Origin of the sequence: Nonomuraea rhodomycinica, assembly GCF_013363995.1 — a bacterium.
In the GTDB taxonomy this organism is placed as follows: domain Bacteria; phylum Actinomycetota; class Actinomycetes; order Streptosporangiales; family Streptosporangiaceae; genus Nonomuraea; species Nonomuraea rhodomycinica.
Genome location: NZ_JABWGO010000001.1, coordinates 1297525 through 1354682, shown reverse-complemented (window position 1 = coordinate 1354682; position 57158 = coordinate 1297525). Strand labels below are relative to the sequence as shown.

General features: G+C 73.4%; 50 protein-coding genes and 1 pseudogene (2 of these 51 only partly in view). 30 read left to right on the top strand and 21 right to left on the bottom strand.

The window, feature by feature from the left end; all coding sequences use genetic code 11:
- The 8 genes from HT134_RS06285 to HT134_RS06250 form a co-directional block, all read left to right on the top strand.
- On the top strand, positions 1–954 hold the 3' portion of the coding sequence (locus HT134_RS06285) for a polysaccharide deacetylase family protein (RefSeq protein WP_312887995.1). 129 nt of this gene lie to the left of the window's left edge; only the last 954 of its 1083 coding nucleotides appear in the window; its start codon lies beyond the left edge, outside the window; the stop codon is at positions 952–954.
- A gap of 213 nt (positions 955–1167) precedes the next feature.
- Positions 1168–2649 (top strand): 30S ribosomal protein S1, encoded by a 1482-nt coding sequence (rpsA, locus tag HT134_RS06280; RefSeq protein WP_175599232.1) that lies wholly within the window; start codon positions 1168–1170, stop codon positions 2647–2649.
- A 346-nt stretch (positions 2650–2995) separates the two neighbouring features.
- On the top strand, positions 2996–4132 hold the full coding sequence (locus HT134_RS06275; RefSeq protein ID WP_175599231.1) for an epoxide hydrolase family protein: 1137 nt from the start codon (positions 2996–2998) through the stop codon (positions 4130–4132).
- 54 nt (positions 4133–4186) lie between these two features.
- Positions 4187–4639: a GNAT family N-acetyltransferase gene (locus HT134_RS06270; protein ID WP_175600175.1), complete on the top strand. Its 453-nt coding sequence runs from the start codon at positions 4187–4189 to the stop codon at positions 4637–4639.
- 31 nt (positions 4640–4670) lie between these two features.
- A complete protein-coding gene (gene coaE / locus HT134_RS06265) occupies positions 4671–5273 on the top strand; it encodes a dephospho-CoA kinase (RefSeq protein ID WP_175599230.1) in 603 nt (200 codons plus the stop codon).
- An 84-nt stretch (positions 5274–5357) separates the two neighbouring features.
- Entirely contained in the window at positions 5358–5687 is a 330-nt protein-coding gene (locus HT134_RS06260) for a PadR family transcriptional regulator (RefSeq protein ID WP_175599229.1), read from the top strand.
- Between the two features lie 235 nt (positions 5688–5922).
- Positions 5923–7110 (top strand): HD domain-containing protein, encoded by a 1188-nt coding sequence (locus HT134_RS06255; RefSeq protein WP_175599228.1) that lies wholly within the window; start codon positions 5923–5925, stop codon positions 7108–7110.
- A gap of 36 nt (positions 7111–7146) precedes the next feature.
- On the top strand, positions 7147–8181 hold the full coding sequence (locus tag HT134_RS06250) for a pentapeptide repeat-containing protein (protein WP_175599227.1): 1035 nt from the start codon (positions 7147–7149) through the stop codon (positions 8179–8181).
- Positions 8182–8219: 38 nt separating this feature from the next.
- On the opposite strand, the gene HT134_RS06245 is transcribed toward HT134_RS06250, so the two are convergent.
- A complete protein-coding gene (locus HT134_RS06245; RefSeq protein ID WP_175599226.1) occupies positions 8220–13814 on the bottom strand; it encodes a WD40 domain-containing protein in 5595 nt (1864 codons plus the stop codon).
- Positions 13815–13871: 57 nt separating this feature from the next.
- On the opposite strand from HT134_RS06245, the gene HT134_RS06240 reads away from it, so the two are divergent.
- Both HT134_RS06240 and HT134_RS06235 read left to right on the top strand, forming a co-directional pair.
- Complete coding sequence (locus tag HT134_RS06240) at positions 13872–15044, top strand: ArsB/NhaD family transporter (RefSeq protein ID WP_312887993.1); 1173 nt, start codon at positions 13872–13874, stop codon at positions 15042–15044.
- Positions 15045–15085: 41 nt separating this feature from the next.
- Positions 15086–15538: a hypothetical protein gene (locus HT134_RS06235; RefSeq protein WP_175599224.1), complete on the top strand. Its 453-nt coding sequence runs from the start codon at positions 15086–15088 to the stop codon at positions 15536–15538.
- A gap of 2 nt (positions 15539–15540) precedes the next feature.
- Here the strand turns inward: HT134_RS06235 and HT134_RS06230 are convergent, their stop codons facing one another.
- The 6 genes from HT134_RS06230 to HT134_RS06205 form a co-directional block, all read right to left on the bottom strand.
- Positions 15541–16341 carry an inositol monophosphatase family protein gene (locus tag HT134_RS06230; RefSeq protein ID WP_175599223.1) on the bottom strand — a complete coding sequence of 267 codons (801 nt, stop codon included), beginning with the start codon at positions 16339–16341 and terminating at the stop codon, positions 15541–15543.
- Positions 16342–16350: 9 nt separating this feature from the next.
- Positions 16351–16965, bottom strand: a complete 615-nt coding sequence (locus HT134_RS06225) for a hypothetical protein (protein WP_175599222.1) — start codon at positions 16963–16965, stop codon at positions 16351–16353.
- 5 nt (positions 16966–16970) lie between these two features.
- Positions 16971–18017 carry a hypothetical protein gene (locus tag HT134_RS06220; RefSeq protein WP_175599221.1) on the bottom strand — a complete coding sequence of 349 codons (1047 nt, stop codon included), beginning with the start codon at positions 18015–18017 and terminating at the stop codon, positions 16971–16973.
- Positions 18018–18155: 138 nt separating this feature from the next.
- Positions 18156–18929, bottom strand: coding sequence for a sporulation protein (locus HT134_RS06215; RefSeq protein ID WP_175599220.1), 774 nt, complete (start codon positions 18927–18929; stop codon positions 18156–18158).
- Positions 18930–18965: 36 nt separating this feature from the next.
- Positions 18966–20213, bottom strand: a complete 1248-nt coding sequence (locus HT134_RS06210) for an SPFH domain-containing protein (protein ID WP_175599219.1) — start codon at positions 20211–20213, stop codon at positions 18966–18968.
- The gene (locus tag HT134_RS06205; protein ID WP_246363554.1) at positions 20210–21829 is read right to left on the bottom strand and encodes an SPFH domain-containing protein; all 1620 of its coding nucleotides are present in this window, start codon (positions 21827–21829) and stop codon (positions 20210–20212) included. Before HT134_RS06205 ends, HT134_RS06210 begins: the two co-directional genes overlap by 4 nt.
- Positions 21830–21964: 135 nt before the next feature.
- Here HT134_RS06205 and uvrB point away from each other — a divergent pair, with 135 nt between their 5' ends.
- A complete protein-coding gene (uvrB, locus tag HT134_RS06200; RefSeq protein ID WP_217707208.1) occupies positions 21965–24073 on the top strand; it encodes an excinuclease ABC subunit UvrB in 2109 nt (702 codons plus the stop codon).
- A 16-nt stretch (positions 24074–24089) separates the two neighbouring features.
- Here the strand turns inward: uvrB and HT134_RS06195 are convergent, their stop codons facing one another.
- The 4 genes from HT134_RS06195 to HT134_RS06180 all read right to left on the bottom strand — a co-directional run bounded on the left by HT134_RS06195 (position 24090) and on the right by HT134_RS06180 (position 28065).
- Positions 24090–24794, bottom strand: coding sequence for a hypothetical protein (locus tag HT134_RS06195; protein ID WP_175599218.1), 705 nt, complete (start codon positions 24792–24794; stop codon positions 24090–24092).
- 76 nt (positions 24795–24870) lie between these two features.
- Positions 24871–25869 (bottom strand): hypothetical protein, encoded by a 999-nt coding sequence (locus tag HT134_RS06190; RefSeq protein WP_175599217.1) that lies wholly within the window; start codon positions 25867–25869, stop codon positions 24871–24873.
- A complete protein-coding gene (locus HT134_RS06185) occupies positions 25859–27043 on the bottom strand; it encodes an ATP-grasp domain-containing protein (RefSeq protein WP_175599216.1) in 1185 nt (394 codons plus the stop codon). The genes HT134_RS06190 and HT134_RS06185 overlap by 11 nt, the downstream gene beginning before the upstream one ends.
- Positions 27040–28065: an NAD-dependent epimerase/dehydratase family protein gene (locus tag HT134_RS06180; RefSeq protein ID WP_246364189.1), complete on the bottom strand. Its 1026-nt coding sequence runs from the start codon at positions 28063–28065 to the stop codon at positions 27040–27042. Before HT134_RS06180 ends, HT134_RS06185 begins: the two co-directional genes overlap by 4 nt.
- Positions 28066–28178: 113 nt before the next feature.
- Here HT134_RS06180 and HT134_RS06175 point away from each other — a divergent pair, with 113 nt between their 5' ends.
- From HT134_RS06175 to HT134_RS44615, 6 genes are read left to right on the top strand one after another with little or no spacing between them, the layout of a single operon-like run.
- A complete protein-coding gene (locus HT134_RS06175) occupies positions 28179–29201 on the top strand; it encodes a GNAT family N-acetyltransferase (RefSeq protein WP_175599215.1) in 1023 nt (340 codons plus the stop codon).
- The gene (locus HT134_RS06170; RefSeq protein WP_175599214.1) at positions 29198–30217 is read left to right on the top strand and encodes a GNAT family N-acetyltransferase; all 1020 of its coding nucleotides are present in this window, start codon (positions 29198–29200) and stop codon (positions 30215–30217) included. The genes HT134_RS06175 and HT134_RS06170 overlap by 4 nt, the downstream gene beginning before the upstream one ends.
- A gap of 18 nt (positions 30218–30235) precedes the next feature.
- On the top strand, positions 30236–31291 hold the full coding sequence (locus HT134_RS06165) for a hypothetical protein (protein ID WP_175599213.1): 1056 nt from the start codon (positions 30236–30238) through the stop codon (positions 31289–31291).
- The gene (locus HT134_RS06160) at positions 31288–32517 is read left to right on the top strand and encodes a hypothetical protein (protein WP_175599212.1); all 1230 of its coding nucleotides are present in this window, start codon (positions 31288–31290) and stop codon (positions 32515–32517) included. The genes HT134_RS06165 and HT134_RS06160 overlap by 4 nt, the downstream gene beginning before the upstream one ends.
- The gene (locus HT134_RS06155) at positions 32514–33503 is read left to right on the top strand and encodes a glycosyltransferase family 2 protein (RefSeq protein WP_312887992.1); all 990 of its coding nucleotides are present in this window, start codon (positions 32514–32516) and stop codon (positions 33501–33503) included. Before HT134_RS06160 ends, HT134_RS06155 begins: the two co-directional genes overlap by 4 nt.
- Positions 33504–33534: 31 nt before the next feature.
- A complete protein-coding gene (locus tag HT134_RS44615; RefSeq protein WP_246363553.1) occupies positions 33535–34086 on the top strand; it encodes a hypothetical protein in 552 nt (183 codons plus the stop codon).
- Positions 34087–34152: 66 nt separating this feature from the next.
- Here the strand turns inward: HT134_RS44615 and HT134_RS45300 are convergent.
- Positions 34153–34257 (bottom strand): annotated as a pseudogene (locus HT134_RS45300) (Uma2 family endonuclease); the annotation flags it as partial.
- A gap of 201 nt (positions 34258–34458) precedes the next feature.
- A complete protein-coding gene (locus HT134_RS06145) occupies positions 34459–35070 on the bottom strand; it encodes a hypothetical protein (protein WP_175599211.1) in 612 nt (203 codons plus the stop codon).
- Positions 35071–35209: 139 nt separating this feature from the next.
- Here HT134_RS06145 and HT134_RS06140 point away from each other — a divergent pair, with 139 nt between their 5' ends.
- Positions 35210–36043, top strand: a complete 834-nt coding sequence (locus HT134_RS06140; RefSeq protein ID WP_175599210.1) for an alpha/beta fold hydrolase — start codon at positions 35210–35212, stop codon at positions 36041–36043.
- Between the two features lie 131 nt (positions 36044–36174).
- Here the strand turns inward: HT134_RS06140 and HT134_RS06135 are convergent, their stop codons facing one another.
- The 3 genes from HT134_RS06135 to HT134_RS06125 form a co-directional block, all read right to left on the bottom strand.
- On the bottom strand, positions 36175–36837 hold the full coding sequence (locus tag HT134_RS06135; protein ID WP_175599209.1) for a DUF4126 domain-containing protein: 663 nt from the start codon (positions 36835–36837) through the stop codon (positions 36175–36177).
- Positions 36838–36946: 109 nt separating this feature from the next.
- Positions 36947–38083, bottom strand: a complete 1137-nt coding sequence (locus HT134_RS06130) for an NAD(P)H-dependent flavin oxidoreductase (protein WP_175599208.1) — start codon at positions 38081–38083, stop codon at positions 36947–36949.
- A gap of 16 nt (positions 38084–38099) precedes the next feature.
- A complete protein-coding gene (locus tag HT134_RS06125) occupies positions 38100–38816 on the bottom strand; it encodes an acyltransferase (RefSeq protein ID WP_246363552.1) in 717 nt (238 codons plus the stop codon).
- Between the two features lie 110 nt (positions 38817–38926).
- On the opposite strand from HT134_RS06125, the gene pyrG reads away from it, so the two are divergent.
- The 9 genes from pyrG to HT134_RS06080 all read left to right on the top strand — a co-directional run bounded on the left by pyrG (position 38927) and on the right by HT134_RS06080 (position 48653).
- Positions 38927–40591: a CTP synthase gene (gene pyrG / locus HT134_RS06120; protein WP_175599207.1), complete on the top strand. Its 1665-nt coding sequence runs from the start codon at positions 38927–38929 to the stop codon at positions 40589–40591.
- Entirely contained in the window at positions 40588–41199 is a 612-nt protein-coding gene (locus HT134_RS06115) for an NUDIX domain-containing protein (protein ID WP_175599206.1), read from the top strand. Before pyrG ends, HT134_RS06115 begins: the two co-directional genes overlap by 4 nt.
- 16 nt (positions 41200–41215) lie before the next feature.
- A complete protein-coding gene (locus HT134_RS06110) occupies positions 41216–42121 on the top strand; it encodes a site-specific tyrosine recombinase XerD (protein ID WP_175599205.1) in 906 nt (301 codons plus the stop codon).
- Positions 42122–42237: 116 nt separating this feature from the next.
- On the top strand, positions 42238–43179 hold the full coding sequence (locus tag HT134_RS06105; RefSeq protein ID WP_175591871.1) for a ParA family protein: 942 nt from the start codon (positions 42238–42240) through the stop codon (positions 43177–43179).
- Entirely contained in the window at positions 43176–44039 is an 864-nt protein-coding gene (locus HT134_RS06100) for a segregation and condensation protein A (protein ID WP_175599204.1), read from the top strand. Before HT134_RS06105 ends, HT134_RS06100 begins: the two co-directional genes overlap by 4 nt.
- 526 nt (positions 44040–44565) lie before the next feature.
- Positions 44566–45072, top strand: coding sequence for an SMC-Scp complex subunit ScpB (scpB, locus tag HT134_RS44605; RefSeq protein WP_217707608.1), 507 nt, complete (start codon positions 44566–44568; stop codon positions 45070–45072).
- A complete protein-coding gene (locus tag HT134_RS47545) occupies positions 45069–46985 on the top strand; it encodes a pseudouridine synthase (RefSeq protein ID WP_312887991.1) in 1917 nt (638 codons plus the stop codon). The genes scpB and HT134_RS47545 overlap by 4 nt, the downstream gene beginning before the upstream one ends.
- A gap of 73 nt (positions 46986–47058) precedes the next feature.
- A complete protein-coding gene (aroH, locus tag HT134_RS06085; RefSeq protein WP_175599203.1) occupies positions 47059–47418 on the top strand; it encodes a chorismate mutase in 360 nt (119 codons plus the stop codon).
- Between the two features lie 50 nt (positions 47419–47468).
- Positions 47469–48653, top strand: a complete 1185-nt coding sequence (locus HT134_RS06080; protein WP_175599202.1) for a prephenate dehydrogenase — start codon at positions 47469–47471, stop codon at positions 48651–48653.
- Between the two features lie 59 nt (positions 48654–48712).
- Here the strand turns inward: HT134_RS06080 and HT134_RS06075 are convergent, their stop codons facing one another.
- Positions 48713–49624: a glycosyltransferase family 2 protein gene (locus HT134_RS06075; protein WP_175599201.1), complete on the bottom strand. Its 912-nt coding sequence runs from the start codon at positions 49622–49624 to the stop codon at positions 48713–48715.
- A complete protein-coding gene (locus HT134_RS06070) occupies positions 49621–50460 on the bottom strand; it encodes a glycosyltransferase family 2 protein (protein WP_175599200.1) in 840 nt (279 codons plus the stop codon). Before HT134_RS06070 ends, HT134_RS06075 begins: the two co-directional genes overlap by 4 nt.
- A gap of 187 nt (positions 50461–50647) precedes the next feature.
- Between HT134_RS06070 and cmk the strand changes: the two genes are divergently transcribed.
- The 3 genes from cmk (at position 50648) to aspS (ending at position 54408) form a co-directional block, all read left to right on the top strand.
- Positions 50648–51367 (top strand): (d)CMP kinase, encoded by a 720-nt coding sequence (gene cmk, locus HT134_RS06065; RefSeq protein WP_312887990.1) that lies wholly within the window; start codon positions 50648–50650, stop codon positions 51365–51367.
- A 32-nt stretch (positions 51368–51399) separates the two neighbouring features.
- Complete coding sequence (gene der, locus HT134_RS06060) at positions 51400–52815, top strand: ribosome biogenesis GTPase Der (protein WP_175599198.1); 1416 nt, start codon at positions 51400–51402, stop codon at positions 52813–52815.
- A gap of 321 nt (positions 52816–53136) precedes the next feature.
- Positions 53137–54408 (top strand): aspartate--tRNA(Asn) ligase, encoded by a 1272-nt coding sequence (gene aspS, locus HT134_RS06055; RefSeq protein WP_175599197.1) that lies wholly within the window; start codon positions 53137–53139, stop codon positions 54406–54408.
- 43 nt (positions 54409–54451) lie between these two features.
- Here the strand turns inward: aspS and HT134_RS06050 are convergent, their stop codons facing one another.
- From HT134_RS06050 to HT134_RS06040, 3 genes are all read right to left on the bottom strand, one after another.
- The gene (locus HT134_RS06050; protein ID WP_175599196.1) at positions 54452–56023 is read right to left on the bottom strand and encodes an MFS transporter; all 1572 of its coding nucleotides are present in this window, start codon (positions 56021–56023) and stop codon (positions 54452–54454) included.
- A gap of 4 nt (positions 56024–56027) precedes the next feature.
- Positions 56028–56678 carry an LppX_LprAFG lipoprotein gene (locus HT134_RS06045; RefSeq protein ID WP_175599195.1) on the bottom strand — a complete coding sequence of 217 codons (651 nt, stop codon included), beginning with the start codon at positions 56676–56678 and terminating at the stop codon, positions 56028–56030.
- An 88-nt stretch (positions 56679–56766) separates the two neighbouring features.
- Positions 56767–57158 carry the 3' portion of a MarR family winged helix-turn-helix transcriptional regulator gene (locus HT134_RS06040; protein ID WP_175599194.1) on the bottom strand. 67 nt of this gene lie beyond the right edge of the window, so 392 of the gene's 459 nt are visible here — the last part of the coding sequence; its start codon lies off the right edge, out of view — the gene reads right to left on this strand; it ends in the stop codon at positions 56767–56769.

Genomic DNA, 57158 nt, shown 5'->3' with positions numbered 1-57158 from the left:
CCCTCACCGGGCCCCTCGGCGTCCCCCGCGGGGCAGCCGCCCGGCGTGGCGGCCACGCCCGAGTTCGCCCGCCAGGTCAAGGCCAACGAGGCCGGCGTGGTGCCGGTGCTGATGTACCACCGCATCATCAAGAAGCGCTACGCCTCCATCGACCGCACCCCCGAGCAGCTCCGGAAGGAGCTGGAGGGCCTCGCCAAGCGCGGCTACGTGCCGATCACCGCGGCCGAGTTCGTCGCCGGCGACATCCGGGTGCCCGCCGGGAAGTTCCCGGTGGTGCTGACCTTCGACGACGGGCACGAGAGCCACTTCCGGCTGGACGCCTCCGGCAACCCGGCGCCCGACACCGCGGCGGGGGTCATCCTCGACGTGGCCCGGCGCTACCCGTCGTTCCGGCCCACGGCCACGTTCTGGGTCAACCAGGAGCCGTTCGGGCTGCGTGACGAGGCGTCGCAGGCGGCGGCCGTGCGCTGGCTCGTCGGCCACGGGTTCGAGGTGGCCAACCACACCTGGTCGCACCCCAACCTCGGCGTGCTGCCGAAGAAGACGGTCCAGAAGCAGATCGTCAAGGTCCAGCGGATGCTGGAGAAGCTCGGCGCCGGCACCCCGCGGACGCTCGCCCTGCCCTTCGGCGTGGCGCCGCACCCGCGCCAGCTGGCGCGCAAGGGCACGTGGGACGGCACCCGGTACGACTTCACGGGCGTCTTCCTGGCCGGGGCCGAGCCCTCGGTTTCGCCCTACGCGAAATTGTTCCGTCCCGGTGCGATCCAGCGCATCCAGAGCAATGGCAAAAAGGGCGAGTGTCGCAAATGGTGCTCGCAGTACTGGCTGGAGTGGCTGGACAAGCACCCCGGCGACCGCTACGTCTCGGATGGCGACCCCGGGCGGATCTCCATCCCGTCACGGCTTCAGGGTAATATTGACGCCAAGTGGCGCGGCCGCGTCAACGCCTACTGATGCTTGTCGATCAGGTGGCGTGCGTGACTTGGATTGACCCCGTGGCCGACGTCTCATATGCTGATCGCTGCGCTGTGGGCTCGCGCGCGCCTCAGACGGAGCGGGCTCGCGCTCGGTCACGTCGATGTCGTAACTCCTCGGCTTGATGCGGAAGAGGGCCTGCCGCGCATCCGCCACATCGACATCCTGTCCGCGTTCGGAGCACTTCCACACATGACGTCCAGCACTGAGGCCACCTCGAGCACCCCGCAGGTAGCGGTCAACGACATCGGGTCCGAGGAAGCCTTCCTCGCCGCGATCGACGAGACCATCAAGTACTTCAACGACGGTGACATTGTTGAGGGCACCGTCGTCAAGGTCGATCGAGACGAGGTCCTTCTCGATATCGGCTACAAGACCGAGGGTGTCATCCCCTCGCGCGAGCTTTCGATCAAGCACGATGTCGATCCTGCTGACGTCGTGGAGGTCGGCGAGCACGTCGAAGCCCTGGTTCTCCAGAAGGAGGACAAGGAGGGCCGCCTGATCCTGTCCAAGAAGCGCGCTCAGTACGAGCGGGCCTGGGGCACGATCGAGAAGATCAAGGACGAGGACGGCATCGTCACCGGCACCGTCATCGAGGTCGTCAAGGGTGGTCTCATCCTCGACATCGGCCTCCGTGGCTTCCTGCCGGCGTCCCTGGTCGAGATGCGGCGTGTCCGCGACCTGCAGCCGTACGTCGGCCGCGAGCTCGAGGCGAAGATCATCGAACTCGACAAGAACCGCAACAACGTGGTCCTGTCGCGTCGCGCCTGGCTTGAGCAGACGCAGTCTGAGGTTCGCCAGACGTTCCTCAACACCCTTCAGAAGGGCCAGGTCCGCAAGGGCGTCGTCTCCTCGATCGTCAACTTCGGTGCGTTCGTGGACCTCGGCGGCGTCGACGGTCTGGTCCACGTGTCCGAGCTGTCCTGGAAGCACATCGACCACCCCTCCGAGGTCGTCGAGGTCGGCCAGGAGGTCACGGTCGAGGTCCTCGACGTCGACATGGAGCGCGAGCGCGTCTCCCTGTCGCTCAAGGCCACCCAGGAAGACCCGTGGCAGCAGTTCGCCCGCACCCACCAGATCGGCCAGGTCGTGCCGGGCCGCGTCACCAAGCTGGTGCCGTTCGGCGCGTTCGTCCGGGTCGAGGAGGGCATCGAGGGCCTGGTCCACATCTCCGAGCTGGCCGAGCGCCACGTGGAGATCCCGGAGCAGGTCGTCCAGGTCGGCGACGAGATCTTCGTCAAGATCATCGACATCGACCTCGACCGCCGTCGCATCAGCCTCTCGCTGAAGCAGGCCAACGAGGGTGTCGGCACCGAGGTCGAGTTCGACCCCACGCTGTACGGCATGGCGGCGACCTACGACGACCAGGGCAACTACATCTACCCCGAGGGCTTCGACCCGGAGACCGGGGAGTGGCTCGAGGGCTTCGACAAGCAGCGCGAGGAGTGGGAGCGGCAGTACGCCGAGGCCCAGACTCGCTTCGAGGCTCACAAGCGGCAGATCGAGGAGGCCCGCCGGGCCGAGGCGGAGGCCGGCGAGGCCGCTCCCTCGTCCTACAGCGGCGAGTCCGCGGCTCCGTCGTCGAGCAGCTCCTCCGCTCCCGCGGGTGGCGCCCTCGCCTCCGACGAGGCGCTCGCCGCGCTTCGCGAGAAGCTGGCCGGCGGCCAGAGCTGAGGTAGCGGCTCCACACAGGCACGTCCTGAGGGAAGCCCCGCACGGATCATCCGTGCGGGGCTTCCCGCGTTCCACCCCAGCTTTTCGCCCGGTTCCCCTTTCATCGGGGTTGCGGATGCTTCACCTCGTTGGTCCGGCCGCCGCATCCCGCATCCAGTTCCTTGTTCGCGGGCGCGGCGCGTCCGGTGTTCCCGTACCGCCGGGTGCTTCCGTGTCGCGGGCGTGTCGTGCCCGGCCGCCCCGCGCGGGGGCGACACGGAGAGCGGCACGGCCGGCCACGAGAAAGCCGCCGCGGAACGGGGAACGCGGAACGGAGTCTTCCGCTTTGCTTTCTACCGTGGCAGGCATGAAGTCCTTCGTGATCGACATTCCCCGGACCGACCTCGACGACCTGCGTGACCGCCTCCGCCGCACCCGCTGGGCCGGGCAGCTGCCCGGCGGCTGGAGCCGGGGCGTCCCGGTCGACCACCTCCGGGAGCTGGCCGCGTACTGGGCCGACGGCTTCGACTGGCGGGCCCAGGAGGCGCGGCTCAACGCCTTCCCTCAGTACACGACCGACATCGACGGCCAGAGCGTCCACTTCGTGCACGCCCGATCGCCCGAGCCCGGCGCTGTGCCGTTGATCGTCACGCACAGCTGGCCGAACTCGGTCGCCGAGTTCATGAACGTCATCGGGCCGCTCAGCGACCCGCGCGCGCACGGTCTGGACCCCTCCATCGCCTTCCACGTGGTCGCGCCGTCGCTGCCCGGGTTCGGCTTCTCGCCGTTCCCCGAGCCCGCCGACGAGCGACCCTGGAGCATCGAGCGCGTCGCCCGCACCTGGGCGGAGCTGATGAGCAGGCTCGGCTACGAACGGTACGGCGCGCACGGCAACGACGCCGGGGCGCTGGTCACCCCGCGGCTGGCCGCCCTCGACACCGAGCACGTCATCGGCTCGCACATCACCGGCGGCCTGGGCATACCGACCGGCGACCCGGCCGAGCTGGCGGACGCGAGCGACGAGGAGCGGGAGACGGCCCGCCAGATCGGCGAGAGCTGGGCGGGAGGCAGCGGCTACGGCCCGTACCTGTCCAACCGGCCGCAGACGCTCGCCTTCGGCTTCGCCGACTCGCCCGTCATGCAGCTGGCGTACCTGGTCGAACGGTTCAAGGAGTTCGACGGGTGGCCCGGCGGCAAGGGGGAGGTGGCCGAGCCCGTCGACCGCGACCTGCTGCTGACCAACGCGAGCATCTACTGGTTCACCGGCACGGGCGGCTCCTCGTCCTGGACGTACTACGAAGGGGCGGCCGGTCTGCCGATCGACCAGACCGGTGTCCCGACGGGCGTCTCCCACGGCGGTCCCGACCTGTTCCGCCGGCTCGCCGAGCGCCGCAACCACGTCGTCCACTGGGCGGGCGAGCACAGCCCCAGCCACATGGTGGCCATGGCGAGCCCGCAGTCGCTGGTACGGAGCCTCCGGACGTTCTTCGCCCTGATCGCCTGAGGTATCCGGTTCGACCGGACCGGTGTGCCGGGACGTGACCCCTCCGCTAGGGTGCTGGGCGTGGAGATCCAGCGGGCCGAGGAGGCCGACGCGGGCGAGATTCTCACGGTGCAGCGGGCGGCGTACGTCACCGAGGCCCAGCTCTACGGCGATCCGTTCATCCCGCCGCTCGTCGAGTCCGTCGAGCAGGTCCGCGAGGCGATCCGCGACGGCGTCGTGCTCAAGGCTGTCGACGGGGGACGGGTCGTCGGCTCCGTCCGCGGCCGGATCTCCGGCGCCACCTGCCTCGTGGGCCGGCTGGTCGTGGCGCCCGACCAGCAGGGGCGGGGGCTGGGCACGGCCCTGTTACGGGCGCTGCACGAGCAGGTGCCGGAGGCGTCGGCGTTCGACCTGTTCACCGGCCACCTGTCGGAGGGGAACCTGCGGCTGTACCGCCGCCTCGGCTACCGGGAGACCCGCCGCGAGCGCATGGACGACCACCTGACGCTCGTCCACCTGCGGCGGTGAGCATCGAGGAGGAGGCCGATAGGCTTTGCGGGTGCTGAAGATCGGACTGACCGGCGGCATCGGATCCGGCAAGAGCGAGGTGTCGCGGCGGCTGGCCGCCCGCGGCGCCGTGGTGATCGACGCCGACAAGATAGCCCGCGAGGTCGTCGAGCCGGGCACGCCCGGCCTGGCGCGGGTGGTGGCGGTGTTCGGGGACGAGGTGCTGCGCGCCGACGGCTCGCTCGACCGCGAGAAGCTGGGCTCCATCGTCTTCAGCGACCCCGAGCGGCTCGCCGCGCTCAACGCGATCGTCCACCCCCTCGTGGGGGAGCGGGTCGCCGAGTTGCAGGGGCAGGCCGCCGACGACGCGATCGTGGTGTACGACGTGCCGCTGCTGGCCGAGAACAAGCTGGCCCCGATGTACGACGTGGTGATCGTCGTGGACGCCTCCGACGAGACGCGCGTCGCCCGCCTGGCCGAGCACCGCGGCATGGCCGAGAGCGACGCCCGGGCCCGTATCGCCGCCCAGGCCACCCGCGAGGAGCGGCTCGCGGTCGCGCACATCGTCATCGACAACGAGGGCACGCTCGACGCGCTGGAGGCCCGGGTCGGCGAGGTGTGGGACGAGCTCCTGCGCCGGGCGGCCCGCGGCTGACGGGGTAGGCGTTCCTGGCCCGGACGGACATGTCCGCCGCTCGGCGGGCTATGTAGAGTTCGAGATATGCCGAGAAGGCCCCGCATGACGACGTCCGTCCGCGACGTGCTGCGCGTGTTCCTCTCCGACCCCGCCCGCGAGCGGTACGGCCTCGACCTGTGCGCGGAGGCCGGGCTGGCGAGCGGCACCGTCTACCCGATCCTGGCGACGCTGGAGGAGATCGGCTGGGTGGAGAGCCGGTGGGAGGACCCGGACGTCCACGTCCGCGAAGGACGTCCCCGGCGGCGTTACTACCTGCTGACCCCCGGGGGCGCCGAGCAGGCCCGCGACGCGATCGCCGCGGCCTACCGCTCCCGCCGCCAGCTCGTCCCCGACTGGGCGCGTCCGCTGGGCACGACGGGGGGTGCGTCGTGAACCGCCGTGACATCGGGAAGGGCGGCCTCGCGGTGTCTCCTCCCAGGGGCTTTCATCGATCGCCGCCCGCCAGGAGGGGCTGTGGGACGCACGATTCGTCGCCGCGTGCGGGAGGGACGGCCACGGGCGGCCTCACGCGCCGTCACCGCGCCTTGGGGGGCGTCATGAGCATCCGTGGCGGCGCGTCAGGTGACGCGGTCATGGGCGTCCACGGTCGCGTGCCAGGTGACGCCTCGTGAGCGCCCTGGTGATCCGTCGTGGCGGTGGTTCCGCCCGCGAAGGGTCGTTCGAGCGGTTACGGGCCCTCCTAGCCGGCCGGTTGGGCGCCGAACAGCTCCGCGTGGTCGAGCGGGCCCACGCGACCGCCGCGTTCTGGCACCGTGACCAGAGCCGCCACAGCGGCGACCCGTACATCACCCACCCCGTGGCGGTGGCGGCGATCCTCGCCGACCTCGGCGCGGACCACGAGCTGCTGTGCGCCGCGCTGCTCCACGACGTGCTCCGCGACACCGCCTGCCCGGCGGCCGACCTGGAACGGGACTTCGGCCCGCGGATCGCCGCGCTGGTGCGGGACCTCGGGCGGCTGGAGGAGTGCGCGGAGGGAGAGCACACGGCCGTGGAGTGGGAGCGGTGCGCCGACCGCCGGGTGCTGACGCTCAAGCTGGCCGACCGGCTGCACAACCAGCGCACGATGCGCTGGATCTCCCCGGCCAAGCAGCACGCCAAGAGCCTGCAGACCTTGCGGGTGTTCGCGCCTGCCGCCGCGCGCCTGGGGATGCGCGGGGTGGAGCGCGAGCTGCGCCGGCTGGCCGAGGCGAGGCTGTCGGCCCTGGCCCGCGACGGCGTCCGGGTCTCCTTCGGCGTGGTGGAGGCCGCCGCGATCATGCTGCCCTCCGGGGTGCGGGGCCGGTGGCTGGAGGAGTGGCTGGGGGAGCTGCGCCGGGCGGACGGGCGCGTGGAGCGCGCGCGTTTCGTCGCGGGCCTGCTCGGGGGCATGCCGCGCATGGCGATCGCGCTCCGGCGCCGGACGACGGCCCAGGGCCGGACGTTCGCGGGCCGGACGTTCGTCGGTACGACGGCCGAGGGTCGGATGGCCGAGGGTCGGATGGCCGTAGGTCGCACGTTCGTGGGCCGGACGGTCGCGGGTCAGCGGATCGCCGCGGTGGTCGCCTGGGTCGGGGCGGCCGGGCGCGGTGTCGGCGCCAGGGCCTCGCGCGTGCTGCGGTGGGTGCTCGCCACCGACGCCCGCGTCTGCGCGGTGCTCGGCCCCCCGCTGCTCTGGTTGACGGCCGACGCGGCGGCGACGCGGCTCGCCGACGCCGTGACCCTCCTGATCACCGTCCCGCCCGTCCTGGCCTCCGGGGTCCGGGCCCTGCGGGAACGGCTGGGCGTCCCCCCGTCCCGCCGTCCACCGGGCGGGTAGGATCGCGGGAGTTCGGATCGGGGGGCGAGGCGCAACATGACGGTCGGGCACACGGGCGGCGAGCACACCGGGGCCGGGGGCGTCGGTCTGGAGCTGCGGGACCTGCGGGCCGACTGCGGGAGCTGCTTCGCCCTGTGCTGCGTCGCGCTGCCGTTCTCCAGGTCCGCCGACTTCGCCGTCGACAAGGACGCGGGCCGGCCCTGCCACAACCTCCAGGACGACTTCCGCTGCGGCATCCACCGGCACCTCCGCGAGGAGGGGTTCGCGGGGTGCACGGTGTTCGACTGCTTCGGCGCGGGCCAGAAGGTTTCCCAGGTCACCTTCGGCGGGCACGACTGGCGGAGCGAGCCGGGCACGGCGGGGCGGATGTTCGCGGTGTTCCCGGTCGTACGGCAGCTTCACGAGCTGCTGTGGTACCTCACCGAGGCGCTGACGCTGCCCGCGGCCGCGCCGGTGCGCGAGGAGGTCCTGCGGGCCAGGGACGAGATCGACGCCCTCACCAGGCTGGGCCCGGAGGAGCTGGCGGGGCTCGACGTGGCCGAGCGGCGGGGGCGGGTCAACCCGCTGCTGCTGCGCGTGAGCGAGCTCGTACGGGAGCCCGCGCGGGCGGGCGGCCAGGGCGGGCGCGACCGGAAGAAGGACCGCCGGGGCGCCGACCTCATCGGGGCGCGCCTGCGGGGAGCCGACCTGTACGGCGCCGACCTGCGAGGCGCGTACCTCATCGGCGCCGACCTCAGGGGAGCGGACCTCCGGCTGGCCGACCTCATCGGGGCCGACCTCAGAGGGGCCGACCTGTCCGGGGCCGATCTGACGGGCAGCGTCTTCCTCACGCAGTTCCAGCTCAACGCGGCCCGCGGCGACGCGGCCACGCGCATCCCGCCGGGGCTGACCCGTCCCGCCCACTGGAGCGCCACGGCGACCGCCCCGGCCCGGCGCGCCCCTCAGGGCGGCAAGCAGGCCCAGGACCGCACCCGCGCCGAAGGGCGGGCAGCCCGCGGCGGGGCGCGCCGGGACGCGCCCGCCGGACGGCGCGGCGGCCGTCCGAAGGGCCGGGGCCGCGACGGGAAGTGACCCCGCCGCCCGGCACCCGCCGGGCTGCGGCGAGCGGGTCAGAACGGGGCGTCGAGGGGGACAGGCCGTACGTCCGGAAGATACGGATCAAGCTCCCCCGGCTCGAACCGGGACATCCCGATCACATGCCAGAACTGCCCCGCCACCTCCCCCTCCACCTTGTACCGGCCGCTCGGCGACAGCGCCGCCCAGCCCTCCGGTAAACCGAGGAGCGTGGCGTGGCGGTCCTTGCCGCGCCAGAGGATCACCACGCCGTCGTCCCCGGCCGTGGCCAGCAGGTCCGGGTCGGACGGGCTGTAGGCCACCGACCACACCCGCCGCGTGTGCCCCTTCAGCGAGTCCAGCAGCCGCCCCGTGACCGTGTCCCACACGCGTACGGTCAGGTCGTCGCCCGCGGTCGCCAGGCGCTCGCCGGTCAGGTCGAAGGCCACCGACCAGAGCCGCCCGGTGTGCTCCTCAAGGGTGTGCCGCAGCACGGGCTGCCACGGCTGGCCGGGTCGCAGCTCCCACACCCGGGCCGTCCCGTCGTTGCTGGCGCTGGCCAGGTAGCGGCCGGACGGCGAGAAGACCACCGCGTACACCCGGTCCTTGTGCCCTTCCAGGGTGGCCACGAGGCCGCCGGACTCGACATGCCAGACGCGGACCGTCCGGTCGTCGCAGCCGGTCGCCACGTGGCGGCCGTCGGGGCTGAACGCGATCGAGCGGACCCGGCCCCGGTGGTCGGCCAGGTTGCTGACCAGGCGGCCCGTCGCGCGGTACCAGACGCGCACGCTGTCGTCGTCGTTGGCCGTGGCCAGCAGGGTGCCGTCGGGGCTGAACGCCTCCGCCCACACGTGGTCGGTCTCGGCGTTGAGCTCGCGCTCGTACTCGCCGGTGGTGGCGTTCCAGAAGTGGACGCCGCCGTCGTTGCTGGAGGTGGCCAGCACCGGCCCGGCGGGGGAGAACAGCGCGGAGACGAGCCGGTCGGAGGCGCCGGTGAACTCGCGCAGCCGCCGCCCCGTGGCCGCCTCCCACACGCGCACGACCCCGTCGTTGCCACTGGTGGCCAGCATGGTGCCGTCGGCGCTGAAGCGGACCGACGAGATGCGCCGGCCGTGGCCGCGCAGGATCCGCTGGCACTTGCCGCTCACCGGGTCCCACAGCCGGACGGTGCCGTCGTTGCTGCTGGTGGCCAGCTGCTGGCCGTCGGGGCGGAACGCGAACGGCCAGACGGAGCTGCGGTGGCCGGTCAGCTCGACGCGGGTCGTGGAGCCGGCCTCCTGCAGGCGGACCACGCCGTTGGAGTCGCCGCTGGCGATGGTGCGGCCGTCGGGGCTGAACGTCACCTGGTAGACGCTCGCGGAGTGGACCGTGTGCGGCCCGCGCGGCTCGGCCGCGACCGGGTCCCACAGGCGGACCGCGCCGGCCGTGTCGCCGGTGGCCAGCAGGGTGCCGTCCGGGGAGAACGCGACGCAGTAGATCGACCCGGCGTGACCGGTCAGGGCGCGGCGCAGGGTCCACGTCCCGGTGTCCCACAGGCGCACCGTGCCCGCCTCGTCGCCGGTGGCCAGCAGGGTGCCGTCGGGGCTGTGGACCGCCCGGTAGACCGCGCCGTCGTGGCCGTCGAGGGTGGCCGCCACCTCACCGGACGCGAGGTCCCAGACCCGTACGACGCCCGCCGAGTCGCCCGTCACCAGCTCCGCGTGCCCGAACGAGGCCGTGTAGACGGGCGCCCGGTGCCCGGCCAGGCGGTGGACCTCGCGGCCCGTGGCGGTCTCCCAGACGCGGACGACGCCGTCGCCGCCGCCCGCCGCCAGCAGCTCGCCGGTGGGGCTGAGGCGGACCGGCCAGACGCCGTCGGGATGGCCCTCCAGCCGCCGCAGCAGCGTGCCGGTCACCGCGTCCCACAGCAGCACGCTGCCGTCGCTGGCGCCGGAGGCGAGCAGGTCGCCGGCGAAGGACACGGCGTAGACGCGGCCGTGGTGGCCCTGGAGGGTGCGCACGGGCGCGCCGCCCACGCAGAGCAGCACGCCGCCGTCCTCGTTGCCGATGGCGATCGTGGTGCCGTCGTGGCTGTAGGCGATGGGCTCGGGCAGGCGGCTGGTCTGGAAGTGGTAGCCGTACGGGACGCCGATGGCGGCGGGCGCGAGCTGCACCTCGACCGGAGTGCCGGGCACCACGGCGGCGCCCGGCAGGTCGGGCAGCGTGCCGCTGACGTGGATGAGCGCCGCGCGGTGCCAGCGGGCGCCGTCGGCGGTCACGTCGCTCAGGTCGGTGTGGACGAGGCGGGTGCCGGACAGGTCGGCGCCCCGCAGGTCGGCCCCCGCCAGCGAGGCGCCGTCGAGGCGGGCGCCGGTGAGCCGGGCGTCGCGCAGGACGGCCCTGGACAGGTTGGTGCGGGCCAGCGTCGCCTCCGACAGGTCGGCGCCGGTCAGGTCGACCTCCTGCAGGTCGCGTTCCGACAGGTCCTCGCCCTTGAAGTTGGCGCCGCGCAGGTCGGACTGCGCCGGGGTGCGCAGCCGGCCGGCGATCTTGACGGCGTTGGCGCCGGCGTGCCGCCCGGGCGGCGGGTCGTTCACCCACGCCCGCAGGGCCCGCACGTCGGCCAGGTCGCACAGGAACTCGACGCTCAGCGGCGTCAGCGGCCCCCGCGCCAGGGTCACCGGGTCGTCGAGGGTGTCGGCGACGTGCTTGGCGACCAGCCACTCCATCACCGAGGAGTGGATGAACCCGAACATGCCCTCCTCGGTGCGCACCAGCAGGCTGCCCGAGCCCATCGCGTACGCCGCGTGCGCCGCCGACAGCTGCCCGCCCGCCAGGTCCGTCAGCGTCTCGGCGAACTCGGTCAGCTCCTCCACGCCGAGCAGCGCCTCGTTCGACTCCCACAGGCGCAGCGCCAGGGCCGTGACCGCCTGCCACAGCTCCTCCAGCGTCAGGCCCGCGGCCGAGCCGGGCAGCGCCGCCCGCCGCGCCTCGAACGTCAGCCAGGAGGTGAGGATCTCCTGGTAGAGCTGCGCGGGGCTGGTGGTGTGGCGGGCCCGGGCCACGGTGCGCAGCCGGTCGGCGTCGAGGTCGGCGATGAAGCTCAGCATGCGCGGGTTCTGCGCCAGGCCGAGCAGGTCCTCGATGCTCTCCAGCAGCGACATGCGCGCCGCCGCCTCGTCGCCGTCGTCGTACCGGTTGACCAGGTAGGAGTGGATCTGGTCGCGGGAGAAGTCCTCGACGGCCAGCAGCCGCCGCTGCGGCAGCACGCCGACCATCTCGCCGAGCGAGCGCAGCACCTGGCCGTGGGAGCGGAAGTGCTGGGTGCGGCTGGCCACCACGATCTTCGCCTTGTCCTCGGCCGCGGCGAGCAGGGTCGCGAGGTGGTCGGCGGCCCGGTCGTAGGTGAGCCGGGCGACCAGCTCGTCGAAACCGTCGAACAGCAGCACGATGCGCCCCTGCCGCAGCAGGTAGCGGAACGCCTTGAGGTCGATCAGCTCCTCGCCGTGGGTGGCGAGGTGGGCGGCCACCAGCGCGTCCACCGAATGGGCCTTGTCCAGGGCTCGCAGCTCGATGAACAGCGGCGTCAGGTGCGGCAGCTCGGCCGGCAGGCGCCGGGCGAGCTCGCGCAGCGCGAACGTCTTGCCGTGGCCGAAGTCGCCGAGCAGCAGCAGGAAGCGGCCGTGGTCGCTGGCGAGCAGCCGCATCAGCTCGTCGGTGAGCCCGTCCTTGACCGGGTGGCCGGGGCGGTCCAGCTCGCGGTAGCGCTGGGGCACGTACAGGCCGGGAGGGTAGCGCCGGTCGCCGGTCAGCCGGGCGGTCTGCTCGGCGACGTACCCGGACAGGTCGAGCAGCCCCTGGAACTCGGTGAAGCTGCGCAGCAGCACCCCCCGGCGCACGAGCGCGTCGCGCAGCGCCCGCTCGGGCGGCGGCCCCTGGTAGACCAGCTCGCCCTGGAGCCCGGCCGCGTGGGCCTGCCGGGCGAACGCCTCGGCGGCGGCCTCGTCCACCCGGCCGACGTGCGCGCCGACCATGGTCAGCCGGACGAACCCGTCGTCCGGGTGGGTGACGACCAGGTGCGTGGGGAAGCGGCGGATCCGCGCGCGCTCGTGCCGGGCCTCGCAGACCTCGCTGATCCGGTCGAGCAGCAGCTCCACCGGGCTGGGCTCGCGCTCGGGCGGCTCCCGGCGGGGGCGCGGCACCTGCGGGGCCTCGCCGGCGAACGGCGCCCGGGCGGCCCGCCAGCTCCGCGTGGCCTTCGCGGGCTCCTGGTCGGGCAGCCAGGTGCGGACGCCGCCGGGCGTGATCTCGACGACCTGGTGGCGGCCCGCCCGCGGCGCGGCCATGGCCGCCTCGCCGTCGCCCTCGCCGGCGGGGTCGCGTCCGGTGCCGTGGAAGAGCAGGTTGAGCCGGTGGGCCAGCAGCCGCTCGAACGTGGGCGCGTCGCGCAGCGCCGACGGCGGGTGGCCCATCACGCCGAGCCGCAGCCACTCGCTCTCCTCGTACGGCCGCAGCCGCTCGGCGAACCAGGCCGCCTGCGCCTCGCCGAGCTGCGCGTACGCGTCGCGCTCCAGATGGCTCATGGCCATGGTCGAGTTCAGCCCGGCCACGACCACCTTCAGGTCGGGCACCTGGAAGAGCGTCCACGGCTGCCCGCCGTCGAACACCCGGTCGTCGAGGCCCTGGTAGACCTCGTCGAACAGGCCGGCGAAGTGGCGCCACTTCGGCCAGTACGGCGGCTGCGGGCTGACGTCGTCGGCCTCGCAGGTGAGGAAGTAGGCGCTGGCCGCGGCCTTGGTGACGTCGCGCGGCCCGGGCACGAGGACGAGCCGGTGCGGCTCCAGCCCGAGCAGCAGCCGCAGGTCCGTCACGAACCGGGTGGCCTGGGCGAACTGCCCGAGGCTGCCCGACTCGGTCAGGTCGCCGCTGACCACCATGAGGTCGGGCCGCGGCATGCCCCGGTCGTACATGGAGGTGAGGTCGGCCCAGATGCGCGCCTGCATGTCCTCGGGCGTGAACGGCTCGCCGGGGTCGGGCAGCGCCCGGCCGAACCGGGGCCCGCCGATGTGCAGGACGCTCAGCGACTCGCGCCGGTGCCCGGGCCCGGCCGCGGGCGGGAACTTCGGCGCGGTCACCGGCGTGCGGCGGGCCCGGGAGCGCTCGGCCGGGGCCGGCAGGGTCGGGTCGGGCGCCGGCGCGCCGGCCTGGGCCGAGGTGGGGAAGGCGGGCGGCACGTCGGGCTTGGCCCGGCCGGCCAGCGCCTCGCCGACGCGGCCGAGCAGCCGCGCCCGCGCCTGGTCGGGGTCGGTCACGCCGAGGAGGTCGACCCAGGTGATGGTGGACAGCAGACCCTCCAGATGGACGTCCTCCAGCCGGATCGTCACCAGCTTGCGCGACGGGTCGTCGGGGTCGGCGCGCAGCGCGGCCTGCCACTCCAGGCGCCCGTAGCGGGAGGTGAGGTAGTTGCGCGACAGCACGGCGACGACGAGGTGCGCCTCGCTGACGCCGCGGTCCATGAAGTCGATGAAGTTCGTGCCGGGCACGAAGTCCCACGCCTGAATCATGGTCTTGTACCCGGCGGCTTCGAGTTCCCACGCGATCCAGGTCGCCCAGGCCGTGTCGGCGGGGGAGTAGCTGACGAAGATCTCGGTCGGCCTGCCGTCGCGTGACATCTGCTCAGTATCCCTCGCGGCGTCGGCGTTTTGGAGGCGATGTGCGATCATCGTCGGGTGTGGCGGCGTCTCGGCGTGCTCGACTGGATCAGGATCGGCCTGCTGGCGCTCGGTGTGCTGTTCGTGGCGACCGGGCTGCTGCCGCTGCGCGAGGCGGCCGAGAGCATGGACGACATCGGACCCCTGCTGGTGTTCCTGGTGGGGATCATCGTGCTGGCCGAGCTGACCAAGGAGGCGCAGGTCTTCGACGTCATCGCGGCGCGGATGGCGGTGCTCGGCCGCGGTAACTACGCCGCCCTCTTCCTGCTCTGCACGGCTTTCGCCTCTTTTGTCACGATATTTCTGAATCTTGATACGACTGCGGTGTTGCTCACCCCGGTCATGCTGGCCCTGGCGCCCAAGGCGCGCATCGCCCCGCTGCCCCTGGCCATGACCACGATCTGGCTGGCCAACACCGCGAGCCTGCTGCTGCCGGTCTCCAACCTCACCAACCTGCTCGGCATGCAGAAGATCGGCCTGAACGCCCAGGAGTTCGCCGCCCGCATGTGGGCGCCGCAGCTCGCCTCCATCGCCGTGACCATGGTGTTCCTGTGGGTGTTCTACTGGCGCCGCGGTCAGCGCCGCGACCTGCGCTACACGCCGCCGCTGCTGGAGCCCGTCGGCGACCGGGTGCTGTTCGGCGTCTCCTCGGCGGCCTGCGTCCTGTTCATCGTGGCGCTCCTGCTCAAGGTCGAGGTGGGCGTCGCCGCCCCGGCCGCGGCGCTGGTCGTCGTGGCCGCCTACGCCGTGCGCGACCGCCGCCGGCTCACCTGGAGCCTGATCCCCTGGCAGCTGCTCATCTTCGTGACCGGCCTGTTCCTCGTGGTGCCCACCCTCAGCCGGTACGGCCTGGCCGACCTCATGAGCCGGCTGCTGGGCGACGGCCAGGACCCGTACCGCACGGCCGCCGTCGGCGGCGCGCTGGCCAACACGATCAACAACCTGCCCGCCTACAAGGCCGTCGAGCAGGTCATCCCCTCCGGCGCGCAGGGGCAGCTCCTCGCCCTGCTCATCGGCACCAACGTGGCCACCGTCATCACGCCCTGGGCCTCGCTGGCCACGCTGCTGTGGTTCGAGTCGTGCCGCCGGCACGACGTGCCCGTGCCGATGCGGCGCTTCCTGGCGACCGGCGCCGGACTCGCCGTCGTCGGGCTGCTTGTCACGGTCTGGGCGCTCGTGCTGACTTCCTGAGCAGGTGTTAAGTTCGCAACAATAGCCCCATGAGTCACACCATGCCGCAGAGGAATGTCGGGCTGCTCGTCGCCGGAGTGGCCGCGGTCGCCGGCCTGGCGGGCTGCGGCGGCGCGACGTCGCCCGCCAGTGGGCGGGAGACGGCGCCGCCGGCGGTGTCCTCCTCCGAACCCGTCGCGAGCGCGCCGGTCGAGGGGACGACGGCCGTGCGGACCGTCAAGCTGGAGGTCCTCGGCGAGGGCCGGGCCGTCCAGCCCATCATGTACGTGGGCGACTTCAACGGCACCGAGACCGGCGGCATGACGCTGCCCTGGTCGAAGACCGTGACGCTGGAGCTGACCCCGGCCGAGCAGAAGGTCGGCAAGCTCGTGTCCGTCGTGGCCGGCGGCGTGCAGACCACGGACGGCCAGATCGCCGAGGGCTCCTGCCGCATCAGCGTGGACGGCAGGAAGGTCGTCGCCGCCAAGGGGCTGTGCGAGTACAAGGTCAAGTAGGCTCAGCGGACCAGGTCGAGGAGGGCGGGCAGGGCGCGCGGATGGGCGGCGACGAAGCTGCGGTCCTCCGGCGCGGCGTCGAAGCCCTCCTCGAACGGCCCGCCGTCCAGCGCCCGGATCTCGATGCCCGCCTCGCGCGCGAGCAGCGCCCCCGCCGGCAGGTCCACCGCCTCGGCCCGGTAGCCGACGAAGCCGTCGATGTCGCCCCTGGCCAGCATCGCCCACTGCAGCAGCGGCGCCCAGAGCTGCAGCATCCGGCGGGCGTGCCCCTCCAGCCGCGCCTTCAGCTCCCGTACGGCGGCGTCGCCGCGCGAGACGGTGTAGCCCTGCGTCCAGGCCAGCAGCGGCCCGTGCGGCGACGGCTGGTACGGCGCGGCCAGCCGCGCCCCCGAGGAGGCGAGCGCGCCGCCGCCCCGGACCGCCGACCACGTCTGCCCGGCCACCGGGTCGTGGACCACGCCCACCACCGGCCGCCCCTCCCGGCACAGGGCCAGCCCGACCACGTAGGCCGGCAGGCCGATCGCCACGTTGTTGGTGCCGTCGAGCGGGTCGACCAGCCAGGTCCACTCCCCGTCGCGCGCCCCCAGCAGCCCCGACTCCTCGGCGATCACCGAGTGCGACGGGAACGCCGCCAGCACCCGCTCCAGCAGCAGCTTCTCGGAGGCGAGGTCGAGGTCGGTCACCACGTCGCCGGAGCCGCCCTTGGCGCGGACCCCCAGCGCGCCGCCCGCTCCCGTCCGGATCAGCCGCCCCGCGGCCTCGGCGGCCTCGACGGCGACCGCGCGCGCGTGCTGTAGGTCCATCGGCACCCCTCAGGTCAGGTGGGCGGCTATCAGACTGACGGCGCGGGCCGTCTCCTCGGCGTCGAGCGGTTGCCTGGCGACGTGATGGCCGCGCCCGGCGAGAGGGCCGAGCGACAGGTCGCGGCTGCCCGGCCGGCCCCGGCCCAGGGCGATCGTGGCCGCCTCCCCGCCCTCGGGCACCACGCTGCTGTGGAAGCGACCCGCGCTCAGCGTGTAGCTGTCGCCGGGGCCGAACGCCTCGACCAGGCCCGTGGCGTGGCGCACGGTGCGGCCGGTCGGGGTGAGGTGGTCGCCGCCGGCGTCGCTGACCACCTCGAACACCCGGTGTGTGGCGTCCGGGCCGGCGTCGGTCACGTCCACGTGGACGTTGCGGATCTGGCCGTACAGGACGTGGCTGAACAGGTCCCAGCTGTGGCAGTGGATCTGCGAGGTGGTGCTCTCGGCGTGGGCCAGCGCCCCGGACCACAGGTGGACGCACACGCCGTCGCCGCCCCGGCGCTCCAGCGGCAGGCAGACGAAGCCGAGCGGGTGGCGCACCGCCCGCACCGCCCCGGACAGCGCCCGCAGCGTCCACTCCCGGGCCCGGCCCCCGGTCAGCTCCTCGTAGACCTCGTCGTGGCGCACCCCGCTCACCCCGCGTACGGGTTGAGGGCGCGCAGCGCCTTGCGGGCGATGTCCACCACGTCGTGCTCGTTGTACGAGCGCGGCAGCGGCACCCCGATCCGCTCGAACAGGTCCTGGACCTCCTCGACCGTCGGCTCGTCGCTGAGCGGCACCTTCTTGTACTTCTCCAGCGGCACCCGGCGCGCCTGCTCGAAGCTGAGCCGCAGCTCGGTGTCGCAGTTCTCGTAGAAGAACGTGCCGGCCAGGGCGGTCATCGCCCGGTTGGGGTCCTCGACCGTCATGATGAGGCGGGTCGCCGAGATGTCCCAGCGGAACGTCGTCATCGTGGCCGACAGCCCCACCCCGATGTCGAGCAGGCCGTAGCGCTGGCGGTGCCAGAAGGCGGCCAGGATCGTCGCGTACGACTCCTTCCTGACCCGGTCGGTCGTCCACGTCTCACCGGTGCCGTCGGGCGCGTCGGACAGGGAGCGCCGGTAGTGGGCGTAGGTCTCGCACACCTCGGCGTTCGTCGGGTCGACGATCTCGATCCGCACGGTGAGGTGCCGCTTGACGCGGCGGGCCGCGGCCACGCACTCGGGCAGGGTGACGGCCCGCAGGTAGGTGCCGGTGCCGCCGCGGAAGCTCCACCGGGTGGTGTCCTTGCGCGCCTCGGCGTGGGCCTGCGCGATCTCCTGGCGGCTGCCCAGCACCCGGACGAGCTGCAGCGCGTCGAGCGCCTTGCGGGTGCCGGCGACCAGGCCGTCGATCTCGTCCAGGCGGGCCAGGCGGACGGGCAGGTCGGCGAGCGCGCCCGAGGTGATGGTCTCCTCGACGGGCGCCTGCCGGACGCGGTCGCGCAGCAGCGCGGTGGCCACGAGCGCCAGGATCACCAGGGTGGCGGCGCTGACGAGCTGCTGCTGCACCTTGTCGCCCTCGGGGGGCTTGCCGAACATGTCGTCGGGCATGATGCCGAGCACGCCGACGACGACGGCGAGGACCAGGGCGATCGCGCCGTCGGCGTTCTGGGCCGCCCATGGCGCTACCCGGCTCCACGCCGACCTGAACCGTGACATCGCTGGCCCCGCATCCGACGATCGTTCAGTTCCCCGAGCGCCATGGTAACGATCGTCCCAAGAGCGTGCCACCGCGTGAGGGATACCCTCGCCGCGCGCCGGAGGGAGGGTGCCGTGCCCCTCCCTCCGGGGGGCGGCTCAGAACCAGCCGCGGTGCCGTGCCATCTGCTCCAGGCCGTGGTGCAGGGCCGCGTCGGCAGCCCCGGGCCCGGTGTCGTAGCGGACCGTGAAGCGGTTGTAGGCGTCGTGGCCGGAGGTGAGGAAGCCGCCCCGCTTGTCGGCCTCCAGGATGACGTCCATCTGCTGCGGTCCCGCGATGAAGGTCAGCTCCAGCTCGTTGAAGTAGCGCCGCCACTGCCCGCCGGCGTGGTACTCGATCTCCTGGAAGAACGGCATGGTCGAGCCGTACAGCGTGCCCCGCTCCAGGTCGGCCTTCTTGAAGTGGAAGCCCATCCGGTCGAGGGCGCCCAGCAGGTGCTCCTGCGCCGGCAGCGGGTTCACGAACAGGGGGTCGAGGTCGCCCTTGTCGAGCGCGCCCGCCAGCGCCAGCTCGGTCTGCACGCCGAGCCGCATGCCGTGCAGCGGCTGCCCGCCGACGGCGCTGATCGGCGTCTCCCACGGGATCTGGATCTCGAACGGCTGGCTGTGCTGCGCCCCCGCGGCGAGCTGGAAGGCCCCCGCGACCTGGCGGCGCAGGAAGCTGTAGGTGGTCTTGTACTCGTTGTCGCCGCTCTCCACCTCGACCACGGCGGTCAGGTCCAGGTGGATGCCCTCGACCTTGTAGTCGGAGCCGCCGCCCCGGAAGTTGACGACGCCGCGCAGCGGGTCTCCCGGGCGGACGGTGGTGCCGGACAGCACCGTGTCGACCTCGACGCCCGCGCCGAACGCGGCCATCAGCTTGCGGAACACCATGGGGTTCTCTCCTATGCGGTTCGGTTGCCGGTCGGGTCAGCGCTGGGCGGACGGCGCGGAGCCGTTGGGCGAGGGCTGGCCCGACAGCCGGGGGAGGAGCTGGGCCAGCAGCAGCGTGGACAGAGCCGAGGAGTCGCCCGAGCCCTGCTGCGTGCGGACCACCAGCGGCTGCGGGGCGCTCTCGGCGAGCTTGGCGCCCACGTCGAGGCGCCGGCGGGCCAGCTCGTACTGGAGCACGGCCCGGTTGTCGCGGTAGGACTCGGCGAGCCGGCGCAGCGCCTTGGCCTCGTTCTCGGCGGCGGTCAGCTCGGCCCGGCCGCGCGCCTCGATCTCCCAGCGCACCCGCTGCGCCTCGGTCTCCTGCTCCTCCAGCATGCGCGCCACGTCCTTGCGCGCCTTGTTGTAGGCGGCCTTGACCTCGACCACGCGGGCGTCGCGGGTCTTCTTGGAGCGCTCGATCTCCATGAGCAGGGTGTCGATGCGGCGCTTGCGGGTCAGCTCCCACTCGCGCTCGTAGGCCGACAGCTCCTTGGCGACCTTCTCACGGGTGGCCAGGTGCTGCTGGTACTGGTCGGGAAGCTGGACGTCGGGGATGTTGGAGCCGGTGACGCGCACGCCGTAGCGGCCGAGCTGGCGGTTGAGCGCCTCCTGCATGTCGCCCACGTCGGAGCCGCGCAGGTCGTACGCGTGCTCGGTGTGCACGCGGCGGCTGCGCTGGCGGATGGCGTCCTGCACGGCGCTGGCCAGCACCAGGTCGAAGTTGCCCGCGCCGATGGTGCGCACGAACGCGACCGGGTCGACGATGCGGAACTTGAGGAAGAACTCGATCGACTTCAGCGGCACGTTCTCGGCGGTCGGGCAGGCCACGATGGGCGCCGTGTACGGGATCTCGGTGGAGGTGTCGACCACCGCGTCCACCCGGTCCCACGGCAGCCACAGGTAGTGCCGTCCGGGCGGCAGGGTGCCGGTGATGGCGCCCCAGCGGCTGCGCACGCCGGTCGTGCCCTCCTCGATCTCGATGATCGCCTTGCGCCACATGAGCACGGCGGCGATCACCAGCAGCAGCACCGCGGCCAGCGCCGGCAGCGCCTTGAGGTCGGTCACCACCGCCATCCCGGCGCAGTACACCGCCAGGAACACCAGCGTCATCCAGGCGAACCCGCGCCGGTCCTTGGGGATCACGACGGGCACGAGCTGGCCCTGCTCACCGCCGCGCAGGAGCTGGCGGATGTCCGACCAGGAGGCCAGCGACTCCTTGATCTTCGAGAACTCGCGGCCGCTCATCGGGCCCCACCCTCCGTCGTCGCGTCCGGTCCGGCCACCGCGGCGGGGCTCACCGCCGCCCCGTCGAGCCCGGTCACCTCGTCGGCCGGCCCGCCCGGCTCGGCCGCCGTTCCCGCTCTGCCGAGCAGGGCGGCGATCTCCGCCTCGCGGGCGCGCACGCGCTCGCCGATCTCCGCCAGCCGGCCGCGGATCGCCGCCATGTCCTCGGCCGAGAACAGGGCGGCCCCCCGGCCGCCGACGAGTTGCTGTGCGAGCTCCAGGAAGTCGATGTCGGTCTGCTCGCCCACCTGCACCACCTGCGGCAGCCGCGAGGAGACCGACTCCAGCTTGTCCAGCAGGTCCTGCTGGAAGCGGTAGTCGAGGATCTCCGGCGCCTCGGCCGCGCTCAGCGCCCGGATGTCCAGGGCCTGCGCCTCCAGCAGCGCCGCGTTGGCGTTGGCCGTGGACTCGGCCTCGACCAGCCGCTGCCTGGCCTGCGCCTTGGCCTGGTGGGAGGCGCGTTCGAGGGCGGTGTCCATGCGGGCCTGGTAGCCGGCGATCTCCGCCTGGATGGCGCTGAGCGTCTCCTGGAGCCCGGCCAGCTCCTTGATCAGGTCGCCCTCGTTCTGCTCCTTGCGCAGCTGGAGCTCGTACTCGTAGGTGTAGGCCTCCTTGGCGACGCGCACCATCTCGGGGGCAGCCAGGTCCATCCGGTACTCCTGGCTGGACGGCTCGGCGTGGGTGATGTTGACGTCGGTGAGCCGGACGGCCGGCAGGAACTGCTGGTTGAGGCTCTCCAGCATGCCGAGCGTGCTCTCGCCCACCAGGTCGTAGATGTCCTCGGCGCGCTGGGCGTAGATGAGGGAGCGGGTGACCTCGCTGATGGCGTTCTGCAGCTTGGACTGGAAGCCGCTGACCGAGCCGAGCACGAAGATGAACTCCGCCGGGTTCTCGATCCTGAACTGCAGGAACAGGTCCACGCTGGCCTTGACGCCCTGCTGGGTCGGCGCCTCGCGGATGGGGGCGTTGAAGGGGTACTCGCGGGTGGTGTTGACGATGTAGCTGACCCGCTTCCAGGGGTTGAGCAGCGTGACCCGCCCCGGGTCGGCGATCTGCACGAGCTTGCCGAACTTGGTGATCAGCGCCTTGCAGCCCTCGGGCACCATGACGACGCTGCGCCGCCACCACAGGAACGCCGCGGCCAGCACGAGCACGAACCAGTAGTGGGGGCCGAAGACCAGCTCGGTGCGGGGGATGACGTTGCCCAGAGCGCCGATCAGGCCGAGCGCCACGAGGATGCCCAGCGGCACGACGACCTTGGCGGTGCTGCCCTTGGGGATCACGACGGGCGATATGACGTGCATGCCGTTCTCGGCGAAGCTGCGGTTGACGATCTCGCCGGCCTCGTTCAGCGACGCGGATCTCGCCTCGATCAGCGTGCCCACCGACCCGCCGCCGTCACGGGCGGCGGCGAAGTCCCGGGGGTCGAGGGCGAACCCGTGCTGGCCGGCCTGACCCGCCTGGTTCATCAGCTGACCGGCCGCCTGACCGGCCGCCTGCCGGAGGTCGCCCCCTTGCATGACGGCCTGGGCCATGCCCTGGCCGGCCTGGATGAGCGCCTCTCTGGGTCGTGACATAGCACCTTCCTTTTCCGCTACAGGCGGTTTCGACCGTATCGGGTACGACTTGCTATTCGCTTGCAGCGCTGGCACCCCGTACGCCGGGGCCGGGCGCGTGGCGGTTCTGTCGGTGGCGCGACCTACAGTGGCAGCATGCGACCGGTCACTGATTTGCAGCGGAAGGTGGCGCCCTTCGAGGTCGTCACCGAGATGACTCCCTCCGGCGACCAGCCGACGGCCATCGCCGAGCTGGAGCGCCGCGTCACGGCCGGGGCCAAGGACAGCGTGCTGCTGGGCGCCACGGGCACGGGCAAGACCGCCACCATCGCGTGGCTGATCGAGCGGCTGCAGCGCCCCGCGCTCATCATGCAGCCCAACAAGACGCTGGCCGCCCAGTTCGCCAACGAGCTGCGCGAGATGCTGCCCAACAACGCCGTCGAGTACTTCGTGTCGTACTACGACTACTACCAGCCCGAGGCGTACGTCCCGCAGAGCGACACCTACATCGAGAAGGACTCCTCGATCAACGACGAGGTCGAGCGGCTGCGCCACTCGGCCACCAACTCCCTGCTCACCCGCCGCGACACCATCGTGGTCGCCTCGGTGTCCTGCATCTACGGCCTGGGCACGCCGCAGGAGTACGTCGACCGCATGACCCGGCTGCGCGTCGGCATGGACATCGACCGCGACCGGCTGCTGCGCCGCCTCGTCGACATGCAGTACACCCGCAACGACCTCGCCTTCACGCGGGGCACCTTCCGGGTGCGCGGCGACACGATCGAGATCATCCCGAAGTACGAGGAGCTCGCCGTCCGCATCGAGATGTTCGGCGACGAGATCGAGAAGCTGTCCACCATGCACCCTCTGACCGGCGAGGTCATCACGGAGGACGAGGAGCTCTACATCTTCCCCGCCTCCCACTACGTCGCGGGCGAGGAGCGGATGGCGGCGGCCGTGCGCGGCATCGAGAGCGAGCTGTCCGACCGGCTCGCCGAGCTGGAGCGCCAGGGCAAGCTGCTGGAGGCGCAGCGGCTGCGCATGCGCACCACCTACGACATCGAGATGATGCGGCAGATCGGCACCTGCTCCGGCATCGAGAACTACTCGCGGCACATGGACGGCCGCGAGCCCGGCAGCGCCCCCAACACGCTGCTCGACTACTTCCCCGAGGACTTCCTGCTCGTCCTCGACGAGTCGCACCAGACGGTGCCGCAGATCGGCGCCATGTACGAGGGCGACGCCTCCCGCAAGCGCACCCTGGTCGAGCACGGCTTCCGGCTGCCGTCCGCGCTCGACAACCGGCCGCTGAAGTGGGAGGAGTTCCTGGAGCGCATCGGCCAGACCGTCTACCTGTCGGCCACGCCCGGCCCGTACGAGCTGGGCCGGGTCAAGGGCGACGTCGTCGAGCAGGTCATCCGCCCCACCGGCCTGGTCGACCCCGAGGTGGTCGTCAAGCCCACCAAGGGGCAGATCGACGACCTGGTCCACGAGATCCGCGAGCGGGCCGAGCGCGACGAGCGCGCCCTGGTCACCACGCTGACCAAGAAGATGGCCGAGGACCTCACCGACTACCTCCTGGAGCTCGGCATCCGGGTGCGCTACCTGCACAGCGAGGTCGACACGCTGCGCCGCATCGAGCTGCTGCGCGAGCTGCGCTCCGGCGAGTTCGACGTGCTCGTCGGCATCAACCTGCTGCGCGAGGGCCTCGACCTGCCCGAGGTGTCGCTGGTGGCGATCCTCGACGCCGACAAGGAGGGCTTCCTGCGCTCGGAGACCTCGCTCATCCAGACGATCGGCCGCGCGGCCCGCAACGTCTCCGGCCAGGTCCACATGTACGCCGACAAGATCACGCCGTCGATGGAGCGGGCCATCGACGAGACCAACCGGCGCCGGGCCAAGCAGATCGCCTACAACGAGGCCAACGGCATCGACCCGCAGCCGCTGCGCAAGCGCATCGCCGACATCCTCGACTCGCTGCAGCGCGAGGACGCCGACACCCAGCAGCTCATGGGCGGCGGGCGGCAGCAGTCGCGCGGCAAGGCGCCGGTGCCCGGCTTCGCCGCCAAGCAGGCCGGCCAGCACGCCAAGGCCATCGCGGGCGAGATGCCGCGGGCGCAGATGGAGTCGCTGATCGAGTCGCTGACGGAGCAGATGCACCAGTCGGCCGCCGACCTGCAGTTCGAGGTGGCGGCCAGGCTGCGCGACGAGATCAAGGAGCTCAAGCGGGAGCTGCGCGACATGAAGGAGGCCGGGATCAGCTGACGCGGGGCCCGGGCGTCTACGCGCTGGTGCGGGCCCGGCCGGGGCGCAGGCGGCGGCCGAGCCCGGCCAGCCACCGCCGGGGGAGCGCCAGCGCGAGCACGGCGAGCACCACGTGCACGACGATGAACGCGTACGCCTCGCCCCGGGTGGCCGGGTGGCCCAGCCGCACCGTCATGTGGTGCGCCCAGTCCCAGACCTCGGGGATCCCGTTCAGCCGCCGGTTCATGAGCACCGCCATCAGGTCCTCCAGCCCCGACATCTGCAGGATCGTCATGGCCGCCCCGAGCCGCAGCACGCCCTCCCGCGAGCCGCCGCCGGCCCGGTACGCCAGCACCAGCCCGATGATGAGGAACGGCACGAACACGACCACGTGCAGGTAGAGGTCCTCGAACTCGGCCGTGCCGTCCACCATGTCCAGCGCGGTCATGAACGTCTTCGGCACGAAGTAGCACAGGAAGCCCAGGAAGATCGCGGGCAGTGCCACCAGGTGCAGGCGCAGCCACCGCGCCCAGGCCACGTCCAGCCAGGCCACGGCCAGGCAGGCGGCGAGCTGCGGGGTCAGCTTGACCAGGAGCATCCAGACCGAGGTGATGTCCCGCTCGTAGGGGATGACGAACCGGACCAGCCCGGCGAGCGCGAGCGCCACGGCTCCCATGAGCAGCGCGGCCCCGTTGTCGCGCCAGAACGAGGTGGACGGCCTCGGGGTCGGAGTGAGCAGCATGGGGTCCCGTCAGTGTGTCGTGATGGAGATCTGTGGATGGTGAGCGCGAGTGCCGCGGGCCGGGGGATCCGACCGGCTAGGCCGGGGGTGTGACGATGGGGGTGCCGTGCGCGGGGCAGAGGGCGGTGGTCAGCGAGCCGGCGTCGCCGGGGACCACGTTGACCAGCGCGGGTCTTCGCCGGCGCAGCGCGGTCAATCCCACCGTCCGGTCGCCGTCCGGTCCCTCGAACGGGCGGGCGTGGACGTGCCGCCACAGCAGGTGCACCTGCCCGCAGCCGGCAACCACCGCGGCCAGATAGCCGAGGTGCGGGTCATGAGCGACCACCGCGCCCACCTCGCCCATGAGCGTGCCCGCCGCCGCGGCCTGACCCGCCGTTGTCACCTCGCCCATGAGCGTGCCTGTCGCCGTCAGGTCGTGCTCGGCCGGGTCCGCCGCCACCGCGTGGCCGGGTGACACGCGACCGGCGACACGTGCCCGAGCCGTCGGGGTCGCCGCCGCGGCCCGCGCCGCCCGTACGGCCTGCCCCAGGGACACGCGTTCGACCACGTGGACCCGTACCCCCGCCAGCCGCGGCAGGACCGCGTCCAGGGCGGCCCGTTCGCCCACCACGATCGCCCGCCCCGCCTCGGCCGCCAAGCCGAGCGCGGCGGCGTCGAGGGCACGGCGGCGCGCCTCGTCCACGACCCTGGCCCCGGGCGCGAGCAGCACCCCGTACCGCCGGCCGCCGCTCCAGGGCAGCACGCCGCCGGCCAGCGTGCGCCGGTCCAGGACCGCGGGCCGCACCTCCAGCACGGGCGCCCGGCGCGGCGCGCACGCCAGGGCGAGGGCGTCCCGCAGGTCCCGCCCGTCGCCGATCCACGGCGACGGCTCCCGCGACGGGTCGAACGGCCGCGCGAACGGACACAGGCGATGGAGCTGGTCCGCGAGCGCGGCGGACGGCGTGGGCTCCGGCTCCTCCAGGGCCCGCCCCGCCGCCGCCCACTGGTCACGGTAGAAGGGCACCCGCAGGAAGGCCGCGGCGATCACCCGGCGACGGGCCCGTTCCCAGCGCCGCGCCGAGAAGTCAGCCGGCATCGACGCTGACCCGGACCGTGTCCTCGACGGCCGCCAGCACCTCCGCGACCGCGGTGGCCGATTCCCCGGAGGCCAGCACGTACCCGAGCTTGGCCCGGCACTCCGTGTACGGCACGACCGGCTCGCCCGGCCGGGTGGTCACCACCACGTCGGCCACCCCGGGCAGCGCCAGCGCCTCGCGCAGCCCGTCGAGCGCCACGAGGGTGCCCGCGGACTCCGAGCGCAGCATGCGGACGGACGCGTGCCGGCTCCACCGGGGCGTCAGGTCCGGGCGCTCCCCGATGGCGAGCAGGACGGCGGCCGCCACGGTGTCCACCCCGTACATGAGGCCCAGCGCCTCGCCCATGCCGTTGCCGCCGATCCGCGCGCCCATCTCGATGAGCACGACGGCGTCGCCGGTGACGAAGAGGTCGAGGTTGAGCGGGCCGTCGGTGTAGCCGACCGCGGCGCAGACCGCTTCGAGCTGCCGGGTCACCTCCGCGGTCAGCGCCGCGTCGCGGGGGGCCATGTCGTGACCGACGGCGACGACCCGCGGAGCCGCCACCACGCGGTCGCTCAGCCCGAGCAGAGCCACCCGGCCGTCCTGGAGGAACGCCTCCCCGCACAGGTCGCGGCCGGTCACCAGCTCCTCGACGATCACGGTCGCGGAGGGGGAGACGGCGGAGGCGGCCTCGACGGCGCCGACCAGCCCGGACGGGCCCGCGCACACCGTGATCCCCCGCGAGCTGCCGGAGTCGACGGGCTTGACGATGGCCGGGAAGGTGAGCCGCCCGGCGTCGCGCATGACCTCCCGGGCGGTGCCGCTGACGTACGCGGGCCCGCCGAGGCCCAGCCGTTCGCACACCTCGCGGAAGTACGCCTTGTCGACCGACACCCGCAGGGCGGCGTCGGACAGCCCGCACGGGACGCCGAGCCGCCGCGCCACCTCGACCAGGGCCGGCAGGTTGATGTCGGTGCCGGGGGCGAGCACGCCGACCACGTCGTCACGGCCGAGGAGCGCGGCCGTGACCGCCTCCACGTCCCGGGTGCTGAGGTGCAGGAACTCGTCGGCCTCGCGCGCCCCGGGGGCGTCGGCGCGCATGTCGACGCACACGGTCGCCAGGCCGAGCCGCCGGGCGGCCCGGAAGGAACTGATCGTCCCGTCCGAGCCGCCCAGGATGACGAGCCGCTTCACGCGCCGGCCACCGTGCCGGTCCCTGTGCCGGTCCCCGCGCCGGCCGCTGTGTCCGGGACGTCCCAGTGGATCCCGCGGTTCTCGATGAACCAGTCCACGGTCCGGGCCATGCCCTCGTCGAGGGAGACGAGCGAGCTGGGATCGATGCCCACCGACAGGAGGGTCTTGGTCTGCGCCGTCACCGCCGTGCCGGGCGTCTCGCCGGGACGCATCGGCAGGTCGGCGATGGGCACGCGCGGGTAGCCGCGGGCCACGCAGAGGTCGATGATCAGCTCGGCGACCTCGCGGATGCTGGACGAGGTCGTCGGGCCCACCTCGACGACGTGGTCGAGGACCTCTCCGGCGGCGGCCGCCTCCAGGGCGGCGACGAGCGCCCGCGCCACGTCCCCGACCCACACCATGTCCGAGACCTGGGTGCCGCCGCCGTACAGCTCGACGGGCAGGCCGCTCAACGCGCGGCAGACGACGGCGGGCGTGATCTTGCGGACCTTGCCGGGGGCGAACGGCGGCGCGGCCTGCTGGCGGGGGCCGTAGGCGTTGACCACCCGGACGTTGTTCACCTTCGTCCCGCGGTGGGCGTTAAACATCCGGACAAACCGCTCAACCGCGGTTTTGGAGATGGAATAGCTGTTGTCCATCCAGTGGTTGCCGACGCAGATGTAGACGCCGGGCAGGTCGTATTGGGCGATGGCCTCCAGGAAGTTCAGCCCGCCCATGAGATTGGTCTCGGCGGCCGGCCGCGGATTGGTGATGGTCTCCTGAGTGCCGAGAACAGCCGCCAAATGTACGATTGCGTCACAATGTGCCGCTAATTCCGTCATGGCGGTGGCGTCCCGAATGTCGCCTCGCATGACCTCCCAGGGCAGGTCGCGCTCCGCGCGCCCTCTGTGATCGAACACGAGCGGAACGTGCCCACGCGACGCGAGTTCCTCGCACACATACCGGCCGATGAAGCCGTTTCGCCGGTTACTCCAACCTTCATGCCGTCCCTTGAATATGAGTGCACGGTTTTGGACGCGCATCATGGGTGTCGGACGCGCACGACGGTGATCACTGGAGACATATTCTGCGACAATCATGTCCGATCAATGCTTCGTGTCCATGTTGTGATCATTTCGCCATCGAGGGCCATCGCGTGCACCTGGAACTGCTGGACCCCTGCCGTGACCCCGAGCCCCCCGGCTGGGAGGACTTCCGGCAGGCGGAGGGCCTGACCGCCGTCTGGGCCTACGACGTCATCGCCGCGTCGTCCGAGGGGTCGTGGGCGCGCCCCCTGCTGGCCGTCTTCCGCGACGGCCCCCGCGTCGTCGGGACGGTCGGGGCCGTCTGCGTCGGGCTGCGATTACCGAACTCCACCCGCCCGCCGCGGCCCAGGCGGGAGCCGATCCTCCTCGACGTCCGCCTGCCGGCCCACTCCAACGGGCCGACCTGGCACTTCGCCGAGGACGTCACGCCGGAGACCCGGGCGCGGCTGCTGCGGCAGTTCGAGCGCGCGGCGCGGCAGCACCTCGGATGGGGGCTCGTCGGCGCGCTGTACCGCATGGTGACCGGCCCGAGCCTGCCCCTCGTCGCCCGCCGGGGCGCGCTCACCCGGGAGTCGCCGGGCAGCGCGGTCCTGCCGCTGCGCTGGTCGACGGTGGAGGAGTGGCTCGCCTCGCTCGGCAAGAACCGCAGGAAGTCGCTGCGCCGCCAGATCGCCGCCATCTCCGCGGACACCGATCTCACCATCCACGAGGGCAGGGGACGGACCGACCTCGACCCGGTGGAGCTGGCCGAGCTGAACCGCAGGCACACGGCCCGGCTGGCGAGCCGCCTCGACCCCCGGGCGCCGCTGCCCGCCTCCTACTTCGCCAGTCTGCTCCGGCGCGACGACGTGCGTGTGATCTCCTATCGCGAGGGCGGACGGCTGCTGGCCTTCACGATCGTCTACGAGCATCCGACCTCACCGGTGAGCGGCCCGTGGGCGGCGCTGCGGCCGGAGGAGGGCGGCCGCAAGGACCTCTACTTCGAGACCCACGTGCGGATCGTCCGGCAGGCGATGGAGGCCGGCGTCAAACAGGTCCTCTTCGGCAGGGGCCGGCTGGAGATCAAGCGGTCGTTCGGGTTCGAGTACGTTCCGATGTCGTTGGTCGCCGTCCCCCGGTGGGCGATGGGATGAGCCTCACCCTGCAGATCCTCGATCCGCGCGAGGACCCCGAGCCCGCCGGCTGGGAGCGGCTGCGCGCCGCGGCCGGCCAGTGCGTCACCTGGCGCTACGACCTGCTGCGGGCCTACGCCTGGGCGGCCCAGGCGCCGGTCCTCCTGACGGTGCTGCGGGAGGACGGCGTCGCGGTCGGCGCCGTGTCGGCGTCGCTGCGCGGCATCCGGCCCAGCAGAGGGACCTACGCCGCGGCCCGCCGCGACCCGGCGGGGATCCTCGACGTCCATGCGCCCGGCAACCGCTCCCAGAAGGGATGGTGGTTCGCCGGCGACCTCGAACCGGAACGGCGGCGGGAGCTGCTGCGCGGCTACGTCCGCGGCGTCCGCCGCGAGCTGGGCCCGGGCTGGCGGAGCGTCGTGTGGCGCGAGGTGTCGCCCGGCGAGCCGGCGCTGCTGCCCGGGCTGGTCCGGGTCGGCCTGCCGACCGCGCCGCTCGCCCGGCTGGCCACCCCGTGGACCGGCCTCGACGGCTGGTACGCCGGCCTCGACCGCGCCCGCCGCGAATCCCTCAGGCGGCGCGCCAGAAGCTTCGCCGCCGACCCCGGCCTGTCGATCGGCGTCGGCCCCGCCCGCGAGCTCGTCACCGCCGCCGAGGCCGCCGCCCTGCGCGCGGCGAACGACCTCAAGCACCGCAACCGGCTCTTCCCCCTCGCGCCCCTGCCGCTGCCGTACCTGGAGGCCCTGGTCGGCGGCGACGAGGTCGTGGCGGTCGCCTACCGCGACCGCGGGGGGCGGCTCCTCGGCCTGTCCCTGATCCTGGACCATCCCCGCTGGCCCGTCTGCCTGAGCTGGGGCGCCGTCACGCCGGAGGACGGCGGGCGCAAGCACCTCTACTTCGACGGCTACGTCCGGATGGTCGAGTGGGCCGTCGCCGCCGGGAAGGCGGGGCTGGTGCTCGGCAAGGGCCAGGCGGAGGCCAAGAGCTCCCTCGGCGCCGAGCTGGTCCCCTCCTCGGCGCTGGCCGTACCCCTCTGACCTTGGACGTTGCTGACCGTGGACGTTTCTGACGTGGACGTCGCCGATGCGGACGCCGCATCGGCATGTGTGCAGTGCGGGCACCCGCACCCCTCGCTGATCCGGCGGCCCCTGCGGCCGGTCCGCTGCTCCTGCCGCTCCTGCGGCGCGGTGTTCCGGCCCGGCCCGCCGCCCGCGCCCGGCCGCGACGGCGGGCGTGGAGCGCCGGCGGCGGACCCCGATCCGGCGCACGCCTCCGCGGCCGACGATCCGCGGCCGGCGGACGCCGGCCGTGATCCGATGGACGCCGGCCGTGATCGGGACGACGCCGGCCGTGATCCGGCGAGGGCGGACCTGGACGGCGATCCGCTGGCGGCGTTCATGCCGGGCCGCATGGTCCGCTGGGTACGCGCCCAGGCGGGGCCGGAGCCGGTTCCCGACGCGCCCGACCGGGCCACGCTGGCGCGCTGGTACAAGGACTTCGACGCCCTCGTCGCCGCCGCCCGCAGCTCGCCCGAGGCCCGCGCCGCCGTCGAGCGGGTCAGTGACGTCCCCCTCGACCGGCTGCCGGTCAAGCCGCCGGCGTTCTCCAAGGTGTGCGCCGCGCTCCACGCGACCTGCTACGACGCCGGGCTGGCCGCCTCCAGGCTGGCCGGGGCGGATCCCGCCGTCGTCGCCGAGCGGATCGGCCACCTGCGCCGCTGGCTCGCCACCGCGGGCCGCTCCACCACCTGGCTGGAGGCCGCACCCGCTCCCGACCCGGATCCGGCGGTCGTCGAGGAGCTGCTGACGCCGCCCCGCTCGTTCACCACCGATCAGGTCAGGGCCCTCTTCGGCGCGCTGTTCGGCGTGGACAAGGGGCCGTCGGTGCCCGGGGTGCGCGAGCGGTTCGGCGACGAGCGGGTCCGGGAGGCCCTGCTCGCCTACCTGAGGACGGGCGAGCGGCCTCTGCGCGAGGCCGTGGCGGCGGACCTGGCCGCAGGCTCCGGCCCGGGCCTGGACCCGGACCTGGGCCCCAGCCCCGGCCCCGGCCCTGCCTCTGGCCCCGGCTCGGACCCGGGCCCGGGCTCCGGCGCCCGGGCGGACGCCTCGTGACCGCCGCCGCGCTGCACAGGATCAGCCCGCGCCGCCTGCTGACCCTGCTGGGCGGCCGGGCCACGTTCCGCCTCCTGCTGTACGGCTCCGCGGCCGTGCTGGTCGCCGCGTGGAGCCGGGAGGACTTCAACGCGTACGCGGCGGCGGTGGGCGCCGCGGGCTGGCTGAGCATGGTCGTGCAGTCGGGCCCCGAGAAGGCCGCGCTCACGCTCATCCCGCGCGCCCGCCGGACCCGTGACCAGATCGCCGGGATGCTGCGCACGGTCGTGGCCCGCGTCCCGCTGCCCTTCACCGCGGCGGCTGCGGCCGGGCTGCTCCTCGCGCCCCACTCCACCGCCACGACCTACCTCCTGAGCGTCGCCTACTACGTCGCCCTCGGCTGCGGCATGCTCGGCGTCGCCCTGCACCGCGCCCTCGGCCGGTACGCCCGCGACACCGCCCACTTCGCGCTGCTGGGCGTGGGCATGATCAGCATGGCCGGGCTGGCGTTCACCGCGCACATCAGGCCGGCCGGCTACCTGGCGGGGCTGCTGGCCCTGGTCACGGCGCTCAACCTGGCGCTGCTGCGCGGCCTGCCGCGCGCGCCCGCCGCCGGGCCCGCAGCGCGCGGGCACGAGGGCGGGCCGCGCCGGACGTTGCGCGGCATCGTGGCCGGCACCGTGGTGCTGATGGGCGCGGTGGACGTCATGGGCAACGCCACGGTCGGCACGCTGTTCGTGGAGCTGTCGCTCACCGCCCACGCGGACCAGAGCGGCGACTTCTACATGATGATCCTCGGCTGGGGCTTCGCCACGTCCGTGGTGTACACGCTGCAGCGGATCTACCAGCCCCGGCTTGCGCTGCGGATGGGCTCGTCCGGAGCCGGTCAGGTCCGCGCGCTGGCCCGGCGGCTGGCCGCGCTGTCGATCACGGTCAGCGGCGTCTGGCTGGTCGTCGCGGGGGCCGCGCTGGCCGGCGGCCTGGCCGGCACCCGCTCGCTGGTCGCGCTCGGCGCGCTGCTGGCGTCGCTGCTGCCCGCCAACGCGCTCGCCGGCCTGGTGGTGTTCGTGCTGGAGAACACCGGCCAGGCCGGGCTGCGCGCCTGCGCCAAGGCCGTCGTCCTGTCCTGGGCCGTGGTGGCCGCGCTGGGCGCGCTGGTGATCCCGTTCGCGGGCGCCGCCGGAGCGGTGTACGCGCTGGGAGCGCAGGGATTCGTCCTCGCAACGGTGCTGAGGAGGCACATGTGAACACCGGGCTGACCGTGCTGGTGCCCTGCTACAACGAGGGAGCGCAGGTGGAGGCCGCCCACGCCGAGCTGACCGCCGCGCTCGCGGAGATCGGCGACCTGGAGATCCTCTTCGTCGACGACGGCAGCACCGACGACTCCCTCGACCGGATCCGCCGCCTGGCCGAGGTGGACCCGCGGGTGCGCTACGTGTCGTTCACCCGCAACTTCGGCATCGACGCGGTCATGGCGGCCGGTTTCCGGTACGCGGGACGGCCATGGACGGTCCAGTGCGACGCCGACCTCCAGGTGCCGCCCGAGGAGATCTGGACGCTGCTGGCGAAGGCCGGCGAGGGCTACGACGTGGTGTTCGGCCGGCGGCGCGGGCGGCGCGACCCGCTGGTCCGCAAGGCCGGCTCGGCCGGCCTGCACTGGGCGGCTCGGCGGGTCTTCCGCATCGACATGCCGCGGGGCGCCTCCACCTTCCGGCTCGTGCGCACCGGCGTGGCCCGCACGATCACCGAGCTGCGGCTGCCCTGGTTCATCCCGGCCGTCCCGCTGGTCGGCGCCCGGTACGCCGTCGTGCTGGTCACGCACCGGCCGCGGACCGCGGGCCGTTCGCGGCTGCGCCTGACCCGGCTGGCCGCGCACTCCTTCGAGCTGTTCTTCGGCTTCTCCTGGCGGCCGCTCAACGCGGTGTACGCCGCGGCGGCGCTCGGCGGCGTGCTCGCGCCCGTGCTCGCGGTGGCGGCGCTGTTCGGGTACGGCCTGCCGCTCCTCGCCCCCGCCCAGCTCCTGCTCGCCGGGCTGACCCTCGCGGCGGTGGCCCTGGTGGGCCGCTACCTCCACCGGCTGCTGCGCGACTCCGGCCGCCTGCGGTCGTACTGGATCAGGGACTCCAACCTGGCCGTACGTCCCGAGGACACGCTGAGCGGCGGCCTGCCCGCTCCGCCCCCTCCGGCCCGCGCGGCGCGCCCGCCGGTGGGGGAGGAGCGGATAACCGGATGACCACCGTGGGGACCCCGGATACGGTGACCGCATGCGGCAATGCGAGGAGTGCGCGCACTGGGAGCCCGCCGGTGCGCCCGGCTGCGCCCGCTGCGCGCGGCTGGTGGACGAGATCGTCGAGGAGGGCTGGCGGGCGTTCCTGGAGCGGGAGTTCCCGGGGGCGGGGCCGGAGGAGGAGCGGGCGGTCGCCGAGATGGTCGTCGACGAGCCCGACCGGCACCAGTGGCGCGTCGTGGACGCCGCCTACGACCGGCTGACCTGCGGCGAGTGCGGCGGCGGGCTTGGCCGCGGCCCGGTCGGCTGCGGCCCCTGCGACCTGGCCAACGGCTTCCGCTTCGTCGCGGTGGAGACCGACCGGCCGCACGTGCCGCCGGGCAACGAGCACGCGCTGCGGGTCAACGTGGCGGCGGTGCGCCGCCCGCACTGGGTCTCGGCCGGGGAGCTGCTGCGCCGGCTGTCGCTGCCGGTGCTGCTGGAGGGCCGCCTGCCCACGACCGCCCAGGCCCAGGCGGTCCGGGCGCTGTACGACGACGGCGCGAGCATGGAACGCGTCGTGGCCGCCGTGTACGACTGGGGCACGTAGGGGCCCTTCCTCCTCCACCCGCCAGAAGTGCTTGATGCCCGCCTGGGCGTACTTGGCGGGCTTGGTGGTGCGGTCACGATCGATCGACGGCTCCGACGTCACCTCGACCACCAGGTGGACGTCTTCGGGAACGAAGGTCCTGGTCGCCAGGGTGAGCGCCGCCCTGCGCACGATGAGGAGATCGGGCCGGGGCCGTCGATCAGTTCGACACCACGGGGGGCGTCAGCCGGGAGCCGGGAGCCGGGAGCCGGTCGAGCATGTCGGCATCCCAGCCGCCGGGAGGGCCCGGATACAGCCACTCGGGAAGACCGTCCACCACGCGCCTCTCTTCACGATGACCCGTCGTGGTGAGGATGCCACGCGACGCGGTCGTCAGGAGGGCTCTTTGCGCTGCTCCATGGTGCGCCGGTAGAGGTGGTCGATCTCGTCCAGCGGGTCGGGGACGGCGCTCGTGCGCCGCGCCTCGATCTCCAGGTCCGTGCGGGCGCGCAGGTCGTCGATGCCGGCCGAGGCGTGCTGGACCTGGTGGCCGAGCAGGTCGGCGCGGATGCGGGCGCACATCGCCGTCAGCTTGGCCTGGTGCTCGCGGAGCCGGCCGAGCGTGGCGTGGTCGATGTAGGCCGAGACGCGGAGCTGCTGGGCGTACATGCCGAGCTGCGCGTCGTGGACGTCGGCCTGCCGTGACAGGTCGGCGAGGAGCTGCGGCAGGTCGCCGAGCCCCCAGCCCTGCTGCTGCGCGGTCTCGACCGCCTGCCGGGTCAGCGACACCTCGCGCCGCAGGTCGAGCCGGAGCCGCTCGACCTCGGCCGCCTCGCCGGGGCCCATGGCGTTGACGTGGGTGGTCAGCCGGGTGGTGGCCTGCTTCGCCTTGACCGCGGCCTTGCGCCCCACCTTGACCAGCACGTACACGCCCACGCCGGTCAGCAGCAGGAGGAAGGCCAGGATCGCCAGCACGATCAAGAGGACCTCGCCGATTGCGCCCACCTCCCGGTTCGCCGTTACGCCTTCGAGGATAGTGCGCCGGGGACGCGCGCGTGGCGGGGCGATTGCCAAGCAAGCTCTTGATCGGGTAGTGGTCGCCGTGGTTCCCTCCTCGGGAGAGCGGACGCGAGGAGGCGAGCCGGTGCCGTACACGACGGTCGAGACGGACCAGGGCGCGGTCAGGCTGTTCCACACCGACGACGGGGCCGGCGGGGGACCGCCGCTGCTGCTGGTGCACGGGTGGGGGGCCGACTCCCACCAGTGGTCCTGGCACATCGACGCGCTCGCCGCCGAGCACCGGGTGATCGCGGTGGACCTGCGCGGTCACGGCTACTCGTCGGTCCCCGCCGAGGGCAACACCCCGCACGCCATGGCCGCCGACCTCGTCGCGCTGCTGGACGCCCTGGGCGTGCCCGAGGTGTTCGCCGTCGGTCACTCCATGGGCGGCCAGATCGTCACCATCCTCGCCGTCGAGCATCCCGACCGGGTGGCCGGCGTCGTCGCCGTCGATCCCGGGTACGGCATCGGGCCGGAGATCGCGCGCGGCTTCCCCCGGACGATCGAGGGGCTGCGCGGCGAGCGGGCGACCGAGGCGGCCCTGCGGCTCGACCAGTGGTGCACGAACGCCGCCACGCCCGCCGTCATCCGCCGCTGGCACCGCCGCCGGCTGGAGGCGATGCCGGCGCACGTGCTGGCGCAGGCGTTCGAGGCGATGTTCGCGCTGCCCGGCTCGATGGGCGTCAGGCCGGCCAGCGACGACTACCTGGCCCGCCGTCGCTGCCCGGTGCTGTCGATCTGGGCCGACCCGGCGCGGGCGGTCTGGGAGGCGGGGCTGCTCAAGCACCCCGGGTCGAAGGTCGTGTGCTGGGAGGGCTCCAGCCATCGGCTGCACGAGGAGCGGCCCGCGGAGTTCGTGGAGGTCGTGAGCGGATGGGTGCGGGAGATCCTGGCCGAGCACCTGACGCCGGAACGCTGAGACTCGCGCGTCCGGGGGCCGCCGGTCCGGCGGGGAACGTGTGGGCGCCGAGGCGGGGCCACTGAGCGCCCACACGGGTCCTCCCGTCACTTACGCACGGCGATCGTACGGCCGGGCGGACCCGCCGGTCGTCATCCGCGCGGCGGAGACCCCGTCACCCCAGGGGATGACGCCGGTCCCGGAGACGCGAGGCCCGCCGACGACGCGCGCGCGGCCCTGCGCCGGGCCCGTACGCGCCGGGCCTTGCGGATGCCCCACCAGGCGAACAGCCCGAACAGCAGCACCCCGACGAGCGCCAGGACCGGCGCGAACACGGCGGCCAGGCTCATGCCGAGCGAGCCCGCGTCCTCGACCGTGCTGACCACCGGGGCGCCCACCCCGGCCGTGCCCGCGTTGATCACCGGGCGGGCGGCCGCCTTCAGGGCGTGCACGGCCAGGGCCAGCACGATGCCGAGCACCCATCCGGCCCACGGGTTCTCGGCCATCCACGTGGAGTGGTCCAGCTCCGCCGCGGCGCTGGTGGCGCTGAAGACCACGCCGCCGGACGCGGGCCGCACCACGGTCTGGATCATGTCGTTCACCGTGTCGACGGCCGGCACCTTGTCGAGCACCATCTCGGCGACGAGGAGCACCGCGATGACGGCGAGCACGCCCCAGTTGGACAGCCAGGCGTAGCCGTCGGGCAGCTTCACCGCGTCGGTGAGGTTGGCGAGCACCCCCACCACGAGCAGGGGTATGTAGGCGTTCAGCCCGGCGGCCGTCGACAGTCCGAGCCCGGTCAGAGCAGCGAGCATGGCTCCAGTCTGCCCCGCTGACGCCGATCCCGCGCCCGCCGGACGGAGCTCGGCCGGACGGAGCTCGGCCGGACGGAGCTCGGCCGGACGGAGGTCGGCCGGGCCAAGCTCAGCCGGACAGCCGGCCGAGCCGCTCCACCGCGTCGGCGAACTCGCTCACCATCGCGTACACGACCTCGCGCGCCGGCCGCACCTGGTCGAGCTGGCCCACGACCTGGCCGACGAAGTAGTTGGCCAGCTCCAGCGCGCCGGGCTCGCCCCGTTCGGCCGCCGCGCCGATGCGGGCCATCGCCGACTCGGCGACGAGGAGCTGCAGCGGCATCCCGAGCGGTCCCGGGCTCTCCTGACCGGAGTCCCACTCGTCCGTCCACGCCGACCTGAGCTGGCGGGCCGGCTTGCCGGTGCGCGAGCGGGACCGGACGGTGTCGAGCGAGGAGGCGGCCAGCATCTTGCGCTTGACCGCCGGAGCCGTCTCCGCCTCCTCGGTGGTCAGCCAGACCGAGCCGCACCACACGCCCTCGGCGCCCAGCGCCATGGCGGCGGCCATCTGCCGCCCGGAGGCGATCCCGCCGGCCGCCAGCACCGGCACCGGCCCGACCGCGTCCACCACCTGCGGCACCAGCACCATCGTGGAGATCTCGCCCGTGTGCCCGCCGGCCTCGGTGCCCTGGGCCACGATGACGTCCGCGCCCGCCTCCACCTGCCTGCGCGCGTGCTCGACGGTGCCGACCAGCGCCGCGACCGGCACCCCGGCCTCCCGGGCCCGCGCGACCAGCTCGGGCGGCGGCGGGCCGAGCGCGCTGGCGACCAGGCCGACGGGGTGCTTCAGCGCCACGTCGATGAGGCCGGTCGCGCCCGCCGCGGTGACCCGCCGGCCGAGCTCGTCGGGCGACCCGATCGCGGGCCCGCCGACGGGGCCGCCCGCCCCGCCCACGCCGTACTTCGCCATCAGGTGCGCGACGAAGTCGCGGTGCCGCTCGGGGACGGCGTCGGCCAGGCGCGCCTCGCGGTCGAGCACCTGGGCGTCGACCTTGCCGGGCAGCAGCACGTCCACCCCGTACGGCCGGCCGCCCACCCGCTCGTCGAGCCAGGTGAGCTCGGTGTCGAGCTGCTCAGGGGTGTACGCGATGGCGCCGAGCACGCCGAAGCCGCCGGCGTTGGTCACCGCGGCCACGACGTCGCGGCAATGGCTGAAGGCGAACAGCGGGAACTCGACGCCCAGACGCTCGCAGATGGCGGTGCGCATGGACCGACGCTAACCGTCAGAACGATGTTCGGTCCAGCCCCTGGCGATCCGCCACCGCGCCGTCCGCCACCGCGCCGTCCGCCACCGCGCCGTCCGCCCCGGGACGGCCGCCCGGCGCGTGCCAGCCCAGCTCCGGGTCGTACGTGCGCACCAGCCGCGCCGGCACCCCCGCCACCACGCTGTGGTCCGGGAACTCGCCGCGCACCACCGCGCCCCCCGCCACCACGCAGTGCCGGCCGAGCCGCGTGCCGGGCAGGACGATCGCCCCGGCCCCCAGCCACGAACCCGCGCCGATCGCGACCGCGGCGTTGCGCGGCCACTGCCGCCCGATCGGCACGTCCGGGTCGTCGTAGACGTGGTTCTGGTCGGTGATGTAGACGTACGGGCCGGTGAAGACGTCGTCGCCGATGTCGATCGACTGGTGGGCGACGATGTGCGAGCCGCGGCCGATCGAGCAGCCGCCGCCGATCCGCAGGATCGAGCCCGGCCCGAGGTCCGCTCCCGGCATCATGCCGCACGACAGCGACACCCGCTCGCCGACGAGCGTGTGGTCGCCGATCTCGATCCACCGCTCGCCGAAGATCGCCCCCGGCGGGAAGGCGATCTTGACGCCCTCGCCCAGCCTGCGGAACGCGTGGCCCGCGGGACTCGCCGGGGTGATGGCCCCGGCTTCGCGGATCGCCGTGTAGGCACGGTGGATCAGCGTGCCCATCGCCCGCCGTACGCATGACATAGCGCCCAAAGTTACCGCTAGGTCATACCGTTCGGGCATGTCGGGGACGTTGTTTGATATCCTGAGAGCCCGTGGACAGTTCGACCACGCCTCGAGCCACGGGAGCCCCTTTGCGCAGCGCATCGCAAACCAAGCATCTGTTCGTCACCGGCGGTGTCGCCTCCAGTCTCGGCAAGGGGCTCACGGCATCCAGCCTCGGCCGCCTGCTCAAGGGTCGCGGTCTCCGGGTCACCATGCAGAAACTCGACCCCTACCTCAACGTCGACCCCGGCACCATGAACCCGTTCCAGCACGGTGAGGTGTTCGTCACCGACGACGGCGCCGAGACCGACCTCGACGTCGGCCACTACGAGCGGTTCCTCGACACCGACCTGCACGGCTCGGCCAACGTGACCACCGGCCAGGTCTACTCCAACGTCATCGCCAAGGAGCGGCGCGGCGAGTACCTCGGCGACACCGTCCAGGTCATCCCGCACATCACCAACGAGATCAAGGACCGCATCCGGGGCATGGCCGGTCCGGACGTCGACGTGGTCATCACCGAGGTGGGCGGCACGGTCGGCGACATCGAGTCGCTGCCGTTCCTGGAGGCGGTGCGCCAGATCCGGCACGAGGTCGGCCGCGACAACGTGTTCTTCCTGCACGTGTCGCTGCTGCCCTACATCGGCCCCTCCGGCGAGCTCAAGACCAAGCCCACGCAGCACAGCGTCGCCGCGCTGCGCAGCATCGGCATCCAGCCCGACGCGATCGTGCTGCGCTCCGACCGTCCCGTGCAGACGGCGATCAAGCGCAAGATCAGCCTGATGTGCGACGTGGACGAGGACGCCGTCGTCTCCGCCGTCGACGCCGCCTCCATCTACGACATCCCGAAGGTGCTGCACACCGAGGGCCTCGACGCGTACGTGGTGCGCCGGCTCGGCCTGCCGTTCCGCGACGTGGACTGGAAGGAGTGGGACCAGCTCCTGCGGCGCGTCCACCGCCCCGCCAAGGAGGTCACGATCGCGCTGGTCGGCAAGTACATCGACCTGCCCGACGCCTACCTGTCGGTCACCGAGGCGCTGCGCGCCGGCGGCTTCGCCAACGACGCCCGCGTCAACATCCGCTGGGTCAAGAGCGACGACTGCGAGACGCCCGACGGCGCCGCGCGCGAGCTCGACGGCGTCGACGGCGTGCTGATCCCCGGCGGGTTCGGCGTGCGCGGCATCGAGGGCAAGATCGGCGCCATCCGCCACGCCCGCGAGAACAAGGTCCCGCTGCTCGGCATCTGCCTCGGCATGCAGGGCATGGTCATCGAGGCCGCGCGCCACCTCGCCGGCATCGCCGAGGCCAACTCCGCCGAGTTCGACCCCGAGACCAAGCACCCGGTCATCTCCACGATGGCCGACCAGGAGGACGTCGTCGCCGGCGAGCGCGACATGGGCGGCACCATGCGGCTCGGCAGCTACACCGCCAAGCTCGGCGAGGGCACGCTGGCCCGTCAGCTCTACGGCGGCAAGGCCAAGGCCGACGAGCGCCACCGCCACCGCTACGAGGTCAACAACGCCTACCGCGAGCGGCTGGAGAAGGTCGGGCTGGTCTTCTCCGGGCTGTCGCCCGACGGCCGCCTGGTCGAGTACACCGAGCTGCCCGCCGACGTCCACCCGTTCTTCATCGGCACCCAGGCCCACCCCGAGTTCCGCTCGCGGCCGACGCGCGCCAACCCGATGTTCAAGGGCCTGATCGGCGCCGCCCTCGTCTACGCCGACAGCCGCGTGACCTCCAAGGTCGCCAAGTGAAGGTGCAGGACACGCCCGAGGCGTGGGAGGTCGTCGCCTCCGTCGAGCGTTTCAAGGGCCGGGTGTTCCAGGTCGTCACCGACACCGTCCGGATGCCCGGCGACACGGTGGCCGACCGCGACTACGCCCGGCACGTCGGCTCGGTCGCGGTGGTCGCCCTCGACGAGGACGACCGCGTGCTGATGATCCGCCAGTACCGCCACGCCGTGCGCCGGCTGCTGTGGGAGCTGCCCGCCGGCCTGCGCGACGTGGAGGGCGAGCCGCTGGCCGAGACGGCCGCGCGGGAGCTGGCGGAGGAGGCCGGCCACCGTGCCGCGACCTGGCACACGCTGGTCGACCTGCTCGTCTCGCCCGGCATGACGGACGAGCGCATCCGGGTCTTCCTCGCCCGCGGCCTGACGCCGATCCCCGAGGAGGAGAACGGCTTCGTCCCGCAGCACGAGGAGATCGGCATGGCGGTCGAGTGGGTGCCGCTGGCCGAGGCCGTCCAGCACGCGCTCACGGGAATGATCCACAATTCCCCGGCCGTCGCCGGTATCCTCGCCGCGTACGCGGCATCGGCCGAGGGCTTCACCGGTTTGCGCCCCGCCGACGCCCCAGAGGCGTGACGGAAGGACCCGAGTCGTGGAGGCGGTGCTCTCCAGCTACCTCGCCCATCTGGCGGTGGAGCGGGGTCTGGCTGCCAACACGCTGGCCTCCTACCGTCGTGACCTGAGCCGTTACGTCCAGCACCTGCGCTCGCGCGGGCGCGCCACGCTCGGCGAGGTCGGCGAGGACGACGTCCTCGGCTTCCTCGCCGCGCTGCGCGAGGGCGACGGCGAGCACCCCGCCCTCGTGGCCAGCTCGGCCGCGCGGGCGGTGTCCGCCGTGCGCGGGCTGCACCGCTTCGCGCTGCGCGAGGGCGTCACCGCGCACGACCCCGCCCACCAGGTGCGCCCGCCGCGCCAGCTGCGCAAGCTGCCCAAGCCGATCGCCGTCGACGAGGTCGAACGGCTCATCGCCGCCTCCGGCCCCGACGGCGCGCCGCTGACCCTCCGCAACCGCGCCCTGCTGGAGGTCCTGTACGGCACGGGCGCGCGCATCTCGGAGGCCGTCGGCCTGGCCGTCGACGACCTGGAGGAGGACCAGGTGCGGCTGCGCGGCAAGGGCGGCCGCACCAGGATCGTCCCGCTCGGCCGCTACGCCCGTTCGGCGCTCGACGCCTACCTCGTCCGGGCCCGGCCCGGCCTGCTCGCCCACGGCCGGGGCACGCCCGCGGTGTTCCTCAACGCGCGCGGCGGGCGCCTGACCCGCCAGGGCGCCTGGGAGGTGCTGCAGGCCGCCGCCGAACGAGCCGGACTCCGCGGGATCTCCCCGCACGTTCTCCGCCATTCCTTCGCAACCCACCTCATCGACGGCGGCGCCGACGTTAGGGTGGTGCAGGAGCTGCTCGGCCACGCCTCGGTGACGACCACCCAGGTCTACACCCTGGTCACGGTCGACAAGCTCCGCGAGGTGTACGCCGCCGCGCACCCCCGCGCCCGGCAGTGATCTATAGTCTTTTGCGGCGTGCCACGGTTCGGCGTGCCGCCTTGCCGCGTTTAGTGATGACGCCATAGTGTCCGTCCGGACGGTCCGGTTCGGGATCGTCAGGGAGGTTCGAGCTGGTGACTGTGACGACCAACGGTTCGACCCCGGGGACCCCCGACAACCCCTGGGGTGACACGAAGACCGACACGCCCTCCACCGGCGTGAACCTGGGCCCCACCCGGCGCCCCCGGCCGGTGTTCCCGGAACCCGTGCCGCCGGAGGTGCACGGGCCGGCCCGGGTCGTCGCGATGGTCAACCAGAAGGGCGGGGTCGGCAAGACCACGACCACCATCAACCTGGGCGCCGCGCTCGTCGAGTACGGCCTCAAGGTCCTGCTCGTCGACTTCGACCCGCAGGGCGCCCTGTCCGTCGGGCTCGGCATCAACCCGCTCCAGCTCGACCTCACGGTCTACAACCTGCTGATGGAGCGCAACGTCACCGCCGAGGACGTGCTGCTGGAGACCGGCGTCGAGGGCCTCGACCTGCTGCCCAGCAACATCGACCTGTCGGCCGCCGAGGTCCAGCTCGTCACCGAGGTCGCCCGCGAGCAGGTGCTCGGCCGCGTGCTCAAGCCGCTGCTGCCGCACTACGACGTCTGCCTCATCGACTGCCAGCCGTCGCTCGGCCTGCTCACCATCAACGCGCTCACCTGCGCCCACGGCGTCATGGTGCCGCTGGAGTGCGAGTTCTTCGCGCTGCGCGGCGTCGCCCTGCTCATGGACACCATCTCCAAGGTCCAGGAGCGCCTCAACGACGAGCTGGAGATCGAGGGCCTGCTGGCGACCATGTATGACGCCCGCACCCTGCACGGCCGCGAGGTGCTGGCCCGCGTCGTCGAGGCGTTCGGCGACAAGGTGTTCCACACCGTGATCAACCGCACCGTCCGCTTCCCCGACGCGACGGTCGCCGGTGAGCCGATCACCACCTTCGACCCGTCCTCCCTCGGCGCCAGCGCCTACCGTGAGCTGGCCCGCGAAGTGCTCTCGCGCTGGCCGGCGCCTGCCACAATGGCCAGGTGACGTCAGAGCGGGGGAGCGCCGTCCAGGACGAGGAGCAGGCGGGCAAGTCCGGGTTCCAGGTCCACCTCGACGTCTTCGAGGGACCGTTCGACCTGCTGCTCGGGCTGATCGCCAAGCACAAGCTCGACATCACCGAGGTGTCCCTGTCCAAGGTCACCGACGAGTTCATCTCCTACATCCGCTCGCGCGGCCCCGAGTGGGACCTCGACCAGACCAGCCACTTCCTGCTGGTCGCGGCCACCCTGCTCGACCTCAAGGCGGCCCGGCTGCTGCCCAGCGGCGAGGTCGAGGACGAGGAGGACCTCGCGCTGCTGGAGGCCCGCGACCTGCTGTTCGCCCGGCTGCTGCAGTACAAGGCGTACAAGGAGGTCGCGAAGGTCTTCGCGGCCCGCATGGCCGACGAGGCGCTGCGCCACCCCCGCGCCGTGCCGATGGAGCCGCGCTTCGCCGACCTGCTGCCGGAGCTGATCCTCGGCATCGGCCCCGAACAGCTCGCCAGGATCGCCGCCAGGGCGTTCACTCCGAAGGCGCCGCCCACGGTCGCCGTCGGCCACATCTACCAACCGCTGGCCAGCGTCCGCGAGCAAGCCGCTATCCTGGTCCAGCGCCTCAGGCGCATGCGCCGGGCCACCTTCCGGGCCCTGGTCGCCGACTGTGACGGCACCTTCGAGGTCATCGCCCGCTTCCTCGCCGTCCTGGAGCTGTTCCGCGAGGCGGCGGTGAGCTTCGAGCAGGTCGAGCCGCTGGGTGACCTGCACGTCACCTGGACGGGCAGCGACGAGGGCGACGTCGCGGTGGGCGACGACTACGAGGAGAGCGCGCTCAGCGCGGAGAAGGCGGAGAAGGCTGCTGATGAGTGACGACCGCCCCGGCGAGCACGCGGACGACCACCCGGGTGACCACCCCGGCGGGCCGGCGGGGGACCACTTCGGCGCATCGGCGGGGGAGCACGCCGGGGACGCGCCGCCACAGCCCCGCAGGTCGCCGGAGGCGACGCTGCCGGCCTGGATGACCCTGCCGGGCGCGCTGGCCGCCGCCGCCGACACCCGGCCGGCCACCCCCGAGGTTCAGCCGGTTGTCCCCGAGGTACGGTCGGCCACCCGCGAGGCCCCCGAGCCGTCCGAGCTGTACGAACCGTCCGAGCCCGCCGAGCCCTCCTCGTCCGGCGAGCCCCTCTCGGGCCCCGCCACCGAGCCGGTGTCCGAAGCCGAGCCGGTGTCGGAAGCCGAGCCGAGGCCCGAGTCCGAGCCGGCTCCCGTACCTCAGCCGGCGCCCGGACCCGAGCCGTTCAGCGGCGTGGCGGACACGCCGGAGGAGTCCCTGGCCGAGCCGGAGGACGAGGCGGCGCCCGCACCCGACCTGCACGCGGCGCTCGAAGCGATCCTCATGGTCGTGGACGTCCCCGTCCCCGAGGTGACGCTGGCGCAGGTGCTCGAACGCCCCACCCACGAGGTGACCGCCGCCCTCAGATCGCTGGCGGCGGAATACACCGAAGCCCGGCGGGGTTTCGATCTGAGACAGGTCGCGGGCGGCTGGCGTTACTACACGCGCGCCGACTGCGCACCCCTGGTCGAGCGGTTCGTCCGCGACGGCCAGCAGACGCGGCTCACCCAGGCCGCGCTGGAGACACTCGCGGTCGTGGCCTACCGGCAACCGGTGAGCCGCGCCCGCGTCGCCGCGGTCCGCGGCGTGAACAGCGACGGCGTCATGCGGACGCTCGTCGCGCGGGGGCTGGTCGAGGAGGCCGGCACCGACCCGGAGAGCCAGGCAGTGCTCTACCGGACAAGCTCATACTTCCTTGAACGTCTGGGACTGAAGGACCTCAGCGAGCTCCCCGAGCTGGCTCCGTTCCTCCCGGACGACGTGGAGAATCTCGAGGAGACGACAAAGTGATCAACAGGCGCAGCACCCCGTCCGGTGATGGACGCGGTCGAGGACGTACCGGCGGCTTCAGTGGCCGCGGCGGGCGTCCCGCCTTCCGTTCCGACGACAGCCGCGGCGGTTCCGGCCGCGACTCCCTCCGTGCCGATCGCGGCGGCGCCCGCGCCCGGTACGGCGACTCCCCCTCCCGTGACCGCTCCGGCGGCGAACGCGGCGGCTTCCGCTCCGAGGGCCGCGAGGGCGGCTTCCGCTCGGAGGGCCGTGACGGCGGCTTCCGCTCCGAGCGGCGCGACGACCGCGACGGTTTCCGCTCCGAGCGTCGCGGCTTCGGCTCCGGCCCGCGCGACGGCCGGGGCGACTCCCGTTCCGACAGGCGTGACGACCGGCGTGACGACCGCGGCGGCTACCGTCCGGACCGGTCCGAGGACCGCGGCGGCTACCGTTCGGACCGCTCCGACGCCCGCGGCGCCTACCGGCGCGACGATCGCACGGACCGCCGTGACGACCGCCGTGACGACCGTCGTGACGACCGTCGTGACGAGCGCCCGTCCTACCGCTCCGCCGGCCGCGACGACCGTGGCGGCTACCGTTCCGACCGGCGTGACGAGCGCGACGGTGCTTCCCGCTCCGGCTTCCGCTCCGACCGTCGTGACGGCGGCTACCGTCCCGAGCGCCGCGACGACCGCGACGGCGGTTTCCGTTCCGACCGCCGTGACGACCGTGACGGCGGTTTCCGTTCCGACCGTCGTGACGACCGCGGCGGCGCTTCGCGCTCCGACCGGCGTGACGGCGGCTTCGGCGCCGAGTCGCGGCCCGGCGCCCGTCCCTCGTTCCGCGCCGACCGGAGCGGCCGGCGTGAGGAGGCCCCCGGCGCTTCCCGCGCCCGCTACGGCCGCCGCGAGGAGCCGCGTGGCTCCCGCCGCGACGGCGTCCAGACCATCGGCCGCCCCTCCGGAGGCCGCTCCTCGTCCGCGGGCGGCCCGCGGCGGGACGGCTACGGCGGCCAGGGCGCGTACGGAGGGTCCTCCGGCGCCGGCCGGGGCCGGTGGAGCGCGGACCGGGGCCCGGGCGGCGGCGCGCAGACGGCGGGCCGCGGCGGCGAGGCGCCCCGCGACCGGTTCAAGACCTCCCGCCAGCCCCTGCGCGACCCCGACCTCTACCCCGAGGGCTACACCGACGAGCGCGACACCACCGAGGTCCCCGGCGGCGTGCGCCTGCAGAAGGTCCTCGCCCAGGCGGGCGTGGCCAGCCGCCGCGCCTGCGAGGAGATGATCGGCGACGGCCGCGTCACCGTGAACGGCCAGGTCGTGCGCAGGTTCGGCGCCAAGGTCGATCCCGCGACGCAGATCATCCACGTCGACGGCAAGCGCATCCCGACCGCTCCCGACCTCGTCTACTACGCCCTGAACAAGCCCATCGGCGTCGTGTCCACCATGAGCGACCCGCAGGGCCGCCCGTGCCTGGCCGACTACGTCGAGGAGCTGGCCCCGCGCCTGTTCCACGTGGGCCGGCTCGACACCGAGACCGAGGGCCTGCTGCTGCTCACCAACGACGGCGAGCTGGCCAACCGGCTGACCCACCCCAGCTACGGCGTGCAGAAGAAGTACTGGGCCAAGGTGCCGGGTCCCATCCCGCGCGACCTCGGCCGCCGGCTCAAGCAGGGCGTCGAGCTGGAGGACGGCCTGGTCAAGGTGGACAGCTTCACGATCGTTCAGGAGCACGGCCAGCAGGCGTTGGTCGAGGTCGTGCTGCACGAGGGCCGCAAGCACGTGGTGCGGCGCCTGCTGGAGGAGGCCGGCCACCGGGTCATCGACCTGGCCAGGATCGAGTTCGGGCCGGTCAAGCTCGGCCGGACCAAGCCCGGCACCGTCCGCGCGCTCACGCTGAAGGAGGTCGGCGACCTCTACGCCGCCGTGAAGCTGTAATCTGATCAGAACGCAGGAGCCCGTGCGGAGGTCCGCACGGGCTCCACCGCTTATCCAGAGGGGACAGATCACCATGGTGCGGGCGATCCGCGGCGCGATCCAGGTGGACTCCGACGACCGTGACGCCATCATCGAGGGCACGACCGAGCTCGTCGCCACGCTGATGGAGCGCAACCAGCTCACCACCGACGACGTGATCAGCGTGCTGTTCACCGCCACACCCGACCTGACGTCGGAGTTCCCGGCGCTGGCGGCGCGTAAGCTGGGCTTCCACGAGGTGCCGCTCATCTGCTGCACCGAGATCGACGTGCCGGGCGCGCTGCCGCGCGTGGTGCGGCTCATGGCGCACGTCGAGACCGACAAGCCGCGCTCGGAGATCCAGCACGTCTACCTGCGCGGCGCCGTGGCCCTGCGCCAGGACATCGCCCAGTAGCGGCGCCCTTCCACCGGCCCGCACCACCAGACCTTCACCAGGACATCGACATGGCCTCCGAACTGCGCACCGTGCTCGTCGTCGGCACCGGTCTCATCGGCACCTCCGTGGCGCTGGCGCTGCGCGGGCAGGGGGTGCGCGTGCTGCTCGCCGACCGCGACCAGGGCGCGATGCGCCTGGCCCGCGAGCTGGGCGCCGGTGAGGAGTGGCGCGCCGCCCCCTCCGCCGGCGCGGACGGCGCGAACGCGCAGCCCGCCGGCTCCGCCGGGTCCGCCGGCTCCGCCGGGGACGCCGGTCCTGACGCCGCCCCGGCCGGCGGCGAGCGGGCGGACCTCGCGGTGATCGCGGTGCCGCCCGCGCACGTCGCCACCGAGCTGCTCGCCCTCCAGCGGGCCGGCGCCGCCGCCCACTACACCGACGTGGCCAGCGTCAAGGCCCTGCCCATCGACGAGGCCCGCCGCCTGGGCTGCGACCTGGGTGCGTACGTCGCCTCGCACCCGCTGGCCGGGCGGGAGAAGTCCGGCCCCGGGGCGGCGCGGGCCGACCTGTTCCTGGGCCGGCCGTGGGCGCTGTGCCCCACGCCCGAGAGCTCCCCGGAGGCCAGGGCGGCGGTGCTGCGCCTGGTGGAGCTGTGCGGCGCCAACCCCGTCGAGGTGGACGCCGGCGACCACGACCGGGCCGTCGCCGTGGTCTCCCACGCGCCCCACGTGACCGCCTCCGCCGTGGCCGCGCGCCTGGCCGACGCCTCCGAGGTCGCGCTCGGGCTGGCGGGACAGGGCGTGCGCGACGTCACCCGGATCGCGGGCGGCGACCCGGGCCTGTGGCTCGGCATCCTGTCCGGCAACGCGGCGCCCGTCGCCGAGGTGCTGGAGGCCGTCTCGCGCGACCTGGCCGAGGCCGCCTCCGCGCTGCGCGCGCTGGCCGGGGGCGACGGCACCGCCTCGACCGACATCACCCAGCTCCTCAAGCGGGGCGTCGCGGGCCACGGGCGCATCCCGGGCAAGCACGGCGGCCCCGCCTCCTCCTACGTGGTGGTCCAGGTGGTCATCGGCGACCGCCCCGGCCAGCTCGCCAAGCTGTTCCAGGTGTGCGACGAGGTCGGGGTCAACGTCGAGGACGTGCGGCTGGAGCACGCGCCGGGCCTGCCGCTGGGCATCGCCGAGGTGTCGGTGCAGCCGGACGCGGCCCCCGTCCTCACCAGGGCCCTGCACGAGCGCGGCTGGCAGGTCCCCTGACCCGCCGCCCGTACGCCGTGACGCGGGGCCGCATGCCGTACCCGCCCGGAACGGGCGGGTCAGGAGACGTAGCGGCGGGCGCGTGAGGTGGCCTGCGACTCCTCCAGGCTGGCCAGCCGGGCCTCCACCCGCGCCGGCACCCTGCGCCGCTCGGCGAGCACCCACGGCAGGCCGCGCAGCGCGTCCAGGGCCGCCAGCGCCGAGACGCGGTCGCGCGGCACGGTCCGCGCCAGCCGCAGCGTGCGGCGCAGCGCCGCGCCCACCGGGCGGCGCAGCCACGTGAACCACAGCGTGTTGCGCAGCCCCACCCGCCGGCGGGCGTGGGAGTCGCGGTTGCGGGACGCCTCGTGGTGGACGGTCAGCTCCTCCAGGTAACACAGCTCCCACCCGGCCGTGGCCAGGTCGACGGCCAGCAGTTCCTCCTCGCCGCCCAGCCACAGCCGCCGCGAGAACCCGCCGCACCGCAGGAACGCGTCGCGGCGCAGCACGGACGCGCCCGCCAGGAAGCTGCCCAGCGCCGGTCCCGGCAGCCAGGACGGCCCGCGCACGGGGGAGTCGCGCAGCTCGGGCACGATCGGGTCCTCCCGCGCGCCGGGTTCGGCGAGGATGCGGGCCGTGACGACGGCCAGGTACGGATGCGCGTCGAGCACGTCGGCGGCGCGGGCCAGCGAACCGGGCTCCCACCAGGTGTCGTCGTCGGCGAAGGCCACGTACGGGGTGTCCAGCCGCTTGACGCCGACGTTGCGGCCGACCGCGCCCAGGTTCTCGCGCAGCGCCACCACGTCGGCCTCCGGGTAGGTGGCGCGGACCGCCTCGGCGGTGCCGTCGTCGGAGCCGTTGTCGACGACCACCACCCGCGGCCGTTCCGGCAGCGCGAGCAGCCGGCCCACGGAGCGCAGGGCCTCCTCGCGCCGGTTCCACGTGATGACGACGGCGCCGACCCGCGGGTCGCCCTGGGGGTCCGGGGTCACCGGCCGTCCTCCAGCAGGCGGCGCGCCCGTTCGACCGCCGGGGGCAGCCCGCGCCGCTGCGCCAGCGCCGGCCGCAGCCTCGGGACGGCCGTGCGCAGCCCCCGCCAGCCGTTCGGGCCCTGCCGCAGGGCGGCCAGCGAGCGGCGCGCCACGACGCTCCACGGGCGGCGCAGCACGGCCGTGAGCACGGAGTTGCGCGTGGCCAGCTCCTTGCGCCCGCGCGGGTCCCGGGACGGCGACGGGTGGTGGTGCGCGACGACGTCGTCCACGTAGGCGAGCCCCCAGCCCTTGGCGGCCAGGTCCACGGCCAGGCGTTCCTCCTCGCCGAAGAAGAAGATCACGTCGTCGAACCCGCCGGCCTCCAGGAAGGCGTCCGCGCGCACCACGGCCCCGCACGCCAGGAAGCCGAGCACGCTCGGGCCGGGCAGGTCCGGCTCACGGCCGAGCGGCGAGCGGGCCATCTCCTCGCACACCGGGTCCAGGCGCCGCTCCGGGCCGACCAGGACGCGGGCCGCCAGCACGGCCAGGCGCGGGTACGCGTCCAGCACGTCGGCGGCGCGGGCCAGCGCGCCCGGCGCCCACCAGGAGTCGTCGTCGGCGAAGGCCACGTACGGGGTGCCCGCCATGCGCACGCCCACGTTGCGCGCGGGGGCGCCCAGGTTGCGCCCGGCCTCGACGACCGTGACGTCCGGGAAGTGGCGGCGCACGAAGCCGGGGCTTCCGTCGGTGGAGCCGTTGTCGACGAGGATGACGGGGCGCGGGTGGTGGGGGAGGGACCCGGCCAGCGCGCGCCGCCGATCCCTGGTGGCGACCACCACCGTCACCCGTTCATCCATGTACGGTCCCTTTCCGAAATGCCCGCCCTTAGTCGTCCCCTGAGCTGGGGCGGAGGGCCGGGGCGGAGGCGCGCGCGGACGCCGGAAGGGGCGTGAGGCGGTAGCCTCTTCAGGTCGAGTGAACAGCATGGAGCGCCGCGGGCCGCAGGGGCCGTCCGGGGCGGGACAGCGTGGAGAAGGAGAGGCCGTGGCCGGTCTGGTCGTCGCCATGGACGGCCCTTCGGGGTCGGGCAAGTCGAGCGCGTCGCGCGGGGTCGCCAAGGCCCTCGGGCTGCGCTACCTCGACACCGGCGCCATGTACAGGGCGATGACCTGGTGGGTGCTGGAGCAGGGCGTCGACCCCGCCGACACCGACGCGGTCGCGGCGCGGGCCGTCGAGCCCGAGATCGTCTCCGGCACCGATCCCGACGCCCCGTCCATCCACGTCGACGGCGTCGACGTGGCGGGCCCCATCCGGGGCGCCCGGGTCACCGGGGCCGTCTCGCAGGTCGCGGCCGTGCCCGAGGTGCGGGCCCGGCTCGTGGCCCTGCAGCGGCAGATCATCGGCGACGGCGGCATCGTGGTCGAAGGACGTGACATCGGCACGGTCGTCGCGCCCGACGCCACGCTCAAGATCTACCTGACGGCCAGCGCCGAGGCCCGCGCGCAGCGCCGCCACGCGGAGCTGTCCGGCGGCGGGGCCGAGGCCACCACGGTGGAGGCCCAGCAGGCCGAGCTGGCCCGGCGCGACAAGCTCGACTCGACGCGCAAGACCGATCCTCTCTCGCTGGCGGATGGCGCCATCGAGCTCGACACCACCGCGCTCGACCTGGAGCAGGTCATCGCGGAGGTGCTGAGACTGGTCGAGGAGCGGGGCGGTTCCGCGGCGCGGAGCGGCCCCGGCGGCCACCACTACGAGCGCGCCTGAACAGGTGCGGGACTCACTAAGGATGAAACAACGTGTCTACGGGGGACTGGGTCGAGGCTGACCTCGACGACCTCGCATTGTCCGAAGACCACGGCGACAGCGGCCCGCTGCCCGTCGTCGCCATCGTCGGCCGCCCCAACGTGGGCAAGTCCACGCTGGTCAACCGCATCATCGGCCGCCGTGAGGCGGTCGTCGAGGACGTGCCCGGCGTCACCCGCGACCGGGTGACCTACGAGGCCAACTGGCGTGGCCGGCGCTTCACGGTCGTCGACACCGGCGGCTGGGACCCCGACGCCACCGGCATGGGGCTGCGCATCGCCGAGCAGGCGCAGGTCGCGGTCGAGCTGGCCGACGTCATCGTGTTCGTGGTCGACGCGACCGTGGGCGCGACCGACGCCGACGAGATCGTCGGCTCGGTGCTGCGCCAGGCCGGCAAGCCGGTCATCCTGGCCGCCAACAAGGTCGACAACCAGCTGGTCGAGCTGGAGGCCGCCGCGCTGTGGTCGCTCGGCCTGGGCGAGCCGTACCCCGTCTCGGCCCTGCACGGCCGTTCCAGCGGCGACCTGCTCGACGTCGTGCTCGACGCGCTGCCCGAGACGCCGCGCGAGACCTTCGCCGTCGAGCGCGGCCCGGCCCGGGTGGCGCTGCTCGGCAAGCCCAACGTCGGCAAGTCGTCGCTGCTGAACAAGCTCGCCGGTGAGGAGCGGGTGCTGGTCGACCCGATGGCCGGCACGACCCGCGACCCGGTGGACGAGCTGATCGAGCTGGGCGGGCGCACCTGGCGCTTCGTCGACACCGCCGGCATCCGGCGGCGCGACCGCGAGCTGCAGGGCGCCGACTTCTACGCGGCCATGCGCACCCGCTCCGCGCTGGAGCGCTCGGAGGTGGCGGTCGTGCTCATCGACGCCAGCGAGCCGCTCACCGAGCAGGACCTGCGGATCATCGGCCTGGTGATCGAGTCCGGCCGGGCCATGGTCGTGGCGTTCAACAAGTGGGACCTCGTCGACGAGGACCGCCGCTACTACCTGGAGAAGGAGATCGACCGGCAGCTCGTGCGCACCCCGTGGGCGCTGCGGGTCAACATCTCCGCCCGCACCGGCCGCCACGTGGACCGGCTCGTCCCGGCGCTGGAGAAGGCGCTGGAGTCATGGTCCACGCGGGTGCCCACGGCCAGGCTCAACGCGTTCCTGACCGAGCTGGTGCAGCAGACGCCGCCGCCGGTGCGGGGCGGCAAGCAGCCGAAGATCCTGTTCGCCACCCAGGCGTCGGTGGAGCCGCCGAAGTTCGTGCTGTTCACCTCGGGGTGGCTGGAGGAGACGTACCGGCGCTTCATCGAGCGGCGCATCCGCGAGGAGTTCGGCTTCGCCGGGTCGCCGATCGAGGTGACCATGAAGATCCGCGAGAAGCGCAAGGGCGGCGCTTCCTCCTCCTCCCAGCAGCGCAGGTAGCCGGTCCGGGGGCGTGGCCGCGTCCTTATCGCGTTGCCCCGCCCCCCGTCCGGACGCTAACATCCACGGCTAACACGTCGACGGAGACGAGTAGCCGGGAGACCCGCGCGGGCCGAGAGAGCCGCCGGCAGCTGTGAAGGCGGTCCCACGCCTCCCGGTGAAGACACTCCCGAGTGCGGGGAGGAAATGCCCCGCCGGCCTGACCCCCGTCACAGGGTCGCCGAGGCCGTCCCGTCGCGGGCGGCGAAAGTGCGGTGGCACCGGGAGCTCCCTTCTCCCCCGCACTCCCAAGGGATCACGCACATCCTCCAAGGAGTTGTGATGATCTCTCGTGTCCTGTCGGCGGAGCTCAAGGAGCACGCCGGCCAGCGAGTGACGATCGCCGGATGGGTCCATCGCCGCCGGCGGCTGAAGTCCGTGTCCTTCCTCCTCGTCCGCGACCGTCGCGGCGTGTCCCAGGTCGTCGTCCCGCCCGGGACGGCGCTCCCGGCCGAGGAGAGCGTCGTGCGGGTCACCGGGCTGGTCCGGTCCGGCACGCAGGCGCCCGGCGGAGCCGAGCTCACCGGCCCCCGCATCGAGGTCCTGGCGGAGCCCGCCCAGGCGCCGCCGTTCGGCCTCTACCGGCCCGTCGTCCCGGCCGAGCTGCCGGTCGTCCTCGACCACGCGCCCGTCGCCCTGCGGCACCCGCTGCTGCGCGCGCCGCTGGAGATCTCCGCGGCGAGCGTGGCCGGGTTCCGGGCGGCGCTCGACCGGCTCGGCTTCACCGAGATCCACACGCCGAAGCTGGTCGCCTCGGCCACCGAGTCCGGGGCGGACGTCTTCTCCGTCGACTACTTCGGCCGCCCCGCCTACCTCGCCCAGTCGCCGCAGTTCTTCAAGCAGGCGATGGTGGGCGTGTTCGAGCGGGTCTACGAGGTCGGGCCGGTGTTCCGGGCAGAGCCGCACGACACCGCCCGCCATCTCGCGCAGTACACGAGCCTGGACGCCGAGCTGGGGTTCGTCCGCGACCACCGCGACGTGATGGCCGTCCTGCGCGAGGCCCTGGCGGGCATGCTGGAGGCGGTACGGCTGCGCGCGGCCCGCGCCGTCGAGGCCCTGGACGTCGCCCTGCCCGAGGTGCCGGCCGAGATCCCGGCCGTCCACTTCACCGAGGCCAAGCGCCTCAGCGGCGAGGACGGCGAGCCGGACCTGTCGCCGGCGCAGGAGCGGTGGCTGTCGCGGTGGGCGCTGCGCGAGCACGGCTCGGAGTTCCTGTTCGTCACCGGCTACCCGATGGCCAAGCGGCCCTTCTACACGCATCCCGACCCGGCGCGGCCCGGCCACTCCAACGGCTTCGACCTGCTGTTCCGGGGGCTGGAACTGGTGACGGGCGGGCAGCGGCTGCACCGGTACCAGGACTACCTGGACGCGCTGGCCGCCCGGGGCGAGCCGGTGGAGCCGTACGAGGGGTACCTGAAGGCGTTCGAGCACGGGATGCCGCCGCACGGCGGGTTCGCGATCGGGCTCGAACGCTGGACGGCCCGTCTGACGGGCGCGTCCAACATCCGGCAGGCGGCGCTGTTCCCGCGCGACCTGCACCGCCTGTCGCCCTGACCCGCCGCCCGGCCGCCGCCTCTCGCCCCGACGTGCCGCCCGCTCAGGCGCCGCGTCGGGGCAGGAAGAGGGCGGCCGCGGCGCCGAGCAGGCACAGCACCGCCGTCACCAGGAACATCTCGGTGTACTCCAGGTGCAGCGCGGCGTCGATCCGGGCCAGGTAGTCCGCCATCCTGCGGGCGTACACCGCCGGGTCGACGCCGAACGGCAGCGGCGTGTCCAGGTGCGCCGTCAGCGACTGGAACCGGTAGAACCCCCAGGCCGACACGCCCGCGATGCCGATCAGCATGCCCATCATCCGGGCCACCACCACGGCGGCCGAGGCCACGCCGTGCTGGACGGCCGGCGTCACGCGCAGCACGGCGGCCGACACCGGGGCGATGACCAGGCCCAGCCCGAGCCCGGCGACCACCAGGTCGACGTCCATCTGCGTCCGGGCGGCGGCCAGGTCGAGGGGCCAGCGGCTCATCAGCGCGTAGCCGGCCGTGGCCACCAGCAGCCCGGCCACGGCGACGATCCGGTCGCCCAGCCGGCGCGCCAGCAGCCCGCCCGCGAGGGCGCCCACGGGCAGCGCGACCAGGAACCGGCCCAGCACCTGCCAGGCCGCGTCCAGCGCCTCCATCTCCAGCAGCGTCTGCGCGGCGAACTGGACGAACACCATGGTCACCAGCAGCGCCGCGCCGGTCAGGAAGCTGACGCCCAGCGTGGCCAGCAGCGGGCCCTTGCGGGTGCCGGACAGGTCGAGCAGGCGTACGGGGGAGCGGATCTCCCACCAGACGAACACCGCGCCCGTGAGCAGGCCGACCCCGATGAGCGGCAGCCCCCAGGGCGGCAGCACGGCCTTGGCGGGGTCCGGGTTGTACAGGCCGGTCACCAGCAGGGCGAGGGCGAGCGCCAGCAGCGCCCCGCCCTTCCCGTCGATCCGCGCCCGGGCCGAAGCGGCCCCTGGACCGGCTTCCGGACCCGCCGTGACGTCCTGCGGGAGGCGGCGGGGTGAGGGGACGGCGAGCTGGACGGCGACGGCGGCCAGGACGGCGAGCGGGACGTTGATCCAGAAGATGGCGTGCCAGCCGCCCAGCTCCACCCCGAGGAACGACGTCCGGGAGATCTTCGCCAGCGCCCCGCCGTACAGGGGGCCCAGGGCGCTGCCCAGTTCCTGAGCCGCGCCCACGGCGCCCAGCGCGGTGGCCCGCTCCCGCTCCTCCCACAGGTCGCCGATGAGCGCCATCGTGATCGGCAGCAGTGCCCCGCCCGCCACGCCCTGGACGGTCCGCCCGGCGACCACCATGACCTCGCCGGCCGCCAGCGCCGTCAGCACCGAGCCGATCGCGAACGCCGCCAGGCAGAGGTGGATGAGGGGCTTGCGGCCGTACCGGTCGGAGAGCCGGCCGAGCAGCGGCATCGCGGCCACGTACCCCAGCAGGAACCCGGTGACCACGGGCGTGACCCGCTCCAGGCGGTTGACCGGGATGCCGATGTCCTCGGCGATGTCGATGAGGACGGTCACGACCACGTAGGCGTCGAGCGCCGCGAGCAGCACCACCGCGCCGCCGACCCCCAGGGCGGCCCCGCGGGCCGTCCGCGCCGGCCGCTTCCCGCTGTGGAGGAGACCCATCAGCTCATCCCGCCGAGGGCGGCGGCGTGATCGTGACCGGCGCGTCGTAGTCGCTGAACGCGACCGTCACCGTGCCGTCCTGCAGCGGCAGCACCACTTTGGTGAGCCTGCTGGTGGCCTTGTCCACCCAGACCGTGCCGTTGACGCCCTGGGTCACGCCGGGCACCAGCGTGCCGAGCACCGGGCCGGAGAACGTCGTGGCGACCCGGTAGGCGCCGTCCTCCTCCGCCTCCACGCGCGGGTCGCCGGCGCTGGCGAGCAACTGGGGGACGCCCTTGTCGGGGCTCAGGATGAGCGACGGGTCGTAGAGCTGCGCCAGCTCCTTGCGGGTGAGCTTCTGGAACCCGCCGGTCGGCCCCTTGAAGTGCACGGTGTCGCCGACCAGCGCGAACGTGATCTCCTGGAGGCTGCCGAGCACCTCCAGCGTGATCGTCCCGTCGGCGTCGCCGGCGGCGGTGAGGCGGCCGTCGGCCTGCTTCAGCGGCACCTTCGGCTTGCCCTCGGTGCTGATGGAGAACGAGGCCGACTTGACCGTCCTCATGGCCTGCGACGCCTTCTTCATCAGGTCGGGGCCGGCGGGGAGCTCCGCGCCGCCACCCGACGAACAGGCCGACACGAGCGCGACAAGAACGACGAGCAGCAGCTTTCTCAGCATGAGCGGATCGTAGCGAGCGGCCGGATCCGCGCGCGCGGCTCGCCGGTATCGGTTGGGTGTCGGCGCCCGTCCGGACCCCGGCGCGGCGTCAGCGCAGTTTCTTCAAATGCTCGACGATCGGCCGGTACGCCTGCTCCAGGGCATCGAGCTGGTCGTCGGTGAGCCGGTCGATGAAGTGCTCGCGCACGCTGGCCACGTGGTGGGGCGCCACGCGCTGGATGGTCTCCCAGCCCTCGTCGGTCAGCACCGCGAACGTGCCGCGCCGGTCGTCGCGGCACTCCTCGCGCGACACCAGGCCCTTGGCCTCCATGCGGGAGATCTGGTGGGACAGGCGGCTGCGCGACTGGATCGTGGCGTCGGCCAGGTCGCTCATCCGCATGCGTCTGCCCGGGCTCTCCGAGAGGTTGACCAGGATCTCGTAGTCGTTCACGGACAGTGAGTGTTCCTGGAGCTCACGGTCGAGCCGATGCATGAGCAGCT

What these genes read in the sequence shown, in the direction of transcription:
- HT134_RS06050 (WP_175599196.1), bottom strand. Translation starts at nt 56,023, where the DNA reads ATGGGTCTCCTCCACAGCGGGAAGCGGCCGGCGCGGACGGCCCGCGGG.
- HT134_RS06260 (WP_175599229.1), top strand. Translation starts at nt 5,358, where the DNA reads ATGACGACGTCCGTCCGCGACGTGCTGCGCGTGTTCCTCTCCGACCCC.
- HT134_RS06080 (WP_175599202.1), top strand. Translation starts at nt 47,469, where the DNA reads ATGGCCTCCGAACTGCGCACCGTGCTCGTCGTCGGCACCGGTCTCATC.
- HT134_RS06245 (WP_175599226.1), bottom strand. Translation starts at nt 13,814, where the DNA reads ATGTCACGCGACGGCAGGCCGACCGAGATCTTCGTCAGCTACTCCCCC.
- HT134_RS06235 (WP_175599224.1), top strand. Translation starts at nt 15,086, where the DNA reads ATGCCGCAGAGGAATGTCGGGCTGCTCGTCGCCGGAGTGGCCGCGGTC.
- HT134_RS06205 (WP_246363554.1), bottom strand. Translation starts at nt 21,829, where the DNA reads ATGTCACGACCCAGAGAGGCGCTCATCCAGGCCGGCCAGGGCATGGCC.
- HT134_RS06210 (WP_175599219.1), bottom strand. Translation starts at nt 20,213, where the DNA reads ATGAGCGGCCGCGAGTTCTCGAAGATCAAGGAGTCGCTGGCCTCCTGG.
- HT134_RS06045 (WP_175599195.1), bottom strand. Translation starts at nt 56,678, where the DNA reads ATGCTGAGAAAGCTGCTGCTCGTCGTTCTTGTCGCGCTCGTGTCGGCC.
- HT134_RS06215 (WP_175599220.1), bottom strand. Translation starts at nt 18,929, where the DNA reads ATGGTGTTCCGCAAGCTGATGGCCGCGTTCGGCGCGGGCGTCGAGGTC.
- HT134_RS06195 (WP_175599218.1), bottom strand. Translation starts at nt 24,794, where the DNA reads ATGCTGCTCACTCCGACCCCGAGGCCGTCCACCTCGTTCTGGCGCGAC.
- scpB (WP_217707608.1), top strand. Translation starts at nt 44,566, where the DNA reads ATGGTCGTGGACGTCCCCGTCCCCGAGGTGACGCTGGCGCAGGTGCTC.
- uvrB (WP_217707208.1), top strand. Translation starts at nt 21,965, where the DNA reads ATGCGACCGGTCACTGATTTGCAGCGGAAGGTGGCGCCCTTCGAGGTC.
- HT134_RS06135 (WP_175599209.1), bottom strand. Translation starts at nt 36,837, where the DNA reads ATGCTCGCTGCTCTGACCGGGCTCGGACTGTCGACGGCCGCCGGGCTG.
- HT134_RS06220 (WP_175599221.1), bottom strand. Translation starts at nt 18,017, where the DNA reads ATGTCACGGTTCAGGTCGGCGTGGAGCCGGGTAGCGCCATGGGCGGCC.
- aroH (WP_175599203.1), top strand. Translation starts at nt 47,059, where the DNA reads ATGGTGCGGGCGATCCGCGGCGCGATCCAGGTGGACTCCGACGACCGT.
- HT134_RS06250 (WP_175599227.1), top strand. Translation starts at nt 7,147, where the DNA reads ATGACGGTCGGGCACACGGGCGGCGAGCACACCGGGGCCGGGGGCGTC.
- HT134_RS06070 (WP_175599200.1), bottom strand. Translation starts at nt 50,460, where the DNA reads ATGGATGAACGGGTGACGGTGGTGGTCGCCACCAGGGATCGGCGGCGC.
- rpsA (WP_175599232.1), top strand. Translation starts at nt 1,168, where the DNA reads ATGACGTCCAGCACTGAGGCCACCTCGAGCACCCCGCAGGTAGCGGTC.
- HT134_RS06125 (WP_246363552.1), bottom strand. Translation starts at nt 38,816, where the DNA reads ATGTCATGCGTACGGCGGGCGATGGGCACGCTGATCCACCGTGCCTAC.
- aspS (WP_175599197.1), top strand. Translation starts at nt 53,137, where the DNA reads ATGATCTCTCGTGTCCTGTCGGCGGAGCTCAAGGAGCACGCCGGCCAG.
- HT134_RS06230 (WP_175599223.1), bottom strand. Translation starts at nt 16,341, where the DNA reads ATGGACCTACAGCACGCGCGCGCGGTCGCCGTCGAGGCCGCCGAGGCC.
- HT134_RS06130 (WP_175599208.1), bottom strand. Translation starts at nt 38,083, where the DNA reads ATGCGCACCGCCATCTGCGAGCGTCTGGGCGTCGAGTTCCCGCTGTTC.
- HT134_RS06190 (WP_175599217.1), bottom strand. Translation starts at nt 25,869, where the DNA reads ATGCCGGCTGACTTCTCGGCGCGGCGCTGGGAACGGGCCCGTCGCCGG.
- HT134_RS06170 (WP_175599214.1), top strand. Translation starts at nt 29,198, where the DNA reads ATGAGCCTCACCCTGCAGATCCTCGATCCGCGCGAGGACCCCGAGCCC.
- HT134_RS44615 (WP_246363553.1), top strand. Translation starts at nt 33,535, where the DNA reads ATGCGGCAATGCGAGGAGTGCGCGCACTGGGAGCCCGCCGGTGCGCCC.
- HT134_RS06180 (WP_246364189.1), bottom strand. Translation starts at nt 28,065, where the DNA reads ATGCGCGTCCAAAACCGTGCACTCATATTCAAGGGACGGCATGAAGGT.
- HT134_RS06275 (WP_175599231.1), top strand. Translation starts at nt 2,996, where the DNA reads ATGAAGTCCTTCGTGATCGACATTCCCCGGACCGACCTCGACGACCTG.